This window comes from Gordonia shandongensis DSM 45094, from assembly GCF_000423025.1.
In the GTDB taxonomy this organism is placed as follows: domain Bacteria; phylum Actinomycetota; class Actinomycetes; order Mycobacteriales; family Mycobacteriaceae; genus Gordonia; species Gordonia shandongensis.
The window spans coordinates 296,434-347,796 of the sequence record NZ_AUHE01000003.1 but is presented as its reverse complement, the minus strand read 5'-3'; the positions used below and the strand labels follow the sequence as shown (position 1 = coordinate 347,796).

At 69.1% G+C, this 51,363-nt stretch carries 32 protein-coding genes (1 of these 32 only partly in view); 26 read left to right on the top strand and 6 right to left on the bottom strand.

Features of this window, described 5'->3' with window-relative positions:
• Positions 1-487 precede the first annotated feature (487 nt).
• The 3 genes from nrdH to nrdE all read left to right on the top strand — a co-directional run bounded on the left by nrdH (position 488) and on the right by nrdE (position 3,586).
• Positions 488-721 carry a glutaredoxin-like protein NrdH gene (gene nrdH, locus G528_RS0106725; RefSeq protein WP_026918308.1) on the top strand — a complete coding sequence of 78 codons (234 nt, stop codon included), beginning with the start codon at positions 488-490 and terminating at the stop codon, positions 719-721.
• Between the two features lie 12 nt (positions 722-733).
• On the top strand, positions 734-1,267 hold the full coding sequence (gene nrdI / locus G528_RS0106720) for a class Ib ribonucleoside-diphosphate reductase assembly flavoprotein NrdI (protein ID WP_051198389.1): 534 nt from the start codon (positions 734-736) through the stop codon (positions 1,265-1,267).
• 120 nt (positions 1,268-1,387) lie between these two features.
• Positions 1,388-3,586 carry a class 1b ribonucleoside-diphosphate reductase subunit alpha gene (nrdE, locus tag G528_RS0106715; RefSeq protein WP_026918306.1) on the top strand — a complete coding sequence of 733 codons (2,199 nt, stop codon included), beginning with the start codon at positions 1,388-1,390 and terminating at the stop codon, positions 3,584-3,586.
• Between the two features lie 179 nt (positions 3,587-3,765).
• Here nrdE and nrdF read toward each other — a convergent pair whose 3' ends face one another.
• Positions 3,766-4,767 carry a class 1b ribonucleoside-diphosphate reductase subunit beta gene (nrdF, locus tag G528_RS0106710; protein WP_026918305.1) on the bottom strand — a complete coding sequence of 334 codons (1,002 nt, stop codon included), beginning with the start codon at positions 4,765-4,767 and terminating at the stop codon, positions 3,766-3,768.
• A gap of 242 nt (positions 4,768-5,009) precedes the next feature.
• On the opposite strand from nrdF, the gene G528_RS16655 reads away from it, so the two are divergent.
• From G528_RS16655 to G528_RS0106620, 18 genes are all read left to right on the top strand, one after another.
• Positions 5,010-5,822 carry an SDR family oxidoreductase gene (locus G528_RS16655; protein WP_281170339.1) on the top strand — a complete coding sequence of 271 codons (813 nt, stop codon included), beginning with the start codon at positions 5,010-5,012 and terminating at the stop codon, positions 5,820-5,822.
• Positions 5,819-7,441 (top strand): (2,3-dihydroxybenzoyl)adenylate synthase, encoded by a 1,623-nt coding sequence (locus G528_RS0106700; RefSeq protein WP_026918304.1) that lies wholly within the window; start codon positions 5,819-5,821, stop codon positions 7,439-7,441. The genes G528_RS16655 and G528_RS0106700 overlap by 4 nt, the downstream gene beginning before the upstream one ends.
• Positions 7,438-8,061, top strand: coding sequence for an isochorismatase family protein (locus tag G528_RS16650; RefSeq protein WP_035719123.1), 624 nt, complete (start codon positions 7,438-7,440; stop codon positions 8,059-8,061). The genes G528_RS0106700 and G528_RS16650 overlap by 4 nt, the downstream gene beginning before the upstream one ends.
• A complete protein-coding gene (locus tag G528_RS0106690; RefSeq protein WP_026918303.1) occupies positions 8,058-9,128 on the top strand; it encodes an isochorismate synthase in 1,071 nt (356 codons plus the stop codon). Before G528_RS16650 ends, G528_RS0106690 begins: the two co-directional genes overlap by 4 nt.
• Before the next feature lie 113 nt (positions 9,129-9,241).
• Positions 9,242-10,588, top strand: coding sequence for a lysine N(6)-hydroxylase/L-ornithine N(5)-oxygenase family protein (locus tag G528_RS0106685; protein ID WP_026918302.1), 1,347 nt, complete (start codon positions 9,242-9,244; stop codon positions 10,586-10,588).
• Between the two features lie 79 nt (positions 10,589-10,667).
• Complete coding sequence (panD, locus tag G528_RS0106680; protein WP_026918301.1) at positions 10,668-11,075, top strand: aspartate 1-decarboxylase; 408 nt, start codon at positions 10,668-10,670, stop codon at positions 11,073-11,075.
• A gap of 131 nt (positions 11,076-11,206) precedes the next feature.
• Positions 11,207-25,609, top strand: a complete 14,403-nt coding sequence (locus G528_RS0106675) for a non-ribosomal peptide synthetase (RefSeq protein ID WP_026918300.1) — start codon at positions 11,207-11,209, stop codon at positions 25,607-25,609.
• Between the two features lie 94 nt (positions 25,610-25,703).
• On the top strand, positions 25,704-26,702 hold the full coding sequence (locus G528_RS0106670; protein ID WP_026918299.1) for an ABC transporter substrate-binding protein: 999 nt from the start codon (positions 25,704-25,706) through the stop codon (positions 26,700-26,702).
• Positions 26,703-26,805: 103 nt separating this feature from the next.
• Entirely contained in the window at positions 26,806-27,645 is an 840-nt protein-coding gene (locus G528_RS0106665; RefSeq protein WP_245569696.1) for a siderophore-interacting protein, read from the top strand.
• Positions 27,642-28,691 (top strand): FecCD family ABC transporter permease, encoded by a 1,050-nt coding sequence (locus G528_RS0106660; RefSeq protein ID WP_051198387.1) that lies wholly within the window; start codon positions 27,642-27,644, stop codon positions 28,689-28,691. The genes G528_RS0106665 and G528_RS0106660 overlap by 4 nt, the downstream gene beginning before the upstream one ends.
• The gene (locus tag G528_RS0106655) at positions 28,691-29,776 is read left to right on the top strand and encodes a FecCD family ABC transporter permease (RefSeq protein ID WP_051198385.1); all 1,086 of its coding nucleotides are present in this window, start codon (positions 28,691-28,693) and stop codon (positions 29,774-29,776) included. Before G528_RS0106660 ends, G528_RS0106655 begins: the two co-directional genes overlap by 1 nt.
• A 50-nt stretch (positions 29,777-29,826) precedes the next feature.
• Positions 29,827-30,642 carry an ABC transporter ATP-binding protein gene (locus tag G528_RS0106650; protein ID WP_026918295.1) on the top strand — a complete coding sequence of 272 codons (816 nt, stop codon included), beginning with the start codon at positions 29,827-29,829 and terminating at the stop codon, positions 30,640-30,642.
• 101 nt (positions 30,643-30,743) lie between these two features.
• Entirely contained in the window at positions 30,744-30,998 is a 255-nt protein-coding gene (locus G528_RS0106645; protein WP_026918294.1) for a phosphopantetheine-binding protein, read from the top strand.
• Complete coding sequence (locus tag G528_RS0106640) at positions 30,995-32,755, top strand: ABC transporter transmembrane domain-containing protein (RefSeq protein ID WP_026918293.1); 1,761 nt, start codon at positions 30,995-30,997, stop codon at positions 32,753-32,755. Before G528_RS0106645 ends, G528_RS0106640 begins: the two co-directional genes overlap by 4 nt.
• Positions 32,752-34,536, top strand: a complete 1,785-nt coding sequence (locus tag G528_RS0106635) for an ABC transporter ATP-binding protein (RefSeq protein ID WP_026918292.1) — start codon at positions 32,752-32,754, stop codon at positions 34,534-34,536. Before G528_RS0106640 ends, G528_RS0106635 begins: the two co-directional genes overlap by 4 nt.
• On the top strand, positions 34,533-36,242 hold the full coding sequence (locus tag G528_RS16645) for an ABC transporter ATP-binding protein (protein ID WP_084638067.1): 1,710 nt from the start codon (positions 34,533-34,535) through the stop codon (positions 36,240-36,242). The genes G528_RS0106635 and G528_RS16645 overlap by 4 nt, the downstream gene beginning before the upstream one ends.
• Positions 36,236-38,026, top strand: a complete 1,791-nt coding sequence (locus tag G528_RS16640) for an ABC transporter ATP-binding protein (protein WP_156890364.1) — start codon at positions 36,236-36,238, stop codon at positions 38,024-38,026. The genes G528_RS16645 and G528_RS16640 overlap by 7 nt, the downstream gene beginning before the upstream one ends.
• Entirely contained in the window at positions 38,023-38,244 is a 222-nt protein-coding gene (locus G528_RS0106620; protein WP_026918291.1) for an MbtH family protein, read from the top strand. The genes G528_RS16640 and G528_RS0106620 overlap by 4 nt, the downstream gene beginning before the upstream one ends.
• Positions 38,245-38,269: 25 nt before the next feature.
• On the opposite strand, the gene G528_RS0106615 is transcribed toward G528_RS0106620, so the two are convergent.
• From G528_RS0106615 to G528_RS0106605, 3 genes are read right to left on the bottom strand one after another with little or no spacing between them, the layout of a single operon-like run.
• Positions 38,270-39,073 carry an SWIM zinc finger family protein gene (locus G528_RS0106615; RefSeq protein ID WP_026918290.1) on the bottom strand — a complete coding sequence of 268 codons (804 nt, stop codon included), beginning with the start codon at positions 39,071-39,073 and terminating at the stop codon, positions 38,270-38,272.
• Positions 39,070-42,096 carry a DEAD/DEAH box helicase gene (locus G528_RS0106610; protein ID WP_051198381.1) on the bottom strand — a complete coding sequence of 1,009 codons (3,027 nt, stop codon included), beginning with the start codon at positions 42,094-42,096 and terminating at the stop codon, positions 39,070-39,072. The genes G528_RS0106615 and G528_RS0106610 overlap by 4 nt, the downstream gene beginning before the upstream one ends.
• 29 nt (positions 42,097-42,125) lie before the next feature.
• Positions 42,126-43,172, bottom strand: a complete 1,047-nt coding sequence (locus G528_RS0106605; RefSeq protein WP_035719120.1) for an ABC transporter substrate-binding protein — start codon at positions 43,170-43,172, stop codon at positions 42,126-42,128.
• A 229-nt stretch (positions 43,173-43,401) separates the two neighbouring features.
• Between G528_RS0106605 and ctaD the strand changes: the two genes are divergently transcribed.
• The gene (gene ctaD / locus G528_RS16635) at positions 43,402-45,123 is read left to right on the top strand and encodes an aa3-type cytochrome oxidase subunit I (protein ID WP_035719119.1); all 1,722 of its coding nucleotides are present in this window, start codon (positions 43,402-43,404) and stop codon (positions 45,121-45,123) included.
• A gap of 79 nt (positions 45,124-45,202) precedes the next feature.
• Here ctaD and G528_RS0106595 read toward each other — a convergent pair whose 3' ends face one another.
• Positions 45,203-46,525 (bottom strand): alpha/beta hydrolase, encoded by a 1,323-nt coding sequence (locus G528_RS0106595; RefSeq protein WP_051198380.1) that lies wholly within the window; start codon positions 46,523-46,525, stop codon positions 45,203-45,205.
• 197 nt (positions 46,526-46,722) lie between these two features.
• On the opposite strand from G528_RS0106595, the gene serB reads away from it, so the two are divergent.
• A complete protein-coding gene (serB, locus tag G528_RS0106590) occupies positions 46,723-47,952 on the top strand; it encodes a phosphoserine phosphatase SerB (RefSeq protein WP_026918286.1) in 1,230 nt (409 codons plus the stop codon).
• An 11-nt stretch (positions 47,953-47,963) separates the two neighbouring features.
• A complete protein-coding gene (locus tag G528_RS0106585) occupies positions 47,964-48,707 on the top strand; it encodes a peptidyl-tRNA hydrolase (RefSeq protein WP_245569694.1) in 744 nt (247 codons plus the stop codon).
• Between the two features lie 7 nt (positions 48,708-48,714).
• Here the strand turns inward: G528_RS0106585 and G528_RS0106580 are convergent, their stop codons facing one another.
• Positions 48,715-49,734 (bottom strand): LLM class flavin-dependent oxidoreductase, encoded by a 1,020-nt coding sequence (locus G528_RS0106580; protein ID WP_026918284.1) that lies wholly within the window; start codon positions 49,732-49,734, stop codon positions 48,715-48,717.
• A gap of 84 nt (positions 49,735-49,818) precedes the next feature.
• On the opposite strand from G528_RS0106580, the gene G528_RS0106575 reads away from it, so the two are divergent.
• A complete protein-coding gene (locus tag G528_RS0106575) occupies positions 49,819-50,643 on the top strand; it encodes an ABC transporter ATP-binding protein (protein ID WP_425402217.1) in 825 nt (274 codons plus the stop codon).
• 70 nt (positions 50,644-50,713) lie between these two features.
• Positions 50,714-51,363, top strand: the 5' portion of a protein-coding gene (locus G528_RS16630; RefSeq protein ID WP_245569693.1) for an NUDIX hydrolase. The gene runs 205 nt beyond the window's last position; only the first 650 of its 855 coding nucleotides appear in the window; its start codon is at positions 50,714-50,716; its stop codon lies off the right edge, out of view.

Here is a 51,363-nt window from a genome sequence, read left to right as displayed (position 1 = left end):
CACCAACCACAACAGGCACCGGCGGACCACACCGGTGGCAGATCAACACCATCCACCACGCCGAACTCCTCCCGACCACGGACCCCGACCCACCACCGACACCACCAGAACCACCGACGCCACCGACACCGCCTGCACCGGGATGAACCTGGGGTCGGAGCGGCTGTCCGCCGTCGATGTCGGACCCCGGGTGTTCACTGGGGGAGACCGCTGCAGAAGGGGGTCGATGCGACACGCCCAACACGCCGAGACACGCCGATCGGCCTGTGGACAACGAGCGCGCGACCTGCGACTTTCACGAATGTTATTCACAAGTTCTTGTGGTCTAGAAAAAGGGGAGGCACAAGGTGTAGTGTTTGAAACGTCCGGGGGGCGGACGGCACACGAACTACTTACAGGGATGTCGTTCGGTGCGGAACCCGCAAGAACCGGTCGGTAGAAACACAACAGTCAGCAGCGGATCGTTTCATCTCAAGGGAGCACACAGATGGCCATCACCGTTTACACCAAGCCCGCCTGCGTTCAGTGCAACGCGACCTACAAGGCGCTCGACAAGGCCGGCCTGGAGTACGACGTCGTTGACATCAGCCAGGACGACGAGGCTCGTGACTACGTGATGGCACTCGGCTACCTGCAGGCTCCCGTCGTCGTCGTCGGGGACGATCACTGGTCGGGCTTCCGTCCGGACCGCATCAAGTCGCTCGCGTCCGCGGCAGCCTGAGCGGGTGCACCGATGGCCGCTCGAACCGATGCCGCCGAGCCGGACACCGTCCGGTCGGCCGCCGGCGGGGTGGTCGCCGAGGGCGCCGCACCACCGTTGATCGTCTACTTCTCTTCGGTCTCGGAGTACACCCACCGCTTCGTCGAGAAGCTCGGACTTCGAGCCCTCCGCATTCCTCTCATCGACCGCACGTCGTCGTTCCGCGTCGATGAGCCCTACGTGTTGATCACGCCGACCTACGGGGGCGGCAAGATCAGCGACGCGGGGAAGGTCACCGCGCACGCCGGTGGCGGGTACGTCCCCAAACAGGTCATCAAGTTCCTCAACGTCGAACACAATCGATCGCTCATCCGCGGAGTGATCGCCGCCGGCAACACGAACTTCGGCGAAGAGTTCTGCAAGGCCGGCGACATCGTCTCGTACAAGTGCCAGGTCCCGTACCTGTACCGGTTCGAGTTGATGGGGACCGTCGACGACGTCGAGCGTGTCCGCGAGGGTCTCGCGGAGTTCGCCGCCAGCCCGCAGTTCACCCGACAAGCGGCGTGACGGGTGCCGGACACGTCCGGCTCCCGCCCCACCCAACACCACATGTCATCAGCAGACGTTCTCACCAGCAGTGCATCTGCGCCAGCAGTACATCTCTTCAGTTCAACATCAGGAGAAGCAGTGTCGACCACCGCACTTCCAGTCAGCGAAAACACCGTCTCGGCGAGCGTGTCGGGGGTGCATTCCTCGCCGGCCGGGCACAATCCTGGCGACCTCGACTATCACGCGCTCAACGCGATGCTGAACCTGTACGACGCCGACGGGAAGATCCAGTTCGACAAGGATCGCGAGGCTGCGCGGCAGTACTTCCTGCAGCACGTCAACCAGAACACGGTCTTCTTCCACGACCTCGACGAGAAGCTCGACTACCTGGTCAAGGAGAACTACTACGAGGTCGAGGTCCTCGACCAGTACGACCGCGAGTTCGTGAAACTGCTGTTCAGTCATGCCTACGGGAAGAAGTTCCGGTTCCCGACGTTCCTCGGCGCGTTCAAGTACTACACGAGCTACACCCTCAAGACGTTCGACGGGAAGCGGTACCTGGAGCGTTTCGAGGATCGCGTCTGCATGGTGGCCCTCACCCTCGCCGCGGGCGACACCGCCCTGGCTCGGCACCTGGTCGACGAGATCATCGACGGCCGCTTCCAGCCGGCGACGCCGACGTTCCTGAACTCGGGCAAGAAGCAGCGCGGTGAGCCGGTCTCGTGCTTCCTGCTGCGCATCGAGGACAACATGGAGTCGATCGGCCGGTCGATCAACTCGGCGCTGCAGCTGTCCAAGCGCGGCGGCGGCGTCGCCCTCCTGCTGAGCAACGTCCGCGAGCACGGCGCCCCGATCAAGCGGATCGAGAACCAGAGCTCGGGCGTCATCCCGATCATGAAGCTGCTGGAGGACTCCTTCAGCTACGCCAACCAGCTCGGCGCGCGTCAGGGCGCCGGCGCCGTGTACCTGCACGCGCACCACCCGGACATCTACCGGTTCCTCGACACGAAGCGTGAGAACGCCGACGAGAAGATCCGGATCAAGACCCTGTCGCTCGGCGTGGTGATCCCCGACATCACCTTCAAGCTCGCGAAGAACAACGACGACATGTACCTGTTCAGCCCGTACGACGTGGAGCGCGTCTACGGTGTGCCGTTCGCGGACGTCAACGTCTCGGACAAGTACGACGAGATGGTCGAGGACAAGCGGATCCGCAAGACCAAGATCAAGGCTCGCGAGTTCTTCCAGACGCTCGCCGAGCTGCAGTTCGAGTCGGGCTACCCGTACATCATGTTCGAGGACACGGTGAACCGCGCCAACCCGATCGACGGCAAGGTGACCCACTCCAACCTGTGCTCGGAGATCCTGCAGGTCTCGACGCCGTCGGAGTTCAACGAGGACCTGTCGTACTCGCACGTCGGCCGTGACATCTCGTGCAACCTCGGGTCGATGAACATCGCCAAGACGATGGATTCCCCCGACTTCGGGCAGAGCATCGAGACCGCGATCCGCGGGCTCACCGCGGTGGCCGATCAGACCTCGATCGAGTCGGTCCCGTCGATCAAGCGCGCCAATGACGAGGGGCACGCGATCGGTCTCGGCCAGATGAACCTGCACGGCTACCTGGCGCGTGAACGGATCTTCTACGGCAGCGACGAGGGTGTCGACTTCACGAACATGTACTTCTACACCGTCGTCTACCACGCGATCCGCGCGTCGAACGCGATCGCCAAGGAGCGCGGTGCGGCGTTCGCGGGCTTCGAGAAGAGCAAGTACGCGAGCGGTGAGTACTTCGACAAGTACACCGATCAGGTGTGGGAGCCGGCGACCGAGAGGGTCCGCGCCCTGTTCGCCGACGCCGGTATCGCGATCCCGACCCAGGACGACTGGCGGGAGTTGAAGGCGTCGGTCCAGGAGCACGGCATCTACAACCAGAACCTGCAGGCCGTGCCGCCGACCGGGTCGATCAGCTACATCAACCACTCGACCAGTTCGATCCACCCGGTCGCCTCGAAGATCGAGATCCGGAAGGAAGGCAAGATCGGGCGCGTCTACTACCCGGCGCCGTACCTGACGAACGACAACCTCGAATACTACGAGGATGCGTACGAGATCGGCTACGAGAAGATCATCGACACGTACGCGGCCGCCACGCAGCACGTCGACCAGGGGTTGAGCCTGACGCTGTTCTTCAAGGACACCGCGTCGACGCGTGACGTGAACAAGGCGCAGATCTACGCGTGGCGCAAGGGCATCAAGACGCTGTACTACATCCGACTCCGCCAGATGGCCCTCGAAGGCACCGAAGTGGAGGGTTGCGTCAGCTGCATGCTGTGAGTGTCGTCGGCGGCGACACGTGACGAACGGCCCCGATCTCCGTACGGAGATCGGGGCCGTTCTCGATCGGGGTCGGTGTCAGGAGGGCCGTCGTCGGGCGGTGTCCTTCGCGGCGACGACGACGCCCGCACCCGCGGGGACTGCGGGTGCGGGCGTCTCTGCTCGCCGTCAGGCCGGGATCAGAAGTCCCAGTCGTCGTCCTCGGTGTTCTCGGCCTTGCCGATCACGTACGAGCTGCCCGACCCCGAGAAGAAGTCGTGGTTCTCGTCGGCGTTCGGCGAGAGGGCCGACAGGATCGCCGGGTTCACGTCGGTCTCGTCCTTGGGGAACATGGCTTCGTAGCCGAGGTTCATCAAAGCCTTGTTGGCGTTGTACCGCAGGAACTTCTTGACGTCCTCGGAGAGTCCGACCTCGTCGTAGAGCGCCTCGGTGTAGTCGGTCTCGTTGTCGTACAGCTCGTAGAGCAGCTCGAAGGTGTAGTCCTTGAGCTCCTGGCGGCGTTCGGGGGTCTCCACCTCGAGGCCGCGCTGGTACTTGTAGCCGATGTAGTAGCCGTGCACGGCCTCGTCGCGGATGATCAGACGGATCATGTCCGCGGTGTTCGTCAGCTTCGCCCGCGACGACCAGTACATCGGCAGGTAGAAGCCGGAGTAGAACAGGAACGACTCCAGGAGGGTGGAGGCCACCTTCCGCTTGAGCGGGTCGTCGCCCCGGTAGTAGTCCATGATGATCTGCGCCTTGCGCTGCAGATGCTCGTTCTCCTCCGACCAGCGGAAGGCCTCGTCGATCTCCTTGGTGGAGCAGAGAGTGGAGAAGATCTGGCTGTAGCTCTTGGCGTGCACCGACTCCATGAACGCGATGTTCGTCAGTACCGCCTCTTCGTGCTGCGTCAGCGCGTCGGGGATCAGCGAGATGGCGCCGACGGTGCCCTGGATGGTGTCGAGCAGGGTCAGACCCGTGAAGACCCTCATGGTGAGGACCTTCTCGTATTCGGTCAGGGTGCCCCACGACTGGATGTCGTTCGAGACGGGGACCTTCTCGGGCAGCCAGAAGTTACCGGTCAGGCGGTCCCAGACCTCCGCGTCCTTGTCGTCGACGACCCGGTTCCAGTTGATGGCCGACACCCGGCTCACCAGCTTGACCGGCGCTCCGTCGGCAGGACTCTGGGCTAACTCAGACATGACACCTCGCGTTGCAGAAGGGTGATCGAATGGAACGCCTCAACCCTACCGCTTGGGTCTGACAGTCCCCAGGAGCACAACATCCTGTGTCTCGGCGTGTCTCCGAATGTGTACGCGGATTGTGACTGTGGCGGGCGACACAACAAGGATGGGTAGACTTACCTACATTAGGTATGCCTACCCTGTGTGTGCGCCTTCGGGCGGATCGAGATGTCGTCGACGAGTCACAGGAGAGTCCAGCGTTGGTCAGGACCTTATCCGGGTTCGCGGAGTCCTCGCGACCGACGGGAACCGAAGCCGACACGGCCCACTCCGTCGTCACCGGAGCGGGATCGGGCATCGGCGCTGCGACGGCGCTTCGACTCGCGAGCCGAGGGCCGGTATCGCTGCTCGACCGGGACCCGGACGGCCTGGCGGCAACCGAGCGGGCGGTCGCGTCCGCGGGAGGCAGACCGACCACCCATCTCGTAGACGTCACCGACGAGGTCGGCGTACGTGCCGCGCTGGCGGAGGCCGAGGACGCCACCGGGCCGATCGACCGGTTGGCTCACTGCGCGGGCACCCTGGTGACCGGACCGGTCGTGGAGGCCACGGCAGCGGATTGGGCGACGGCGCTGACGGTGAACCTCACCGGGGCGTTCGTCGTGATGACCACCGCCGTCCGCCGGATGGTGGAGCGGCGTGCGGGGTCGATCGTCGTGGTGGGATCCAACGCGGGCAACGGGCCGCGGACCGGTCTGGGCGTCTATGGAGCTTCCAAAGCCGCGGTGCACAATCTCGCACTCACACTCGCACTGGAGACCGCGGTCGCCGGCGTTCGGATCAACGTGGTGGCGCCGGGGTCAACCGACACCCCGATGCAGGAGGCCTTCGGTGGCCTCGATGCCGCGGAGTCGGCGATCGTCGGCGACCTCGGTCGGCATCGGCTAGGCATCCCGCTGGGGCGCATGGCCGCCCCGGACGACGTCGCGGCGACCATCGAATTCCTGCTGTCATCGGCTGCCCGTCACATCACCGCCCAGGTGCTCACCGTCGACGGAGGTGCAACCGTATGACCCGCCGACCGCCCACCCTCTTTCCCTCCGACGTCGCACGGCGATACCGGGCCGCCGGCTACTGGACGGAGGACACTCTCGCTGGAATGCTGCCGGAGTCCGCACGCCGCTTCGGCGACGCCGAGGCGCTGGTCGGAGTCGATCATGCGGGGCGACCGGTACGGATGACGTACATCGAACTCGACAACGCGGCCGCGACGGTCGCGTGCGGACTGCGGGCGCGCGGGATCGGCCGGGGACAGCGTGTGGTGCTGCAACTGCCGAACATCGTCGACTACGTCACCGTGCTGTTCGCTCTCTTCCGAATCGGAGCGATCCCGGTCTTCGCGTTGCCCGCTCATCGGCGCAGTGAACTGCTCCACTTCGTTCGCGTCTCGGAGGCGACGGTGCTCATCACGACCGCGCGCATCGGTGCATTCGACCATCGGTCGCTCGCCGCGGAGGTCGCGAGCGAGAGCCCGATCGAGGTGATCGTCGTCGACGACGGCCCCATCGGCCATGTACCTGGAGAAACCGGTGGCGGCCCGGTCGAGGTCGCCGCCGAGTCGTTGGCCTTCCTCCAACTGTCCGGCGGAACCACCGGAGTGCCGAAACTGATTCCCCGGAGCCACGCGGATTACCTGTATTCGGTACGGGAGTCCGCTGCGATCTGCGGCCTGGGGCCGGACACTCGGTACCTCGTGGTTCTTCCGGCGGCGCACAATTTTCCGATGAGCAGCCCCGGAATTCTGGGTGTCCTCTCAAGTGGCGGCACGGTTGTCCTCGGCCTGGAGCCGACGCCCTACAGCGCTTTCCCGCTGATCGAACGGGAACGTGTCACGATGACCTCGCTGGTGCCGCCGATGGCCATGCTGTGGTTGCAGGCGCGGCCCGATTCATCGGCGGACCTGTCCAGTCTGCGGGTGCTTCAGGTCGGCGGCGCTAAGTTTCCCGCGGAGGCGGCCGGTCGGGTCGGGCCCGTTCTCGGATGTCGGCTGCAACAGGTCTTCGGGATGGCCGAGGGGCTCGTCAACTACACCCGCGACGATGACCCGGACGAGATCGTGTGCGGCACCCAGGGGCGGCCGATCTCTCCCGCCGACGAGATACGGATTCTCGACGACGACGGTGCCCCGGTCGCTGACGGTGAGCCGGGACATCTGCACACCCGCGGCCCGTACACGATCCGCGGCTACCTCGGTGGGGTGGATGCCGAGTCGTTCGATGTCGACGGCTTCTACCGCACCGGTGACATCGTCCGTCGTCTACCCAGCGGCCACCTCGTCGTCGAAGGGCGCGCGAAGGACCAGATCAACCGTGGGGGAGAGAAGATCGCCGCGGAGGAGGTCGAGAATCATCTGATCGCCCATCCGTCGGTGGTCGACGCGGTGGTGGTCCCGGTCGCCGACCGATTCCTCGGCGAGCGAACGTGTGCGGTGATCCTCGCCGACGCACCGGCGCCCTCCCTCCCCGACGTGAGGGCGTTCGTCCGGGGTCGCGGCGTCGCCGACTACAAGGTGCCCGACCGCGTGGAGATCGTGGAGGAGTTCCCCACCACGGGCGTCGGAAAGATCAGCCGCCGCGACCTGCGGCGCGCAGTGGCCGACATGGTGTCCCGACGGGATGAGGAGAAGCGATGAGCCTGCCCGAAAGCGTTGTCTATGACATTCCGCGACGCGAGTGCGTCGACGTCGTCGATTGGTCGATCGACCCGGACCGGGCGGTACTGCTCATCCACGACATGCAGGACCACTTCGTACGCGCCTTCGACCGGGAATCGGAACCGTTGCGGACGGTGATCCCGAACATCGCGTCCGTGCGGGCCGATGCCCGCGCTCGAGGAGTGCCGGTGGTGTACACCGCGCAACCCGGGGATCAGGATCCGGTGGAGCGCGCGTTGCTCACGGACTTCTGGGGGCCGGGGCTGGCCGCGTCCGATGAGCGGATCATCGACGACCTCACCCCGGCCGACGACGACATTCGTCTCGTCAAATGGCGATACAGCGCCTTCGCCCGATCAGACCTGGCGGAGCGGATGCGGATGTGGGGACGCGATCAACTCATCATCGTCGGCGTCTACGCCCACATCGGGGTGATGACGACCGCTCTCGACGCCTTCATGCGAGACGTTCGGCCGCACGTGGTCCGCGATGCCGTCGCCGACTTCTCGGAAGCCGATCACGCCCGCGCGATGGACTACGTGGCGACCCGGTGCGGTCGAGTCGAGACGACCGTCGCGGTCCGTGAGGCGCTTCGGTGACCACGTCGAGCGATGATCCGCACTTCGTCCTGGCCGACCGTCGAGGCATCGTGACCGCCTCCGGGGTCGAGGCCAGATACGACGATCCGCACGTCGCGGCGGACGCGTTGCGTGCGCGTGACGTCGATGCCGTGGTCGGTGCGCTGCCCTTCGACCTGGCCGACCGTGCCGCGCTGACGGCGCCGTCCGTGCTCGGGCGTGGCGGACATCTTCCGGAGGTTCGGCCGCTTCCGCCGCTGCGACAGGTGGCCGAGGTCCCTGAGCCTGGGGAACACCTCGACCGCGTGCGCCGCGCTGTCGCGCTGATCGGGTCCGGGGAACTGCGAAAGGTAGTCCTGGCTCGCGCGGTCGACTTCGAGTCGGCGGCACCGGTGCGACCGCTGGATCTGGTGGCGGCGCTGCGTTCGCGGGACGACCGAGGCAATGCCTTCGGCGTGGCCCTCGCCGGCGGCGACCCCGCATCGCCGTGGCTGGTGGGGTCGAGTCCCGAGGTGCTGGTGGAACGTCACGGCGACCGAGTCAGCTGCCATCCGTACGCCGGGACCGCGGCGGAGCCGGACGGACTGTTCGATTCGGCGAAGGACAGGGAGGAACACGCATATGTCGTCGACGAGATCGCCACGGCGCTCGCACCGGTGTGCTGTGACCTGGAGATTCCCGCGGAGCCATCGGTAACCCGCGCAGGTCCGGTGTGGCACCTCGGAACGAGGATCGAAGGACGCGTCAACGATTCGTCCGTCACGGCACTCGATCTGGCGTTGGCTCTGCACCCGACCGCTGCTGTCTGCGGGGTTCCCAAACAGTCTGCGGCGAAGGCGATCGCGTCGTTCGAAGGGGAACGACGGTTCTATGCGGGTGCTGTCGGATGGACGAACTCTCGGGGTGACGGCCACTGGCGCGTCGCGATCCGGTGCGCCGAGGTGGGCGTCGATCGGACCTCGTTGCGCGCGTTCGCCGGCGGCGGGATCGTGGCGCACTCCGATCCGGACGCCGAGTTCGCCGAGACGGAGAACAAGCTGCGGGCCGTGCTGGGGCCGTTCTCACTGATCGAATCCGTCCGCCGATGACCCCGCGTGAGCCCGCATCCGACAGCCGACCGAGGAAGACCATGTGTGACGAATCCCGAAATCCGACGTCCCGAACCTCAACCTCTCATGCTCCGAATGCCCCGCACCCGGACCTGCGCACCGTCGATCTCGTCGGGGTCGGTGCGGGCCCCGCGAACCTTGCTCTGGCCGCCGCCCTCGACGAACACAATCGTCTCGACGAGCAGCGGCGTATCGGTGGACCGCTGGCCATGACCGTTTTCGAACGCGAGGTCGACTTCGGGTGGCATCCGGACATGCTTCTGGAGGGCGCGACGATGCAGATCGCGTTCCTCAAGGACCTGGTCACTCTGCGAAACCCGCAGAGCCCGTTCAGCTTTCTGGCCTACCTGAAGGACCGGGGACGGATCGTCGACTTCGTCAATCAGCAGACGTTCTTCCCGACGCGCGTGGAGTTCACCGACTATCTGCGGTGGATCTCGGAACGGGTCGACTCGACCATTCTGTACGGAACGGAGGTCATGGGCCTGACTCGGCTGACCAGACAGCCGGACGGTGCGCGTTTCGCCGTTCATGTGTCCGGTCCCGACGGACGCCGGACGGTGCACGCACGGTCGGTGGTCGTCGCGGCGGGCCTGAGCCAGCGTCTGCCGCGGTGGGCGACGCGCGGTCCACGCCTGTTCCACAATCATGAACTCCTCACTCGCCTCGAGGCCCTCCCTCGGCATCCCGAACCGGATCGGTTCCTCGTGGTCGGCGGGGGACAGAGCGCTGCGGAGGTCGCGCGGCACCTGCATACGACGTTCCGGTCGGCGATCGTCGAGTGCGCGTTCAACGGGTACGGATTCCAGCCGGCCGACGACAGCCCGTATGCGAACCGGGTCTTCGATCCCGATGCCGTCGACGACTTCTACAACGCACCGCCGGAGATTCGTGCGGAGCTCATGATGAGGCACAGCACGACGAACTACGCCTGCGTCGACCTGGACCTCATCAACGAGCTCTACGCGATCGAGTATCGCGAGAAGGTCGTCGGTCGTCGTCGCCTGTACATGCTGCCGGCGACCGCCGTGCTCGACGCGTGTGCCGACGAGGACGGCGTCGCCGTGACCCTGCGGTCCCGGTTGACCGGAGTTCTCGACGAACGTCGGTACACGGCGGTCGTCTGTGCGACGGGATTCGAGTCCGTGGGGGCCGAGAAGCTGCTGGAGGTATCGGGTGCCGTACCGAGTGGTTCGACGGTCGACCGACAGTACCGGCAGGTGATCGACGGCGAGGCGATTCCGGGCCTATATGTCCAGGGCGCGACCGAGGCGACACACGGGCTCGCATCCACGCTCCTGTCGAATGCGGCGGTCCGAGCCGGCGAGATCCTGTCGACCCTGATCGGCGACCTCCGCGGTTGCGAAGGTTGCGACGACTCGGAAGACCGAGCCGGGTCGGCGGCGGCGTCGAGCCGAGAAACGGCCGGTACCCGGTGATCCCGCCTCGAGCCACGGCGGCCGGGATCGGACGCGCGACCGGATCCGGGAGCGAGCACATGAACGGTGAGGAGAGAGCATGAAGAGAACATTGGTCAACGGGAAGATTCACCGCGCGACGGTCACGCAGGCCGACTTGCACTACGTCGGGTCGGTCACGATCGACGGGTCCCTGATGGCGGCCGCGGACCTCGTGGAGGGCGAACTCGTCCACATCGTGGACATCACGAACGGTGCCCGTCTGGAGACGTATGCGATCACCGGTCCCGCCGACTCGGGCGTGATCTGCATCAACGGGGCCGCAGCGCATCTGGTGGACCCCGGTGACCTCATCATCATCATGTCCTATGTCCAGATGACCGACGGTGAGCGGCGCGGCCACGTGCCGAAGGTCGTGCACGTGGACTCGGCCAATCGGATCGTCGCACTGGGCGCAGACCCGGGGGCACCGGTTCCGGGGGCCTCGGGCCAGCTGGCCACCCGTTGACGACGTCCCCTGAGAACCCGTCCCCTGAGAACCCGTCCCCTGAGAACCCGTCCCCCTGAGGACCCGTCCCCGCTGACAACACTGAGGAGAACGTGATGCCGTCACCGGTGTCGAGTACTCGAGCCCTTCCTGTGACCGAAGCCCAGTCGGCCATCTGGTTCGGTCAGACCCTGGTGCCGGGATCTGCGGCGTTCGTCGTCGCCCATGCGGTCGAACTGCCGGGCCCGGTGAACCGCCGTGCGTTGGTCGCGGCCGCGACCGAGGCTCTCGCGGAAGCGGACGGACTGCTCTCGACCTACGGCGTCGACGGCGATTCGGTGAGGCGATGGTCGGGTACCGGCGCGACCACCGAGGTGAGACGGCACGTTGAGGCCGGGAGGCAGGCGGCCCTGGCGTGGATGCGGGAGCGCGCGGCGACACCGATCGATCCGTCGACCGACCCCGTCGCGGAATCGACCGTGGTAGAGGTGGGGGACGAACTGACCTTTCTCCTCCTGATCGCGCACCACATCGCGCTCGACGCGTATGGACTCGACCTCGTCGTGCGTCGCACGGCCCAGATCTATTCGGCCGCGGAGTGCGGGGAGCGGGCTCCCGACTCCTGGTACGGAGCCGTCGACCGCGTTCTCGCTGACGAGGCCGCCTACATCGACTCCGATCGTCGGGCCGACGACGAACGGTATTGGAGGCAGACGCTCGCCCGTAGGCATCGCCCGGCGTCGGTGCGTGCGGGTGAGGACCAGGCCGTCCGGCACATCAGGACCCGGACGACTGCCGCCGGACCCGACGTGGTGTCCGGGGCGAGCCGACTGGCGGAGAAGGCGGGCGCCGGATGGGTGGATGCCATGACCGCGCTGCTGGCCGCGGAGGTCGGCGGCCGAATCAGCGCGCAGACGAGCATCCGCACGGCGTTCGGCTTCCCCGTGATGAGCCGGTTCGGCACCGCTGCGGCCGCTGTGCCGACGATGGCGGTGAACGTGCTTCCCCTGCATCTCGGCGTCGGTCCCGACCGGGACCTCGTGGACCTGACGCGTGAGGTCCACGAGGCCGTCTCGGGACTGTCGGCGCACTCGAAGCTCCGCGGTGAGCGAGTGGATCGGATGTCCGGAAGTGCACCCGGTGTGTGGCTGAACATCAAACCGTTCACCGACGTTCACGATTTCGGCGGCACTGAAGGAAGGGTGCACTCTCTCGCACGCGGGCCCGTCCGCGAATTGACGATCACGGTGAGCCGACGATCCGGGCGAGACGGGGGCCTCGACATCGCGATCGACGCGGACGCGGCGCGGTACTCCGCAGACGATCTCGCGACGATCGACCGCGAACTCGTCCGATTCCTCAGCGAGGCGAGTTCCCCGCGAGCGCATGGGCTTCCCGTGTCGCAGATTCCGCGGGTCTCCGACGCGGAGTTCGCGAGCATTCGGCGGTGGAACGAAACAGCGGTCGAACATCCGCAGGACGACACCCTCGACGATCTGCTCGTGCACTGCGCCGCCCGCAGCGGCGGCCTCCCAGCGGTGATCGCCGAGGACGCCGAACTCGACTACGCGACGTTTCGGGCCCGGGTCAATGCGCTGGCGCACCATCTGCTGGGCGCCGGGATCCGTCCCGGACATCGGGTCGCCGTCTGCCTCCCGCGCAGCAGCCGCCTGCCCATCGCGCTGCACGCAGCTGTCCATATCGGTGCGGCCTACGTGCCTGTCGACCAGGAGCTTCCGATGGCCCGCATCGAGGCGATCATCGAGGATGCAGATCCAGCTCTGATCGTCAGCGACGGCGTCGCGGCTGACTGGTTCGGTGATCTGGGCGTCCTGAATCTCGACGATCCCGCCGTGCAGTCGGCCCTCGACGAGACTTCGACTGTCGAGGTGTCCGACGACGAGCGAGGTCGTCCGGTCCGCCCCGAGGACATCGCGTACGTCATCTTCACCTCCGGGTCCACGGGGCGTCCCAAGGGCGTCGCGGTCTCGCACCGTGCGGTCGTCAACCGGCTCCGGTGGGCGCAGTCGGAGTACGCACTCGACGCCGACGATCGGATTCTGCAGAAGACACCGGCGGGGTTCGACGTTTCGGTGTGGGAGTTCTTCTGGCCGCTGATGGTCGGTGCCTCACTGGTCATGGCGCGCCCCGGCGGACACCGCGATCCCGAATACCTCGTCGAGGTGATGAACGAGCACCGGGTGACGACCGTCCATTTCGTTCCGACGATGCTCGCGGCGTTTCTCGACGAGCCGACCTCGACGTCGATTCGAAGCGTCCGGCGAGTGCTCTGCAGCGGTGAACCGCTGCCCGGCGCACTCTGCCGACGATTTCACGAGAACCTGACCGCCGAACTCCACAATCTGTACGGCCCGACGGAGGCGGCCGTCGATGTGACCGCGACGGCGGTGCCCGCCCACGGCGTCGGCGACAGTGTGCCGATCGGACATCCGATCTGGAACACGACGGTTCACGTACTCGACGGCTGGTTGCGAGAGGTCCCCATCGGTGAGGAGGGCGAACTGTACATCGGCGGGAGTCAGGTCGCCGCCGGCTATCTGGGGCGTCCGGGGCTGACGGCCGGACGATTCGTGGCCGATCCCCACCGGGCGGGTGCCAGACTCTACCGTTCGGGTGATGTGGTCATCCGACGCCCAGACGGGGGACTGGACTACGTGGGGCGGACTGATTTCCAGGTCAAGATCCACGGTCAGCGAATCGAGCTCGGAGAGATCGAGGCCGCGCTGCTCGGTCATCCCGGCGTGGGCGCCGCTGTCGCACGGATCGTCGACACCGTGGCCGGGCCCCGGGTGGTGGGTTACGTGGTGCCGCGAGCCGGAAGCCTCGATCCGCTGGACGCCGAACGGGTGCGAACGGGACTCGCGGAGACCCTGCCGGCCCACGGCGTGCCCGCGGTGGTGATGGTGATCGACGAACTGCCCACGACCACCAGTGGAAAGACCGATCGGAATGCCCTGCCGGAGCCCGAATGGGATACCGGTGCGGGTCGGGGAGGCGACGCGGCGACCGACTGCGAACGTGCGCTGGCGGGAGCATTCACCGAAGTCCTCGGCGTCGGTCGGGTGGGTGTCGCCGACGACTTCTTCCGGCTGGGCGGTGACAGCATCTCCGCGCTGCGGCTGATCTCGGCGGTTCGACGTCGCGGATGGCACATCCGGACGGCGGACGTCCTGCGGTATCCGACGGTCGCCGACCTGGCCCGACGGGCGGATCCGACGGCGCCGGGTGCGGACGGCGAGACCGAGGAGGCCGCGGTCGGGCCGTTGATCGAGACGCCGATCATGATCGACCTGTTGGGGTCGACGTCGTCGTCGGTCGCGCGGTCCCTCGCCCAGTCGACTGTGGTGACGACCCCCGCGGACGTGGACGCGGATGCTCTCAGGCGGGCGGTTGCCGGCCTTCGGGTGGCGCACGGAGCCCTCCGGATGATCGGTTCGGTCGATGAGGGGCTTCGCATCCGACCCCGTCGACAAACGGCGGACACGGGTGTCCGCGAGGCCGACGACACGGACGGATTCGTGATCGCCGAGGAGGTCCGGATGGGGACTCAGGAGGCAGATGACGCCGTGGCGGCCGCAGTGACGGCGGGGTACGGCTGGCTGAACCCGTCGGTGGGGCGGATGTTCCGAGCGTGCTGGATCCCCGGCCGCGCCGGTCCGGGTGTTCTGGTGATGGTCGCTCACCACCTCGCGGTAGACGGCGTGTCGTGGTCCGTGATCCTCGAGGACCTGCGAACCGCGGTCGAGCGGGGGACGGGATCTGTTCCATCGAGTGGGCACTCGCTGCGGACCTGGAATGCCGAGCGGCGGCGTGTGGCCGCACTCCTGGCACCCGGTGATCGGACCGCATGGCAACAGATCCTCGCGTCGGCGGGCAGGGCGAGCATCGTGCGTCGCGATCTCGGCCCGGCCGACACAGTCGCAGCATCTCGGACCGTGTGGTCCCGTATCGGAGGTGCTGACCTCCGGTCGATCCTCGAGATCGTCGTTCCGGCGGTGCACGGTCGGCTGGACGACGTGATCGTCGCGGCAACGGCGAGAGCCGTGGCCGACCTCTCACCGGACGGAGACCGCGCGGTCGTCCTGGACGTGGAGGGGCACGGACGCGAGGCGGACGTGCTCGCCGACGTCACCGGACGCCCGTACGACGTCGCGCGGACGGTCGGATGGTTCACCACCGTGTATCCGGTTCGCGTCGACGTCTCTCCGTGGTCGGAGGACCGGTTCGAGGGCGCCGACAGTGTGGTGAAGGCCGCGAAGGAAGCCTTGCGTCACGCGCCTCACCGCGGGATCGGCTACGGCTACCGGGTCGACGAGGGCGGCGAGGCTCCGGGGGTGGTCGCCGCTGAACTCCTGGTCAACTATCTCGGGAGGCATTCCGAGAGCGTTGGAGGCCCGTGGGGCGCCCTGCCGGTACCCGGCGACGGAATCGGCACGCTCGGGGTCGCGATGGATCCGTCGATGCGCATGTCTCACGCCCTCCAGATCAATGCCGCACTGGTGGCCGGGGACCACGATGAGCCGACCCTGGACGTCCAGTTCCGATACGCGCCGGGGGTCGTCGCCGACGGCGACGTCGTCGACCTCGTGGCTCGATTCGAGGAAACGGTCGCCGCGATCGCCGACGCCGGTCGTAACGGGCGCATCGGCGGTCTCACCCCCTCAGACATCACCGTCGCGCTGGCCCCGGACGAACTCGACGACCTCGTGTCGCGGAGCACCGGGATCGCCGACGTTCTCGCGCCGACTCCACTCCAGGAGGGGCTCCTTTCGGCGACGGGGGACAATCACGACCCGTACCTCGTTCAGCTGCTCGTCGACGTCGATGGACCCTTGGATGCGCTGCGCCTGAGGGAGGCAGCGAGCCGACTGCTCGCTCGGCATCCCCATCTCGCCTCGACATTCACCGTGACGGTGCACGGGAGGCCGGTGGCGGTGGTCCCGGAACGCCCGGTCGCGATCTGGAGGGAGTTCGACGCCGCAGATGAGGCGGAGCGGGATCGGCTCATCGCGGACGACCGAGCGCGCGGGTTCGACACCGCCGGCGGCGAACTGATCCGCTTCCTGCTCATCCGACTCGGCGCCGAGCGGAACCGCCTGGTCGTCACGCACCACCACGCGGTTCTCGACGGGTGGTCGATGCCGATCTTGATCCGTGAACTGTTCGCCCTCCTAGGTGGCGAACGGCTTCCGGCGGCGATCCCATATGCGGATTATCTGCGGCACCTGGAACGACGGGACCGCGCGGCTGACCGTCGTGCGTGGTCACGAGCTCTCGAAGGGCTCGAGGGGCCGACCATCGTCGTCCCCGCCGAGGCGGGTCGAGCGCCGGCGCGACCAGGCGGTGAGCGCAGCCGACGGCGGGTGACGGGCACAGTGGCCCCCGGGATCGCCGAGGCGCTCGCGAGCAGGGCACGCGACGCGGGCATCACGATCAACTCCCTCGTGCAGACTGCGTGGGCTCTGACGCTCGGACGGCACACCGGCTCGGCCGACGTCGTGTTCGGTACCGCGGTGGCGGTGCGTCCCCCGGAGATCCCGGGAATCGACGACGCCGTCGGTCTGCTGATCAACACGGTGCCCGTCCGTGTCGATCAGCGGCCGGACGAGACCGTCGACGACGTCGCAGCGAGGCTCCACGCATGGAACTCCGCGCTTCACGAGCACCGTTCCGCACCGCTCTCCGAGATCCTGGGAGACCTTCGGCGCGACATTCTGTTCGACACCCTGATGGTGTTCGAGAACTATCCGATGGCGCCGATCATCGATCGAGCCACCGACCTGCGGGTACGAATGGCCGGCGTGGAGGACGAAGCGGCGTTCCCGGTGACGATGATCGTGGTGCCGTCCGGGGGACTGGACCTCGAACTCACCTTTACCGCGGGGGTCCCGGAGGCACTCGGCGCCGCCTTGGTCGAGTCGATGATCGAAGCTCTCGAAACGATCGCGACCGACCCGCACGCGATGCCGAAATCCGTGTTCGCGACGCCCGAGACGGTACCGACGGTCTGGTCTGGGCCGCCGGCGACGGCGACGCCGACGACGGTCGTCGACCTCCTCGACGGTGCCGAGGGAGCCGCGACGGTGATCGCCGGGGAATCCGTGCTCTCCGGAGACGAGCTTCGCCGACGAGCCGATGAGCTGGTCGAGGCACTGACCGCGCTCGGTGTGCGCCCGGAGTCGCATGTGGCGGTACTGCTGCCGCGAGGCATCGACGCGGTGATCGCGACGTGCGGCGTCCTCCGATCTCCGGGCGTGCTTGTGCCGATCGATCCCGCGCACCCCGATGCTCGTGTGACGGCCCTGTTGACAGCGACCGACCCGGCGGTGGTGGTCACCGATGCGATGAACGTCGGCCGAGTGCCCGCGACGTTCGCGGTCCACGTGATGGATCGTCCGGGCGCCGGGAGTGCGGCAACTGTTTCGGCGCGGGACTGGCCCGTGCTCCCCGAGAGCGGCGCGGTGGGCGTCTTCACCTCCGGAACCACCGGACCGCCAAAGCTCACGGTGATGTCGCATCGTGCGCTCGCCGCCCGTGTGACGTGGGGTCTGCGACTCTGGTCGGTCGGCGACCGAGCCGCCGAACCGGACGTACGGATCCTGCGGTCGGTGCCGGGGTTCGTCGACGCGGTCACCGATCTGCTGAGCGGGGTGGCCGCGGGTTCACGCATCGTCGTCGCCGACGATGCGGCCGCGGCGGATCCAGCCGAGCTGCGCGATGTGATCCGAACTTCGGGAGTCAACCGGATCACGACCGTCCCGTCGGTTGCCGCAGAGATCGTCGGGACCCCAGATGTGACTCACCCAGACATGACTCACCCAGACATGACATACCCGGACGGGGCTCTCGGGTCGATCCGGACATGGGTTGTCTCGGGGGAGGCGCTCTCCGCCGACGTGTACGGACGCATGCGGGCGCAGTCCGACGCCGTGATCATCAATTCGTACGGTTCCACCGAGGTCGCCGGTGACGTCGCATTCGCAGAACTGACCGGACCCGATGCCGAGATCACGCTGGGGACGCTGGTCCCCGGCGCCGTCGCGAGAGTCCTGGACCACTGGCTCAGACCGGTCCCGTTGCGCACGCCCGGAGAACTCTATGTCGGGGGACCGCAGGTGGCGCGCGGATACGCCGATGCGGCCGCGCTGACCGGTACGCGGTTCGTCGCAGACCCTTGGGGCAGCGGTGCGGTCGTCTTCCGTACCGGAGACCTGGTCTCCGTCGATGAGGGAGGTCGACTGCGCTATCACGGTCGTGCAGACCGTCAGCTCTCGATCCGCGGGATCCGTGTGGAACCCGGCGAGGTCGAGGCGGCACTGGTCGCCGTCGACGGCGTCGCCGAGGCCGCCGTGGACTGCCGGGAGATCCTCGCCGGCGAACCGGTGCTGGTGGGGTACGTGACTGCATCACGGTCCGGAGATCATCTCAGCGCGTCCGGAATCAGGCGTGAGCTCGCCGACGTACTGCCACGACATCTTGTTCCCGCGACCGTGGTCGTCGTCGATCGACTGCCTCGCGGCAGCAACGGAAAGCTCGATCGCGGAGCGTTGCCGACGCCTTCCCGGACGCCGATTCCAGCCCACGGTCGGGCGGCGGAACCCACCGGACCGGTGACCGGGGACGCGCTCGCAGCCGACTTCGCGGCGGTGCTCGGAATTGCGGACGTCGACATCGCCGACGACTTCTTCTCGTTGGGCGGGCATTCGTTGCTCGCGAACCGACTCGTCACGCGGCTGCGTGCGCGGGGCGTCGATGCCGATCTGCGTGATGTCTTCGACCATCCGACGCCGATCACGCTCGCGGAGCATCTCGCGGCGTCTACGGAGGCGAGCGATAGAGATGCGGGCGCTACGGGAGCAGGAGAGACGGACTCGGGGGATCGGGATGCGGTCGACGATCGCTTCCCGAGGCCGCCCGGTGCTCCCGGTGTGGCGCCCGCGTCGTTCGGACAGCAGTCACTGTGGCTGGCCGACCAGCTGACCGGCGATGACGGTTCGGCATACCGTGTGGCCGCACTCTTCGCAGTCGACGGCGACATCGACATCGCCGTGCTGCGTCGCGCCTCCCTCGACGTCGTCGCGGAACACCCGGTCCTTCGCACCGTTTTCGAGTGGCGAGACGACCTGCTGTGGCAGCGTGCGCTTCCAGTCGACGACGTCGACCTCGATCGGCTCGCAGACGCGGTTCATGTGCCCGCAGACGCGACAGGCGATGCCATCGCCCGCTTCGTGGCCGAACCGATGGACCTCGCGACGCACGTGCCGTTCCGCGTGCGGGTGTTCCATGCCGAGGGGACGGCCCTCCTGGTTCTCGCCGGTCATCACATCGCCACCGATGAGGCGTCGTTCCCGATGGTGATCGGAACGCTCGTCGACGCGTATCGTCGGCGTTCTGCGGGAGCCGCGGAGGCGCCGCGGGAATCGACGCGGTTCGACTATCAGAGTCACGCGATCGCTCAGCGTCGTCGCGTCGAATCGGGTCGATACCGGGACGACGTCGACTTCTGGCGAGAACGGCTCGCGGACCTCCCGGCGGAGACCGCACTGCCCCACAGGCGTGCGCCGCGACCCGGAGAGCGGCACACCGTCGCGACCCGACGGGCCGTTCTGCCCGCCGCGACCAGCCGCGGTCTGAGGGCTCTTGCCGGCCGCTTCCGGGTGAGCCCGCTGATGCTGGCACAACTGCTGATCGCCGCGGTGCTGCGCGGACGCGGTGCCGGCGACGTCGTCCCCTTCGGCAGCCCTGTGTCCGTCCGTCCCGACCACGGCTTCGCCGACGTCGTCGGCTACTTCGTGAACACAGTCGTGATGACGACGGATCTGGCGGGCAACCCCCTCGCAGGTGAGGCGCTGGATCGGATCCGCGACGACGGTCTGTCGGCGATCGAGCACGGCCAGGTGCCCTTCGAGAACGTGGTCGACGCCGTCCGGCCGGGTGGTCTCGGCGGACGGTCGCCCCTGTTCCAGGTGATGATCGCCTACCGCGACCAGTCCATCGTCGAGTCGATGGACATGGGCGACGCGCTACTGCGGAGGCTCGATCGCGAGGAGGTCCACGCTCGCTTCGGGGGTTCGCCGGACGCCTCGGTCGCCAAGTTCGAGATGGTGTTCGTGCTCGGTGAGGACGAGGACGGGACGTGGTCGATCGGCATCGATTATGCCCGGGAACTGTTCGCCGGCGAGACCGTCGACGGAATGCTCTGCGGGATAGTAGCGGCCGCATCGGCGTTCGCCGCGGACCCCGGCATCGGCGTGGACGATCTGACTGCGGTGGCGAGCAGCAGCGGTGCGGTCGACGCAGTCGACATGGTCACCCTCACCGTCCCCAGCGCGGACTCGGCGTCGAGGCGCGGTTCGGAGTCCGTCGAACGCCGTCGACTGAACCTGGCGGGGGTGCCGGTGGAGCGTATCCGCCAGGCGCACCGGGCGTGCCTGGCGGCAATCGTGGCCGACGTGCCGACCACCGGCGCCTCCCGCGAGGAGGCAGCCGGGGTCGACGAGGACCCCTTGGCTCCTGTCGGCATTGATCGCGTTCTCGACTACGGAACGGCACTGCGCATTCGGGATTCGTTCGGCGCGGCAGGAGGCGTCGGGACCGGATCCGATCGGGGACTCGACATTGAAATGGGGGACGACGGACTCGTCCGCGCCGCAGAACTGGTGGTCACGGGCTGTGACCCGGTGTTCGCCGACGCGCTCGCAACCGCCGTGGAGTCCGCCGCCACCGCGCCCGGCCGCATCCGGGTCGCGATGGCCACCCCCGCCGATGAGGTGGCTGCACGGGTGTCCGCCGACGGTCGAGGCGAGAACGTCGTCGGTCCAAGAGGACCCGGCACGGCAGGAGGGCGGGCGCTCGAGCACGCTGCGGGCGTCGAACGCTCCATGGTCGGCGCCGTGTCGATCCGAGACGCCGTGGTGGCTGCGGTGATCTCGGGGATCGCCGGCCACAGCGGCCCCGTCGTCACGGGTGCACGCGACGCCCTCGTCATCGACATCGAGCAGTCCGTGCGGACCGACGACACCGCATTGACACCGGGACGGTTGGCTCTGCGGTATCCCGTCGTCATTCCCGTCGGCCTGGCCGGCGCCGACCACGCCACGCTCGTCACCGCGGTGGCCGGCTGCCTTCCGGATCGGCCGGTTGCGGCCGAGGTCCGTCGGGACGGCTCGGGAGCCCGGCTGCTCATCCGCTGGTATGAGACGGATGCTCGGCCGGCCGCGCAACCCCTCGACGGATACGCGACGGTGGTGACCGTGCACGTGGGAACCGCTACAGCCGGTCGTACCACCCGCATCATTCGCTGGCGAGTCGACGGCACACCGGAGGCGGCAGAGCTTGTCGATGCCCGCCGGGTGGGTCGAGCGCTCTCGCGGGCCGCCATGGCTCCGGCCGGACAGGCCGAACTCATCCGCGCGGCCGCCGAACGCGCCGTGCGCGATCCGGCCCGCCCCACACTGGTGGGACTCGGCGCCGCCGACTTGCTCGAGGTAGAGGCGACCTTCGGCGCTTGGGCGGATGTGATGCCGGCCAGCGGACTGCAGCAGGGCCTGCTGTTCCACATGCAGCTGGCGGCAGAGACCGGGGCCGCCGACCCGTACGTCTCGCAGGCGCGCCTGAACTTCAGCGGACGGCTGTCGCAGGAACGTCTCCGAGCGGCGGTGAGAACACTGTTGGTCCGCCATCCGAACCTCCGTGCGGGCTTCACGATGATCGACGGGGGCATCGTGCAGGTCGTGCCGGAGCGGGTCGAGGTGCCTGTCCGCGTCCTCGACGGCCGGTCGGGCGTGGACGTCGATGCCCTCTTGCAGCGCGAACGCGAGACGTCCTTCCGTTCCGACCGGCCTCCGCTCGTGCGCTTCCTGGCGGTGCGGGTCGGCGACGACGGCTGGGTTCTGGCGATGACCTTCGAACACGCGCTGCTCGACGGATGGTCGTACCAGATCGTCCTCGACGAGCTGTTGGCGCTGTACGACGACCCCGACGGCACCGGCCTCGAGCGGCCCGCACTGTATCGCGAGTATGCGATGTGGTTGCAGCGGCAGGACACCGCCCGCGCGGCGAGCGCGTGGGCGGACTACCTCGCCGGTCTCGCCGAACCGACGATCCTGCGGCCCGACGCAGTCGGCAGCACGGTCGACTTGGCTTCGGCGCGGGACTATCGCACCGACCTGCCGATCGAACTCAGCGCGGCCGTCGAGCATCTCGCACGACGAGCGGGCAGCACAGCCAGCACCGTCCTCCGGGTCGCATGGGGTGTGACGCTCTCACGGCTGACCGGTTCGACGGATGTCGTGTTCGGCGCCACGGTGTCGGGACGGCCACCGGAGGTTCCGGGCGCCGACCGCATCGTCGGGCTGTTGTTCAACACGGTGCCGGTGCGGGTGCGTTCCACCCCGTGGATGTCGGTCGAACAACTCGTTCGCGCCACGCACCGCGCCCAGATCCAGGTGATCGATGTACCGTTCGTCAGCCTCACGGACATCACGGCCGGATCGGGTCTCCCGCAGCTCTTCGACACCCTGTTCGTGACCCAGAACCATCCGGTGGCGCGCACCGACCGGACGGTCGGACCGAACGGGGGCATCCGGCTGACGGGAGGGGTGCTCGACGACGCGACCCACTATCCGATCTCGATCTCGGCGATGCCGGGGAACCGGATCCACCTTCGATGCGCATATCGCGGCGACCTGTACTCCGCAGCCCAGATCGATGAGCTGATGCAGCGGTACGTGCGGGTCCTCTCGACCATGGTCGAGTCGCCCGACGTTGCCGTCGGTGCGGTGACGACGATCGCGCCCGCCGAGTTCGACGCGGAGGTGCGGCGATGGAATGAGACGACGGCGGCTGTTCCCGACCGCACCGTGGCGGGGCTCTTCGCGATGCAAGCGACCGCGACTCCCGAGGCGCCGGCACTCGTCGCCGGTGATGTGAGTCTGACGTTCGGCCAGCTGCACGGCGCGATCAATCGGTTGGCGCGGGTGATGATCGACCGCGGGGTCCGCCCCGAACATCGGGTGGCGCTGATCCTGCCGCGTGACGAGCGGATGGTGATCGCGATGTTCGCGGTCTTCGCCGCCGGCGCGGCGTACGTCCCGATCGACCCCGATCTGCCGCTCGAGCGTGCGCGGTACATCGTGGGCGAGTCGGCGCCGAGCATCGTGATCTCGACCTCATCGTCGGACCCGTCACTGGTGGTCGGACACCGCAGCCTCCTCCTCGACAGCGAGGTCGTGGTGGACGAGATCGCCCGAATGGACTCGTCGCCCGTGCGGGACGTCGAACGGGGCGGTCCGGTCCGGATGGACAATCTCGCATACCTGATCTTCACCTCCGGCTCCACGGGACGGCCGAAGGGCGTCGCGGTCGGCTATCGGGGACTGACGAACATGTACGTGAACCACGTGGAGACGATCTTCAACCCGGTGGTGGCCGGTCAGCAGGGCCGGCGCCTCGCGATCGCGCACACCACCTCGTTCTCTTTCGACGCGTCGTGGGAGCAACTGTTCTGGCTCGTGAACGGCCACTGCGTCCACATCATCGACGAGACCCTGCGGAAGGAGCCGGCAGAGCTGCTCGAGCACTACGACAGGGTGGGCATCGACGGCTTCGACTCGACGCCGTCGTACATCGACGTCCTCGTGGAGCAGGGCCTGGTGGATCGTGATCGTCCTGCGGGGCGATCACGACGGGCCGAGGATTGCGGAGTGGTGTTCGTCTCCCTCGGCGGTGAGGCGGTTCCCGATGCACTGTGGACGCGGCTGCGTACCACGCCTGGCGTCGAGTCCTACAACCTCTACGGTCCGACGGAGTACACGATCAACGCGCTCGGCGCGGATCTCGCGGACAGCGAGACTCCCACCCTGGGGCATCCGATCACCAATACCCGCGCGTATGTCCTGGACGACGGCCTCAACCCCGTGCCGGCCGGAGTGATCGGTGAACTGTATCTCGCCGGGGCCGGGATCGCCCGCGGCTATCACGGGCGGCCCGGTCTGACCGCGGAACGTTTCCCCGCGTGCCCGTGGGGAGGTGCGGGGGAACGCATGTACCGGACGGGTGATCGTGTCCGACGCCGTGGCAACGGTGCTCTCGACTATCTCGGACGCACCGACGATCAGATCAAGATCCGGGGTTACCGCGTCGAACCCGCGGAGATCGTCGATTCCCTCGTGACGCACCGGGACGTGGCCCGCGCAGCAGTGGTCGCGCCACTCGACAGCGCGGGGCAGCGCAGACTCCTAGCGTTCGTGGTGCCCGCTGCCGGTCGGACGGTGAATCCGGGAGCGGTCCGCGCACACGTGCGAACGGCCCTCCCCGACTACATGGTGCCCGCCGCCGTCATCCCGATCGGCGAGATCCCGTTGACGGTCAACGGGAAGGTCGACGTTCGCGCGCTTCCCGTGGTCGAGGTCGCCGTCGACCGTCGAGTGCCTCCGGCGACGGCGACCGAGGCGATCGTCGCCGACGTGACCGCCGAACTGCTCGGGGTGCACGAGGTCTCCGTCGTGGAGCCGATCAGGGACATGGGTGGCACCTCGCTGACGATCATGCGCCTGGTCTCGCGTCTCGCCGACGTCCTCGGAAAGGAGGCCGCGATGTCCGAACACCTAGCGGTCACGGTGCGAGACGTGCTCAGCGGGATGACGGTCCGCGAGATCGCGGCGCGAGTGACCGGGGCGGACAGCGGCGGCGAGGTGTCTCGCGCCGATCAGGAGGCCTCGCCGCTCACCGAGTTCGTCGCCGCGTCGTCCGACCGGTCCGTCTACTGCTTCCCCGAAGGATTCGGTCTCGTGGTCCCATACGCGGTTCTCGCGGATCGGGTCCCGCCGGGGTGGGGTCTCTACGGGCTGCCCGCACCCGAACCAGGAGGGCCACCCGAGGTCGTGGCGGCCGCCTATGCGGATCTGCTGGAGAGTCGGCATCCGGCCGGGGACCTCGATCTTCTGGGCTGGTCGTACGGCGGCCATCTGGCGTACTGGACGGCCCGAGAGCTCACGATTCGGGGTCGACGGGTGGCGTCGTTGACGATCATCGACGCCTACCCGTCGGTAGCGGTCGCGGACGCTCCAGTGACCGTCACGGATGCTCGCGATCGGGCCGAAACCGATCTCGCACTGCGGACCGGAGCACCGACCGGTGTCTCGCGTACCGACCTCGTTCGTCGAACCTTGTTCGGCGGTGGCGGACAGACCGACGATGCACGCTCTGTGACGACGCTGCCCGACGACGACCTCGCGGCGATGTTCGAGTCCTACGCGGGATGTGAACGCACATTGTCGTACGGAACACGCGGTGTGCTCGACGTCCCGACGGCGATCATCGGCTCCGAACCGAACCGTGACAGTCACGCACACCCGCCGACCGCCGTGAGCGCATGGGCGCACCATCTCACGGCCATCGACCACTGGTGGTCGACGAGTTTCCGACACGCCCGCCTCCTCGACCCGGCGGCGGTCTCCGAATGGATCCCCACGGCGCAGCGGATATGGCGAGAGAAGGCGGTGGCCGGCGACGTCGACACGACAGACGAGTGACAACCGCATCGCGTGATGGCGGCAGCGATAAACGACAGCAGTGAGACGACAGCAGGGAAAGAAGGCAGTGGTGAGAGCAGGTAAGGGCACGAGCATGGGATTCAGAGGTACGAGAACCGCGGCGGCCGTGGTGGCGCTGGCGGTGACGGCGCTGATGGTCGGGTGCACGCCCGAGGACGGCGGTTCGGGGGAGGCCGGGGCGACGACGGAGTTCGCGGCGAACAACGGGACCATCACGATCCCGGCGGAGCCGCAGCGCATCGTCGCTCTGTCGCGGGCGATACCGGCGCTGCTGGAGGTCGATGCGCCACTGGTGGCGGCGACGGACGGATATGACGTCTCAGCGTTCGCCGATCCGGCGATGGTCGAGCGATACGACTCGTTGACGAAACTGCCGACTGGAGCGGCGGCCACCAACTCCGGTGGCGGTGCGAACGTCTCGTACGAGCAGATCGCCGCACTGGATCCCGACCTGATCATCTCGGGTTTTCCCGCGAAGACGTACAAGTCTGCACTGAACGACGACCGTCTTCAGTCGATCGCGCCGACCGTGGACGTGGGTCCCACGACGCCGACGCAGTGGCGAACGGTGGGGGAGAAGGCGGCGACGGCGGCGGGCCGCGGTGAAGCGTTCGGCAAGGGAAAGGCGGAGTACGAGAAGCTCGCTGCCGAGGTGAAGGCGCGGTACGCCGACAAGATCGAGGGAACGACGTTCGCGGCGTTCTCCATCTTCAACGCGACGCAACCGAACTCCTTCCAGCGCGAGTACGACGACTCGTTCACGACGAACATCGCCAACGATCTCGGCATGTCGTTCCCCGGCGGTACCGACGAGAAGTTCTCCGACATCGTTTCGCTCGAACGGATCTCGGACCTCGCCGACGCGGATGTGATCGTCTACCAGGTCAACGCCGACGGATCGCTCAAATACCCGCGCATGAGGGAGGTGCTGGACTCGGCTGCGTTCAAGGACCTGCCCGCGGTGCGCGCCGGACGCGTCCTGACGATTGCCCACGCCGGCGCCGAAACCTATACCGGGGCGATGGCGACCCTGCGGTCGATCGCCGACGGTCTGGGGCGGCTGCCCTCATGACGGCGCGACGGGTGTCCACCCGCCGTGTGGTCGACCTACGTGTGGTCGACCTACATGTGGTAAGGGTAGGCTCGGCTAAAACGATGCAACAGAAAGGCGCCTCGTGAACCAGACTCGCCTGGGTCCGCACGAGCACGAGATCAACCTGGTCATGCACGACCTCCGGCCGCGCTGGATCGACGTGGTGTCCGTCCAGGACATCGCGCCGAGGATGAAACGGGTCCTGTTCGCAGTGGAGGATCCCGCGGGCTTCCACTTCCATGCGATGGCTCCGGACCAGCACGTGAAGCTGTTCTTCCCTGCCCGAGACGGCTCCATCGTGATGCCGGAAGTGGGGCCGCGAGGCATGGTGCCACCCGAGGACGGACCGCGCCCCATCCACCGCGATTACACGGTGCGCGCATTCGACGCGGCCGCCGGAACGGTGACCGTCGACTTCGTGCTGCACACGCACGGAGTCGGCGGCACGTGGGCGGAGAAGGCCGGCCCTGGCGACCGGCTGGGCCTGCTGGGGCCACGGGGGTCGCACTTCTACCCGGTCGGATACGACTGGTATCTCCTCGCCGCCGATGAGACGGCGTTGCCGGCGCTCGCTCGCTGGCTCGAGGAACTGCCGGCCGACAAGCCGGTCCTCGCGTTCGCCGAGGTGTCCGGGGAAGACGCCGAGGTGGCGCTTCCCGAGCGCCCGGGACTGCGGCTGCGGTACCTCCATCGGGGAGACGCCGCACCCGGGGACAGTGACGTCCTCGACGTCGCGATCCGCGGCCAGGATCTGCCCGAGGGGCGTGTCTTCGCCTGGATGGCCGGTGAGGCCGACAGCCTCAAGTCCCCTCGCCGGTACCTCCGACGGGAGCTGGGACTGCCGAAGGAGCAGGTGAAGGTAGACGGCTACTGGCGGCGGGGGACGGTCAACCTCGACCACCACGATCCCGGGGACGATTGAGCGTCATCGACGCGGTCCGCCGGACCGGCGGCGAGGCGACCGTGGACCGCACGGCGATGTGGCGGTCGACGGGTCTCGTCGTCGGTGTCGTCGCCGTGGCGGGGTTGGCGGTGCTCAGCCTGTGGGTCGGGGCCAAGCCGATTCCTTTCGGGACCGTCTGGCAGGCGCTGGTCGGGACGGATGCGGCCGGTGACGCGATCGTGGTTCGGGATTCCCGGGTGCCGCGGACGATCCTCGCCGTGCTGGTCGGGGCCGCGCTCGCCGTGGGTGGCGCACTGATCCAGTCGGTGACTCGGAACCCGCTCGCCGACCCCGGTCTGCTCGGCATCAACAGCGGAGCGGCGTTCCTCGTCGCCGTCGCGGTGGGGCTCCTGGGCATCACATCGCTTCACGGATACCTCTGGTTCGCATTCGCCGGCGCGGGCATCGCCGCTGTCGTCGTGTACGCGGTCGGGTCGGCCGGCCCCAGCCGCGGGTCGCCGATCCGGCTCACCCTTGCCGGGGTGGCCGTCAGTGCATTGCTGACGGGTGTGACGACCGGATTGACGTTGCTCGATCCGGACGCTTTCGATGAGATGCGGTACTGGTACGCCGGGGCCGTCGCCGGTCGAGACATGGCGGTCGTGACCGCGGTGGTGCCGTGGATCGCACTCGGGCTCGTCCTCGTGCTCGTCGTGTCCCGCACCCTGAATGCGCTCGCGCTCGGCGACGACACCGCACGCGCCCTCGGCGCGTCGGTGGTGCGGACCCGGGCGATCAGCACGGTCGCTGTGACTCTGCTGTGCGGAGCGGCGACGGCGGCCGCCGGCCCGATCTCGTTCGCCGGTCTGATGGTGCCGCACATCGCGCGCCGGATGGTGGGGCCGGATCGGCCGTGGATCATGGCGTACAGCCTCGTGGGTGGAGCCGCACTGGTTCTGCTCGCAGACATCGTCGGACGCGTCGCGGCACCGCCCGGGGAACTTCCCGTGGGGCTGCTCACCGCGTTCTTCGGGGCCCCGGTGCTGATCGTTCTGGTGCGTGGGGCCAAGGCGGGTGGGTTGTGATGCGCCGTGCAGACTACGGCGGCGGGGTGGTCGTCAGGGCCGAGGTCGACGCCGGTCGCACCACGCTGGTCATCCGGGCGGGCGCGGATCGTCCGTCGGCGCGGATCGGCGTGCGTTGGGTGGTCGTGACCGGTCTCCTCCTGGCGGTGGCGATCGGAATCGGCGTCGTCTCCCTCGGTGTCGGCGATTATCCGATGGATCCGCTGCGGGTGCTGCGAGCGCTCGGTGGCGGTGCGACGGCGATGGAACGCGAGATCGTCACCGAATGGCGCGCACCGCGGGTCGTCGTCGCCCTGGTGTTCGGTGCGCTGCTCGGGATGAGCGGCGCCATCTTTCAGTCGTTGACGCGGAACGTTCTCGGCAGCCCCGACATCATCGGGTTCGGCACCGGCGCGTACACGGGCGCTCTCGTGGTCATCGTGCTCGTGGGCGGCGGCGCGTTCGCGACGTCCGCGGGGGCTCTCGTGGGCGGTCTCGCGACGGCGGTCCTGATCTATCTGCTGGCGTTCCGGTCCGGTGTGCAGGGGTTTCGTCTGGTGATCGTGGGCATCGGGGTCAGCGCCATGCTCGCCGCGTTGAACACGTGGATCATCATGCGGGCCGACCTCGAGAGCGCGATGGTGGCCGCGACCTGGGGTGCCGGCACGCTCAACGGAATCGACTGGCGGACTGCCACACCGGCCCTCATCCTGGCTGCGGTGCAGGTGGTTCCCGCGGCTTGGATCGCCTACCGCCTGCCGTACCTCGAACTCGGCGACGACACGGCGCAGTCCCTCGGCCACCGGGTCGAGGGCACCCGACTGGGCGCCGTCGTCCTGGGAGTCGCGTTGACGGCGACGGCCACCGCTGTGGCCGGCCCCATATCGTTCGTGGCGCTGGCCGCCCCGCAGCTGGCGAAACGGCTCACTCGCCTGCCGGGCACATCGCTCGCGCCCGCCGCCGCCATGGGGTCGCTTCTGCTCGTGGCGGGAGACTTCGCGGCGCAACACGCGTTCGGAGCCGTCGAACTGCCGGTCGGTGTGGTCACCTCCACGCTGGGCGGTGCGTACCTCGTCTGGTTGTTGAGTACGAGGGCGGGGCGATGAGCCGGAACGGGCGCGAGGCCGCAGGGACATCTCAGCGACGGGAGGACGTGATGAACACACCGGTGGATCCGGTTCGACTTCGCGCCGATGACGTGAGCATCGGCTACGGCGGCGCCGCGGTCAGCACGGGTCTGTCGGTCGACATTCCGGACGGTCAGTTCACCGTGATCGTGGGGCCGAACGCCTGCGGGAAGTCGACGTTGCTCAAAGCGTTGGCGCGACTGTTGGCGCCGAGCGCCGGACAGATCGTGCTGGACGGTGCGGACATCCGCTCCTACTCGGCCAAACAGGTCGCACGCCGCCTCGGGCTTCTCCCGCAGACTTCGCTGGCACCGGACGGTATCAGGGTCGTCGACCTGGTCGGTCGCGGACGCTACCCGCGGCAGTCGATGTTTCGTCAATGGTCGGCCGACGATGCTGCGGTGGTGCTGGCCGCGATGGAGGCGACGGGGGTCGCCGACCTGGCGGCGAGGCCGGTCGACGCGTTGTCGGGTGGGCAGCGGCAACGCGTCTGGGTGGCGATGGTGCTGGCGCAGGAGACGCCGCTGATCCTGCTCGACGAGCCGACGACCTATCTGGACATCGCGCATCAGGTGGAACTGCTCGATCTGTGCGCCGATCTGCAGCGTAGCCACGGCCGCACCGTGGTGGCCGTGCTGCATGACCTCAATCAGGCCTTTCGCTATGCCGATCACCTGATCGCGATGCGAGCGGGGACCGTGGTCGCCCAGGGGTCTCCGCGAGAGGTCGTGACCGCGGAGTTGATCGACGAGGTGTTCGGGTTGCGGTGCCGGATCATCGCGGACCCGGAGTCGGGCACGCCGATGGTGGTCCCCGTCGTGACCGGGCCGAGGTCGTCGGGGTGACGGGGTGCCCGCACTCGCGAGGGTAAGTAAGGATAGCCTATCCATCATGACAGTCGGTCGGTGGTGAACCGACCGAACCGTGACGAATGAGAGGACCCACGATGGCGGACCACGCCGGACTGACCCGCGAGTCGATCGTCGAGGATCTGGCAGCGATGACGGGTGTCCCGTCGACGCAAATCGCCGACGGCGACGACATCGCCGACCTCGGACTCGACTCGGTGCGGCTGATGTCCCTGATCGAGAAGTGGCGTGCGACCGGAGCCGAACACGTGGACGTCGTCGCGCTCTCGTCGGATTCCCGCGTCGGATCCTGGATCGACCTGCTCACCCGAGCACCGGGCCGGCACCCGTGATCGCACCGCCGCGGATGCCGGTCTACTTTCACGCGCCCGAGCGGCCACCGCCGCACCGCCCGATCCGCGTCGACCCGGACACCACCGCGAGCCGGCTCGTTCTACGCACCGTGTTCGCCGATGTTCGGCGCACCCTTCCCGCAGGGGTGCTGACAGTCGCCCACCAGATCGGGGAGGCGCTCGTCCCCGTCGTGATGGGGCTGGCCATAGATCGCGCCGTGGCGACGGGGGACTGGTCGGCGACGCTCCGCTGGATCGTGGTCCTGGCAGCCGTCTTCGCGATGCTGTCGATCGGCTACCGCTTCGGTTCCCGAATCGGCTACCTCGGCATGAACACCGTGCAGCATCGGTTACGCACCCAGGTGACCGACCGGATCCTCGACCCGCGGGGGTTCCGGTGTCGACAACCCCCCGGCGCGTTGCTCTCCATCGCGACGGCGGACGTCCAACGCCTGGCGATGACCGTCGCACTCGGCTTGTACCCGGTCGGTGAACTCGCCGCGATCATCTTCTGCGGAGCCGTCCTCGTCGCCATCTCGTGGCCGCTCGGAATCCTGGTTCTCCTCGGGGCGCCCGCGATGCTGTGGTGCCTGGACAAGGCGGGTGGCTCGCTTCGGAGTCGGAGCGAGACCGAGCAACGGACAGCCGCCGACGCCGCGGGCACCGCGGCCGACCTGGTGACGGGCCTGCGGGTCGTGAAGGGCATCCACGCCGAGGCGGAGGCGGGCCGCCGACACCGAGCCGCCAGTGGTCGAGCACTCGCGGCCGTGATCGGGGCCCGACGGTCCGAGGGCGCCTACGTGGCGGCGATGGAAGCCGTCGCCGCACTGTTCGTCGTCGTGATCGGGGTTTTCGCCGGACTCCAGGCGGTGGACGGCTCGCTCACCGTCGGGCAGCTCATCACCGTGGTCGGTCTCACCCAGGTCGTGATGGCCCCCCTGCAGGCGATGGGAACCAACGTCGGCAAGGTCTGGGTCGCCGGCACCGCGTCGGCCGCACGAGTCCTCACGGTTCTTCAGGCACCCTTCGCGAGAGACGGCGGCACCCGCGACCTTCCCGACGACGACGCGGTCCCGGTCCGGATCACCGGACCGCTCGGCGCCGACGGTCGCCCCGTGGATCTGGAGTTCCCCGCGGCCGGAGTCACCGCTGTGCTGTGCGATGCGGAGACGACGGCCGCCGCGACGACACTGCTGGCGCGAACGGTTCCGCCGACGGGGACGGCGACCGTGGGCTCCGCCGGCGTCGACCTGTACGACCTGTCGGAGTCCGCGGCGTTGGCGTCCGTACGAGTGGCGCCGCACGACGGCGCACTGTTGGAAGGGACCGTCGCCGAGAACGTGGCGCTCGGCGGGGCCTCCGATCGCGTGGCCCCGGCACTCGTCGCCGCGGCGTGCGACGACGTGGTCGAGGCGCTTCCGCACGGCCTGCAGACACAGGTCGGTGAGGCCGGACGCCTGCTGTCGGGAGGCCAGCGTCAACGCGTCGCGTTGGCCCGCGCACTGGCGTCGACGGCGCGAACGCTCGTGCTCGTCAACCCGACGAGCGCGGTCGACTCGGTGACCGAATCCGTGATCGCGGATCGTCTCGGCGCGTCGCGACCGGGGCTCGCGACGGTGGTGTTCACCAGCTCCCCGACGCTCATCGCGGCCGCGGACACCGTGCTCGCGGTGAATGCGGACGGACGCGTCGAGGTCGTCCGGTCGACCGGGACCCCCGATCGGGGCGCGACGAGCGACAGCGAGGTGCTCGGATGACGACAACCGGTGCTCCTGCCGCGCTTCCGGTCGCAGACGGGGCGACGACCGCCCGCTACGTGCGCGGGCTCTTCGCCGACCGCCGATGGGCGCTCATCGCCGTGTTCTGCGTGCTCTCCGTCGGTGCGGCGCTCGGACTGGCGATCCCGTGGGCGTTCGGGGCCCTGGTCGATGCGGCAGGGGACGATGCCGGAGTCGCCGCGGTCCTGCGGATCGGGGGAGCCGCGGCGTGTGCGGCCGTCGGGTCGGCCGCTCTCACGGGGCTCGGAGTGGCGGCGAGCGCCCAGGTTTTCGAGACCGCCCTGGCCCGGCTGCGTGAACGACTGGTCGCAGCGGCGCTGCGCATGTCCCAAGCACAGATCGAACAGGCGGGGTCGGGCGACCTCGTCTCACGTGCGACCGACGACATCGGTGCGATCAGCCAGGCCATCTCCCGAGGGGTGCCGGCACTCGCGCGATCGGGCTTCGCCGTCGCGGCGAGCATCGTGGGGTTCGCCGCCCTCGACTGGCGGTTCCTCCTGGTCGTGGCCGTTGTTCTCCCCGTTTACGGCATCGCCGCACAACGGTATCTGCGCACCGCCCCGGCCGTGTATGCGGCCGAACGCGCCGCGACGGGCGCGCGCGCCCACCACCTGCTGGGGGCCATCCGCGGGCTGCCGACAGTGCACGCGTACGGGGTCGTGGGGCGGTCCAAACGGCTGGTGGCGGGATGGTCGTGGCGGGTCGTGCGCGAGACGATGCGGGCGCGGATCGTCCAGAATCAACTCTTCGGTCGGGTCAATCTCGCCGAGTTCACGGGAATGGCCGCCGTCCTGCTCCTCGGATGTCTGCTGATCGAGCAGCAGTCGGCGACCCTGGGCGCCATCACCACCGCGATGCTTCTCTACCTGCGGCTCTTCGGTCCCATCGGCGCTCTGCTTCTCGTGATGGACGACGTCCAGTCGGCGGCGGCCTCACTGGCCCGGGTCGTCGGTGTCGTGTCCGCGGCGGACGGTGCCCCCGCCGGCGGCGGCGTGCCGGTCACTTCCGCCGGCCGCAGCGCGCCGGGCGTCACCGTCGATCAGGCGAGTTTCGCCTACGGACCCGATCGCCGCGTCCTCGACGCCGTCGACCTGACGATCGCGCCGGGAGAGACCGTCGCGGTGGTCGGAGCCTCGGGCGCCGGCAAGTCGACCCTCGCAGCCCTGGTCGCCGGCGTGCACCGCCCCGATTCGGGGACGGTTCGCATCGCGGGGCGGCCGGTGGCGGAGGCCGACGGCGAGACGGCACCGGTGCTCCTCACCCAGGACGGACACGTCTTCGCCGGCACCGTGGCCGCGGATCTGCGGATGGGGGCGCCGTCCGCGACCGACGCCGAGGTGGCGGCGGCGTTGGACCGGGTGGGCGCGCGGGACTGGGTGTCGCGCCTCCCGGACGGACCCGAGACCGTGGTGGGTGCCGGAGGGCACGCGTTGACGCCGATGCAGGAGCAGCAGACGGCGCTGGCCCGCGTGCTCCTCAACGATCCACCGGTGGTGATCCTCGACGAGGCGACGGCCGACGCCGACAGCTCGGACGCGGGCGTTCTGGAAGACGCCGTGGAAGCGGTCGTCCGGGGTCGGACCGCCCTCGTCGTGGCGCATCGGCTCAGCCAAGCGGCGCGCGCCGACCGGATTCTGGTCATGGAGAACGGGAAGTTCGTCGAGTCGGGCTCCCACGCCGACCTGCTGACGAGAGGAGGCCGCTATGCCGAACTCTGGTCGGCGTGGAGCCGGTTCCGAGAGGACGACCGGTCACGATGAGACACCTCTGGTCGATAGTCCGCGGGTCGCGTGCCCTGGTAGTGGTCGCGTGCGCCCTTCAGGCGATGTGTGGAGCACTGACCGTCGGGGCGATGGTGACGGTCGCCGGCGTCGTCACCCGGTTGATCGACCCCGGCGAGGTGCACTGGCCGCTCGTGTGGACCGCCGTCGCGGCGCTGGTGGCGACTCCGCTGATCCATGCGGCATCCTTCGCGATGAGCTTCACCGCGGGGCGTCGGGCGGAGCAGCGACTGCGTGTCGATCTCGCCGACCACGTCAGTCGGGTGCCGCTGGGATGGTTCACCGACGGTGCGGCGACCGCCCGACTGGGCAAGGCCGCGGGGCCCGATGCGGCGGGCGTGAACGGTGTCGTCTCCGAGGTGGCGCCGATGGTCGTGCGGTACCTGACGACGAGCGGCCTGGCGTTGGTGGTCCTCGTGCTGTCCGCACCGATCCTGGCGGCTCCCGTGCTGGTGGCGGTCGTCGCCGCGACGACGATACAGATGCGCCGGATGGGCGGAGCCACCGCCGCCGACGCGGACTACGAGGCTGCCCTCGAGCGGCTGTCCGCACGGTCGCTGGAGCTCGTCCAGGGCATCGAGGTGGTGAAGATCTACGGTGACGTCGATGCGTCGTCCGACCGCTTCCGGTCAGCCGTCGACGGCTTCGGACGCGCATACACCCGTCGCGAAGCCGATCAGCAGCGACGGGGTCTGGCCGGTGAGGCGCTCGCGTCCTGGAACTCGGTCCTGGCGATCGTGGTCGTCTCCGGGGCACTCCTGGTATGGGGAGGTGCGGCCGATCCGACCGACCTGATCGTCTTCCTGCTGTTGGCATGGACCGTGTCGCGCAGCGTCTTCGCCGTGCCCACGGCGTTGGCGGCGTGGCGAAGGACCCTCCTGCTCCTGCGTGCGATCGGTGCGATCACTGACGTGCGCCGGCTCGAACCGCCGTCGTCGCCTGCACCGGCACCGGCCGCCCCGGTGTCCGTCGAGTTCGAGTCGGTGAGCTTCTGCTACGGCCGAGGCGGTCCTGCGGTCCGAAACATCTCGCTGCGCCTTCCGGCCGGGAGCACGACCGCGCTCGTCGGTCGTTCGGGATCCGGCAAGTCCACCCTCGTTCGACTGCTGCCGCGATTCTGGGACCCCGAGGAAGGGCGAGTCCTGCTCGGCGGGGTCGACGTCCGAGACCTCACCCCGGACGATCTGTACCGAATCGTCGGCTTCGTGTTCCAGGACGTCCAACTGCTGCGTCGGTCGATCGCCGACAACATCGCGCTCGCGCGCCCCACGGCACGCTTCGCCGAGATCGAGGCTGCGGCGCGCGCCGCCGGCATCCATGATCGGATCCTCACTCTGCCGCGCGGATACGACTCGGTGATCGGCGACGATGCCGCCTTGTCCGGCGGAGAGGCACAGCGGGTGTCGATCGCGCGGGCACTCGTGGCGGACGCACCGGTGATGGTGCTCGACGAGCCGACGTCGGCGGCCGACCCGGAATCGGAGGCGGGGATCCTGTGCGCACTCGACGTGCTCACCCGGGGACGCACCGTCCTCACCATCGCGCACCGTCTGGCGACGATCGCCGCGGCCGACCGGATCGTGGTGCTCGACGACGGCGCCGTCGTCGAATCGGGGACGCATGACGAACTGGTCGCAGCCGACGGCGTGTACGCCGACATGTGGCGTCGGGAGGCGCGATGCTGACCGTTCTGACGACCGTCGTGGGGCGTGACACGGTGGCCGAACTGCGCCGCGCATTGATTCGCATCGGGTTCGCGGCCGTGGCGGAGGCCGGATGCTTCGCCCTGCTCGTGCCGCTGGTCGGGGCCCTCTTCGGTCGACGGTTCCCCGAGACGCTGTGGTGGGCGGCCGCCTTCGCCGGCGCGAGCGCTCTCGCCTTCGGCGTCGAACGGAGGGCGATGCAGGCGCTGCGGGCTCAGGTCACGCGGGTGATCGCGGGACTGCATCGCAGGCTCGGCGAGCACCTCGTCGCCCTTCCGCTCGGCTGGTTCCGTCCGGCCAACCAAGACCGCGTCCAGCGGTTGCTGACCTCCGGGGCCACCTCACTGGCCACGGTTCTCAGCGGCATCGTCGCGGTGAACGTGCGCGCCGGGGTACTCGGTGCATCGATCGTGGTCGTGACGGCCGCCGTCGATCCGGTCGTCGCGGCCGTCGGCGCCGTCGGCCTGGCGATTCTGGGTATCGTCCACGTCGGTGCGGGACGGATTCTCCGGGGGGCCACGGCCGAGGCCGCAGACGTCGCCGAGCAGATCGCCGCGGACCTGGTGGAGTTCGGACAGAAGCAGAGCGTGCTCCGCTCGTGCGGCCGGTCGAGCGACGTGGACGGTGACCTGCGTCGAAGTATCGCCGTCGCGCGCCGTGCCGGACGCCGCTACTTCGTCCGCGCGATCGTCGGCGTCACCGCGTTCGCGCTCGGCTCGGCGATCCTCCTGTCGTCGGTGATCGTCGCCGTCGCCCTCCGTGTGGACGCCGGGACGGTGCGGCCCGCGTTCGGCGTGGCGCTGGTGCTGTTCGCCGCGCTTCTCGTCGATGCCGTAGCAGCACTCGGTCGAACATCGAGCATGATCTGGGCGGCGCAGGCCGACGTCGCGGCGATGGCCGAGGTTCTCGCCGCACGGCCGCTGCCCGAACCCGCCCGGTCGGCGCCGATCCGCGGCGCCGGTGTCGAGTTCGACGCCGTCGCTTTCGGGTACACGCCCGACTCGCCGGTGCTCGACGGGGTGTCGTTCGCAGTCCCGACGGGCGGGTCGTGCGCGATCGTCGGTCCGTCGGGAAGCGGGAAGACCACCCTGGTTCGCCTCGTCGCGAGGTTCTTCGATGTCACCGCCGGCAGCGTTCGGGTGGGCGGATCGGATGTCCGAGGCCTGCGCGCCGCGGACCTGAACCGTCAGCTGGCGGTCGTCTTCCAGGACGTCCACCTCGTGGACGGGACGATTCGGGACAACGTGACCGTGGGACACGGAGAGGTCTCCGACGATCGGCTGGACGAGGTCGCCCGTCGATCCCGTCTCGACGAGGTGCTCGAGGCGCTTCCCGACGGGTGGGACACGCCGGTCGGTGATCGCGGGACCGCGCTCTCCGGCGGCCAACGGCAGCGGGTGTCGGTGGCTCGCGCGCTGCTCAAGGACGCGCCAGTGGTGCTCTTGGACGAGGCGACGTCGGCGCTGGACCCCGAGAACGAACAGGCGGTCCGCGCTGCGTTCGACGAACTCGGGCCCGGCCGGACCCGGTTGATCGTGGCGCACCGGCTCAGCACGGTTCGCGACGCCGACGTCATCGTCTTCCTCGACGGCGGGCGGGCCGCCGAGATCGGCACGCACGACGAGCTGCTCGAATCCGGCGGCAGGTATGCCGGATTCTGGGCCGAGCACAATCGGATCCCCACGGGCACAGATCCCGACACGGACGAGTCCCGCGATGCACAGATTCCGACATGGACGAATCCCCACGCAGAGGAGTTGAGATGACGACCAATCCGTTCGACGACGATCAGGGTACGTTCTTCGCGCTGGTCAACGACGAAGAGCAGTATTCGCTGTGGCCGACGTTCGCGCAGGTGCCCTCGGGCTGGCGAATCGTCTACGGCGGCCCGGACGGCGCGGCCCGCGACGACGTGCTGGCGTGGATCGATCGCACCTGGACCGACATGCGTCCGCGGACGCTCCGCGAGGCGATGACGGAGTAGCGGGCACGAACCGGGCGGCGTGCGCTCACCGCCGCCGCGTGAGCACCTCGTACACCGCCGCCAACTCGTCGAGGGCCTCGGTCACCTCGGTCGTCGCGACGCCCGTCGCCCGCAACGCGTGCCGCAGCGTCGTGGGATCCAGGTCGTCGAGGGGATCCACCGCCGGGAAGCTCGGTACCGGCGGCGCCACGAGTCGGTCGCCGAACGGGTCGTCACCGAACGGCGCTCGGTCCTCGCCGTCGGAGCCGGTGCTGCCGGCCGGAACGACACCGTCGCCGGAAGCCCCATCACCGGAAGCCCCGTCACCGGAAGCCCCGTCACCGGAAGCGGCAGCCAGCAGCTCGGGCAGATCGGTGCCCATCACCGTCAGCAGCGTGGCCGGATGCCGGTCGATCTCGGCGGCCACCTCGAACGCCACCGCGAGGACGTGCGTGCAGCGAGGCCGCTCGTCGGGGCAGGTGCAGTCCGAGACGACGTCCGCACTCTCGGTGGGGGCGACGAAGCCGCCGAGGGTCGGCGGCTGTGCACCGCGGGCGAGGTCGAGCAGATCGTCGGTCGCTCCCTGGGAGACGAGGAGACCGACGACCGTCTCGGCGTCGACTGTCCGCATCTCGAGCCGAACGTCGAACGGATCGAGTTGGCTCCCGCGAACCGAGGCGGTCACCACTCCGCGGGTGATCGACAGCGCGTCCACATGGCGGTCGCGGAAGTAGCGGCGGGCCCCGGTGACCTGCCGATGCTCCGCACCGCCCTCGACGGCGTCGAGGAACGCCCGGCCCCACCCGGTCACGCCGTACGAGCGGACCGGCGCCCGACGCCCGCGACTCATTCGGACACCGCCTCGTCGCGCAGCGACAACAGGTCCATCAGGGAGTCGTCGTCGAGATCGGTGAGCCACGATTCGCCCGTGTTCACCGTCAGCGAGGAGAGCTCGCGTTTGGCGGTGATCATCTCGTCGATCCGTTCCTCGAGGGTGCCGACGCAGATGAACTTGCGGACCTGCACGTTGCGTGTCTGCCCGATCCGGTAGGCGCGATCGGTGGCCTGATCCTCGACCGCGGGATTCCACCAACGGTCGATGTGGATGACGTGGGTCGCGGCCACCAGGTTGAGGCCCGTTCCACCGGCTTTGAGCGTCGCGAGGAGGGCCGGCGGGCCGTCGTCCCCGCCGAACCGCGTCACCAGGCGATCACGCTCCGCGCGCGGCATGCTGCCGTCGAGGACGGGCAGTTCGGCACCGAGCACCGGCTCGAGCCACTCGGACAGCAGGGCGCCGAACGCCGCGAACTGCGTGAAGATCAGGGCACGGTCGCCTTCGGCGATGAGCGTGCTCAACACGTCGACGAGCAACTCCAGCTTGCCGGAGCGGTGCCGTCCGCGACGGAGCATCGGCGAACCGTCGTCGAGGTAGTGCGCGGGATGATTGCACACCTGTTTGAGCCGCGTCAGCGCCGCCAGCACGGTGCGCCGGCGCGGGCCGCCCTGCCCGGTGTCGGCGAGTGCGGCGTGCAGTTCGTTGAGGACCGCTTGATAGATGCCGGCCTGCTCGGTCGTCAGATTGGTGCGGACCAGCAGCTCGCTCTTGTCGGGGAGATCGGGGGCGATGGTCGGGTCGTTCTTCTGCCGCCGCAGGATGAAGGGCCGCGTGACGGCGGACAGTCGGTCGACCGCCCGCTGATCGCGGTCCCGTTCGATGGGCTCGGCGAATCGGGACCGGAACGTCGACGCGGTCCCCAGCATCCCCGGATTCACCAGGTCGATGACGGCCCGCAGATCCTCGAGGCGATTCTCCACCGGTGTGCCCGTGAGCGCGATCCGCGTCGAGGCGCGGACGGCCCGCAGTGCGCGCGCGGCGGCGGTGTTGACGTTCTTGACGTGCTGCGCCTCGTCGACCACCAGCTCGTTCCACCGCAGCGCCGCGAGATCGGCGCGGTCGCGGGCCAGGGTCGCGAACGTGGTCAACACCACGTCGGGCGCGGCCTCGGTGATCGCATCGGTGGAGCGTCCCGCCCCGTGGTGGACGAGGACCCGCAGGTGCGGGGCGAAGGTCGCGATCTCCCGCTGCCAATTGCCGATCACCGACATGGGACAGACGACCAGGGCGGGGGCGTTGTCGACCAGGCCGGGGCCGTTGCCGACCGGGCCGGGGCCGTTGCCGACCGGGCCGGGTGCACCGCGCGGCGCCCCGTCCCGACGGACGGTCAGCAGTGCGATCACCTGGACGGTCTTCCCGAGACCCATGTCGTCGGCGAGGACGCCGCCCGCGCCCATCGCGGCCAACGCATGCAGCCAGTCCAGACCGCGCCGCTGGTAGGGGCGCAGAGTCGCACGCAGCGACGGCGGCACCGTCACCGGGTCGGGCCGCAGGACTCCGCCCGAGGCGATGTCGTCGAGCCAGCCGAGACCGGAGACCTCGGTGACCGGGACCGGAAGCCGATCGTCGGGATCGGTCACCAGGGACAGCAACTCGGCCATGGTCGGGGCCTCACGCCCGCCGAGAGTGCGGTGGGCGGCGATGAACGATGCGGCCCGGTGAAGGGCGGCGCCCTCGGCGCGCATCCAGGTCCCGCGAAGACGGACGAGGTCGCCGCTCTGCTGTGCCAGCTCGTCGATGTCGGCCCCGCTGAGCTCCCAGGTGCCGTCGCCGTCGCCGAGCGCCAGCTTCCATTCGAACTCCGAGATCTCGTCGAGGCCGACGAAGCCTACTCGAGCGCCGCCGTCGGGCACCTGCGCGGCCCGCACATGCAGCGACGGCGTCACGGCGGCGATGGACGAGGGGAGCAGGACGTTGAGCCCGGCCGCCTGAAGATCGGCCGCCCCGTGATCGAGCAGCTCGGCGACGGTGTCGGTGGTCAACAGGTAGTCGAGGCTCCGCGGATCGGCCTCGGCGCGGGCGAGCGCGTCGAACGCCTCGACCGCTCGACCGAGGTCGCCGGCGACGGCGTCGAGCTCGTGGGCGTCGAGGCGCCGCGGATCGGCGGGCCGCAGCTCGCCGGTGGCCGGTCGCAGACACACCTCGAGGCGCCAGCGGACGGGACCGGGGTCGGGTAGACCGGGATCTGGAGAGTCGGGGTCGTCCTCGGGCTGATGAAGGCGCAGCACGACCGCACTGCGGCCCACGCCGGCGGATCCGGCCCAGTCCTGCCACGCCTGCAGACTGCGCGATCCCGTCTCCGGCGACGCGATGACGGGCGCCCGTCGGACCAGATCGGCCACGAACGGGACGGTGGGGGTCACGCCATCGTCGGCCAGGCGGCGGCGACACTCGTGATCGACGGCCTCGGTGACGAAGTCGACCAACCCGTCGGCGGTCGGGACGGCGGCGGTCGGCGCGGAGGCCTGCGCGACGGCGAGCCAGCTGTGCCACGCGGGCACCGGCAGCGGTGTCCAGCGCGTCTCGAACTCACCGGCGGACTGGCGGGTTCCGGGCACCACCGCGCCGGCGTCGATGCAGGAGCGGGCGGCGGCGAGCAGATACCGGTAGAAGCGGATGTCGCCGCCGACACGCAGGTGCTCGCACCGGTCGAGGAGTTCGACGGCGCCGCGAATGCCGAGGCCCGCAGCCGGCCGGAACACGCGACCGGACGACGACCGCAGCTCCACCGTGTGCCGCAGTCGCTTGGCGCCCAGCAGATCGACGAGGGCCGCAGGCAGGTCGACGTGCTCGCCGAACACGGCGCCCGGAGGCGCGACGTCGACCTCGGCCGGTGATTCGGATCGGGGGGTTTCGGCGGTCGGGGAGTCCGGCCACACCGCGAGCCCCAACCCGGGCATCCAGCGGACCCGGATCGGCACCCGGCCCGCGCCCCGCAGGCCTGGCGGTCCGTCCGCGCCGTCGGTGTGATCCCCCATGGGGACCGTTGTACCGCGAGGCTCCGACACTATCCGGACGAGCCGCCGTTGAGCGAGACCTTGAGGTCGTTGAGCACGAGCCACGCGGCGGCGAGCCCGGACGCCCGATACCAGACGGCGTCGTCGACCGACTGGACGCGACGCCAGGTCGGCGCCCCCATGTCGAGCCAGCGGTCGCTGAGCAGGACGTCGGCACCGCGCTCGCGGCCGCCGTCGCCGTCGTAGCTGACGTAGATGAGGTCGCCGTCGGCGTCGGTGAAGTTGTCGTCGGTCGCGGGGACGGCGTCGGGTCGGCGCTGGGCCGCCGGACGGTTGACGCCGACCAGCTCCATGATTCGTGCGCCGAAGGCGTCGGTGCCCTCGATCATCTCGGCGTCGGGGGTGAATCGGACCAGCGACACCTGACTGTGCGCGGCGTCCAGCGTGCGCCCCACGCGAGCGGCCTCGGTGTGGAACTCGTCGAGGCGTTGATCGGCGGCCGCCGTGCGGTGCGTGGCAGCGGCGACCTCCCGGAACGTCGCCTCCCAGTCGTCGGCGACATCGATCGCGACGGTGCGGGCCGAGCGCAGGGCGCCGGTGTCGGTGAGCGCGGCGGCGCGGTCGGCCGTCGCAGGCGAGCTGAGCACCAGCTCGGGCGCGGCGGTTCGCACGGCGGCGGCGTCGGGCTGGTCGCCGATCGTCGGCACGGCGGTCAGCTGCGGCCCGAGATACTCGGGGACGGCGCCGCGGTCGGCGGTCACCGCGGTCACGCGCGGCCCCAGTCCCAGGGCGCACAGGGCGTCGAGGAGGGCCGGGTCGGTGACCACGATGCGACGGACGTCGGCGGCGCCGGGGTCGGGGGCGGTCTCCGCCAGGCAGGTGCGCGAGAAGTCGCGTCCCGGATTGACGATGTCGACCTCGTTGATCCGAGTCACCGTGGTGGAGATCACCGAGCCGTCGGGGGTGCGGAGCGTGTCGTCCTGGGACCCGCACGCGCTCAGCGCCGCGACGGCGGCAGCTGCGGTGATGACGACGACGCCGCGTCGCAGCAGCGACGCCGCCGGCGAACCCCGGCGAGACGGTGAGCTCGGAAGCATGGAAGGCACCCGCCCACGCTAGCATCGTCGGCGCGCCGTGAAATGGGGGCTACCTGCATCGATCAGTCGGCGCTACAGTGGCAGTACGACAGATCGTAGGACCCGGTCGGTATGCCCTTCCGGTCTGGTTTACGATCAGTACGTAGCGCTAGCGCCAACGGTGGCATTGCAGCAGTGTTGTGGGTGTGAAAGCCCAGGGTGCCGCACTCGGCGCCGAGGAGGAGGAATCTTGACCGCGGTAGACCAACCGACGACCCGGGTTGAGGCGGAGAGGCCGTACCCGGCCCGCCGGCAGCCCAAGGGCTCGTTCATCTACAAGATCATCACCACGACCGATCACAAGCTGATCGGTCAGATGTACATCGCCACGTGTATCGCCTTCTTCCTTGTCGGCGGTCTGATGGCACTGTTGATGCGTGCGGAGCTCACGGCCCCGGGCATGCAGTTCCTGTCGAACGAGCAGTTCAACCAGCTGTTCACCATGCACGGCACGGTGATGCTGCTGATGTACGCGACGCCGATCGTCATCGGCTTCGCCAACTTCGTCCTCCCGCTGCAGATCGGTGCACCGGACGTGGCGTTCCCGCGTCTGAACGCGCTCGGTTACTGGCTGTTCCTGTTCGGCAACCTGGTGGCGCTCGGCGGATTCCTCACCCCGGGCGGTGCCGCCGACTTCGGGTGGACCGCGTACACGCCGCTGACCGACGCCGTTCACGCGCCGGGACTGGGTGCCGACCTGTGGATCATGGGTCTGGGTGCCGCGGGTCTGGGCACGATCCTCGGTGCGGTCAACATGATCACCACCGTCGTCTGCCTCCGCGCGCCGGGTATGACCATGTTCCGCATGCCGATCTTCACCTGGAACATCCTGGTGACGAGCGTCATCATCCTGCTGATCTTCCCGCTGCTCACCGCGGCCCTGATGGGTCTCGAGGTGGACCGCCAGTTCGGTGCCCATCTGTACGATCCCGCCAACGGCGGCGTCATCCTGTGGCAGCACCTGTTCTGGTTCTTCGGGCACCCCGAGGTCTACGTGATCGCGATCCCGTTCTTCGGCATCGTCTCCGAGGTGTTCCCGGTGTTCTCGCGGAAGCCGACATTCGGCTACTCGGGCCTGGTGTACGCGACCCTCGCGATCGCCGCGCTCTCGGTCGCCGTCTGGGCGCACCACATGTACGTGACGGGCTCGGTCCTGCTGCCGTTCTTCTCGTTCATGACGATGATGATCGCCATCCCGACCGGTGTGAAGTTCTTCAACTGGATCGGCACCATGTGGAAGGGCCGAATAACGTTCGAGACACCGATGCTCTTCGCTATCGGCTTCATCGTGACGTTCCTGTTCGGTGGTCTGACCGGTGTCATGATGGCGAGCCCGCCCATCGACTTCCACATCTCGGACACGTACTTCATCGTCGCGCACTTCCACTACGTGCTCTTCGGAACCATCGTGTTCGCGACCTTCTCGGGCATCTACTTCTGGTTCCCGAAGATGACCGGACGCATGATGGACGAGACGCTCGGCAAGTGGCACTTCTGGCTGACCTTCATCGGCTTCCACCTGACCTTCCTGGTCCAGCACTGGCTGGGCAACGAGGGCATGCCGCGTCGGTACGCCGACTACCTGCCGTCGGACGGTTTCACCGAGTTGAACGTGGTGTCGAGTATCGGCGCCCTGGTGCTGGGTCTGTCGACCCTGCCGTTCGTGTGGAACGTCTTCAAGAGCTACCGCTACGGCGAAGTCGTGACCGTGGACGATCCGTGGGGCTTCGGCAACGCGCTCGAGTGGGCGACCTCCTGCCCGCCGCCGCGTCACAACTTCACCGAGCTGCCCCGGATCCGTTCGGAGCGCCCGGCGTTCGAACTGCACTACCCGCACATGGTGGAGCGCATGCGTTCCGAGGCCCATGTCGGTTGGGGCAGCGAAGGCAAGCACGAGCCGGCGAACGTGTAGCACCCGTCTCACCGCGGGCCCGTCCGAGTTCTCTCGGGCGGGCCCGCGGCGTTTCTGCGGCGCTGCTCGACGGCTGGCGCTATCGGATGCCGAGCCGTTCGGCGATCCAGGGCAGTGCGTCGTCGACGCCGTTGCGCCACACGCCGAAGTCGTGGCCGCCGGGAACGATCCGGAGTTCGACACGCATGCCCGCGCGGTGTGCGGCGGCGTGCAGTCGGCGCAGCGCGTGCAGGGAGGGTTCGTCGGCGTCGCCGACCACGAAGACCCCCGATGAGCGCGGGTAGCGGTGCGTGTGCAGCAGATCGAGGGCGTTGACCGCGCGGAACCTCTCCTCGCTGCCGTGGAAGAGGACGTCGAGCGTGCGGCGGTGGCTGCCGAGGGAGGGCGCGAGGAGCCCGGACATGTTCAGGAACACCCGGTAGACGTCCGGATGGTTCACGGCTGTCTGGAGGCCGCACATCCCGCCGTAGCTGAGACCGCCGATCGCACGGTGCTCGGGCCCGGGTGCGGTGCTCAGGTGCGCGTCGATCCAGCCCGGCACGTCGACGGACAGGTAGGTCGAGACGTTGCCGAGCGGTGAGTCGACGCATTCGGGGTCGGCCCACTGCTCGCCGGTCCCGTCGGGGATCACGACGATGGGTGCGACACCGTGATGGCGGGCGGCGAAGAGGTCGAGGATGGCGGGCAGTCGGATCGAGCGCAGCCAGTCGTGCGGACTCCCCGGGACGCCGGCGAGGAGGACCAGGACGGGCAGACGCGGTCGCGGGTCGGTGAAGTACGCCGGCGGCAGGTACACCAGGGCGCCGCGGGCGTCGAAGCCGGACGCCGTGCCGGGGATCGGGGTCGAGTACACGCGTCCGGCGGCGGGTTCGCCCGGGGACGGTGACCATTCGGGGAGGTCGACGGTGCGGGTGCCGGTGAGCGGGGCCGACGGGAAGGCGGCGACGTCCTCGGTGTCGACGAGCGCGTTGAGGGTCGGATATGCCGAGTAGTACTGGTTGACGCCGAGGAGCGCGGCGGCGACGACCACGGTGACCGCGACGCAGCTGATCAGGCTCGTGCGCAGCCGGTGCGTCGCGCCGGCGACCCTGCCGACGCCGAGGACGGCGGTGAGTGCGAGCACGGCGGCCCAGCCGCGGAGCGCGCGGGGGACCGGTTCGGTGAGGTCGAGGCCCGCGGCGAGGGCGTGCCGGACGCCGACGAATGCGAGGATCGACGCGGCGGCCGCGGCACCCACCCAGTACGCGTGGCGGACGGTCGGCACGGCGGTGAGCCATGCGATCGCGACGAGGGTGAGCACGATGGCGGTGGCGGGGAGCCATCCGTGCAGCAGGGAGACGTCGGCGAGCTGCCGCCAGAGCCCTCCCCGTCCGGGGAGGGCCACGGGGATGGGGGTCGTCACAGCGTGGTCGATGACATCCCAGACTATGGGCGCCGACGGAGTGCGGTATGGGCGCGGCTCGGACTGCGAACCGCTTGCGATGAACTTCTCAGGTCCTGCTCAGCGTTGGTGCCCGGTTCGGCGCCGGAGTCCGGTTCGGCGCTGGTGTGGGGCCACCCGATGGCCCCCGAGAACCGTGCAGGCGCCATAATTGCGGCGTGGGTACTTCGGACGCCAAGCGCACCATCCTCGTCACCGTCAGCGGACCGGACAAGCCGGGAGTCACCTCCTCTCTGATGGGGGCCCTCGCGTCGGTGAACGTCGATCTCCTCGACGTCGAGCAGGTGGTGATCCACAATCACCTCACCTTGGGTGTCCTCGTGTCGACGGACGGTTCGGCGGCGGCGGTGCTCGACGCGGTCGACGGTCCGATGCGGCGGCGCGGGATGGCGGTGGAGCTGGCGGTGGATGCGACCGGTCACGCCCGCGCGCTGTCGACGCACGCGGTGGTGATCCTGGGGCAGCCGGTGTCGGCCGAGTCGTTCGAGGCCGTCGCGAGCGCGATCGCTGCGCGGGGCGGGAACATCGACTCGATCCGCGGAGTGGCGGACTATCCGTTGACGGGTCTGGAGTTGATGGTGAGCGTGCGCGATACGGCGGATGCCGACGGCGCATTGCGGAAGGCTCTGGTCGGTGTCGCGGCGACGTATCCGATCGATGTGGCGGTGGAACGCGGCGGTCTGGCGCGGCGGGCCAAGCGGGTGATCGTCTTCGACGTCGACTCGACGCTGATCCAGGGCGAGGTGATCGAGATGCTGGCTGCGGAGGCCGGACGGGAGTCCGAGGTCGCGGCGGTGACCGAGGCGGCGATGCGCGGCGAACTGGATTTCGCGGAATCGCTGCACGAACGGGTCAAGGCTCTCGCGGGGCTGGACGCGTCGGTGATCGATCGCGTCGCCGGGTCGCTGGAGCTGACGCCCGGGGCGCGGACCACGATCCGCACGCTGCACCGTCTCGGCTTCCATTGCGGGGTGGTCTCCGGTGGCTTCCGGCAGGTGATCGATCCGCTCGCCGGTGAACTCGACTTGGATTTCGTGCGCGCCAACACCCTCGAGATCGTCGACGGCGTCCTCACCGGTCGGGTGATCGGGGAGGTGGTCGACCGTCCCGGGAAGGCGCGGGCGCTCGCGGCGTTCGCCGAGCAGGTCGGCGTCCCGATGGAGCAGACGGTGGCGGTCGGCGACGGTGCCAACGACATCGACATGTTGACGGCGGCGGGTCTGGGCATTGCGTTCAACGCGAAGCCGGCCCTCCGGGAGGTCGCCGACACCACGCTCGACTACCCGTACCTCGATGCGGTCTTGTTCATGCTCGGTGTGACGCGTAACGAGGTGGAGGCGGCCGACAGTCGTGACGGCGTCCTACGCCGCGTCCCCCTCGACGGCTGATCGCCGTGAACGTGACCGACCAGTACCGGCGGCTCGTCGCCTATCGCGGGAGTCACGAGGATCCGGCGGATCCCGGCGAGGTCCGTGCGATGCAGATGGTGCTGCACATCGAGAAGCGTGATCCGCCGGACGGTCATGAGCTGCTGGTGGCGGCGGCGACGGCGGTCGCGCGTCTGTGCCTCGACCCGCGATGCGGGGCGTCGGGGGTTTGGGCGGCCCCGATGGATGCGTGGTGCGATGCGCGGATTCGGAAGATCGCGCGGCGGGCGCGGGGTGCGCACTGGGCTGCGGTGCAGGACGTCGACGGTGTCACGGCGCGTATCGGCGGCGCGGAGGCCCGAGCTCTCGTTCCCGGCCGTGTCGGCGACGTCGACAGGCGGGTGGGCAGGCTGCAGATCGGCGGCACCCGGGTGGAGGGCGAACTTCCCCGCGGTGACGGCCCGACGGTCGGGGACGGTGCGGTCGGTCTCGTGCTGTGGGTCGATCCGACGTTGGACATGTCGGTGGGCAAGGCGGCGGCGCAGGTCGGGCACGGGGCGATGCTCGGCGTGCGGTTGATGAGCGAGAGTCGCGCCGAGGACTGGTTCGCGGCGGGATGCCCGCTGGACGTGCGCGCCGCCGACCCCGAACGGTGGGCGGAGCTCACCGCTGCGGCGCAGCGGGGGACGGCCGCGGCGGTGGCGGACGCCGGGTTCACCGAGGTGGAACCCGGCTCGGTCACGGTGATCGCCGAGGCAGTCGGGGGCGGTCGCTAGCTGCGGCTCACGTGTGGTCGGTCGGTGGCGCGAGCTGTTGTGCGGTGCCGAACCACACCTCGCGGTCGACGGCCAGCGGTGCGAGGATCACCTCGTCGGCGCGGGCGTGCCGGGCGAAGGCGTCGATGCCGTCGCGGACTTCCGCGGGCGTGCCGACGGCCGCGTATCGCAGCATCGCATCGACCTGGGTGCCCTGCGGACCGTCGAGCAGCATCTCCGCCTCGTCGTCGGTGAGTCGGCGGCCACGGTTGAAGAGGATCTTGATCCGCTGCACCTTGGCGCGGTGGAGTTCGGCGGCGGCGCGGTCGGCGTCGTCGTCGGCGATGACGCTCATTGCCGCCATCACGTGCGGTTCGGTCTCGCCGCCGTCGGGGAGCGGCGCCGGTCGGAAGTCGGCGAGATAGCGGGCGACCGCCTGTTCGAGGGCCTGCGGGGCGAAGTGGGACGCGAATGCGTACGGCAGCCCGAGCGCGGCGGCGAGCTGCGCTCCGAACAGCGATGAACCCAGGATGTACAGCGGGACGTCGGTTCCCGATCCCGGGGTCGCGACGACACCGTTCACGGCGGCGCCGGAGAAGTACCGGGTCAGCTCGACGACGTCGCGGGGGAAGTTCTCGGCCGCGGCAGGTGTCCGACGGAGGGCGGTGAAGGTCGCCTGATCGCCGCCGGGAGCCCGCCCCAGACCGAGGTCGATGCGACCGGGGTGCAGTTCGGCGAGGGTGCCGAACTGTTCGGCGATCGCCAACGGGGAGTGGTTCGGCAGCATCACGCCGCCCGCGCCGAGTCGGATCCGCGCGGTGTGGGCGGCCATGTGCGCGACGAGGACGGCCGGGGCGGCCGAAGCGATCGCGGGCATGTTGTGGTGCTCGGCGTACCAGATGCGCCGATAGCCGGTCTCATCGGCGAACCGCGCCAGTTCGAGTGAGTGCGCCAGGGAGCCCGCGACGGTCTCGCCGTCACCCACCTGGGCCAGGTCGAGCAGGGAGAGGGGGATGCGGCCGGGGCGGGAGGAGTCGGAGTCGGTCACGACAGGTTCAAGGCGCCGCGGCGCGTTTCTATTCCGGTGCCCTCGAATCGGACGGTCATCCGGCACCATGGAGGGGTGACCGACATGTTCTCCGATCCCGACCTGCTCATCGACTTCCGCGACGTGGAACTCATCCGCGGGGGCACGACCCTCGTCGGCCCGGTTACCTGGCAGGTGGAGCTCGACGAGCGCTGGGTGATCATCGGCCCCAACGGCGCCGGGAAGACATCGCTGCTGCGGATCGCCTCGGCTCTCGACTTCCCGACGCGCGGCGACGCGTTCGTCGTCGGCGAGAAGCTCGGCCGGACCGAGGTGCGGGAGCTGACCACCCGGATCGGCCTGGTGAGTTCGGCGATGGCCGCACGCGTTCCCGGCGACGAGCGCGTCTCGGACCTGGTGATCTCCGCCGGCTACTCGGTGCTCGGTCGGTGGCGCGAGAAATACGACGACATGGATCGGGACCGTGCCGCCGACATCCTCGAATCGATGGGGGCCGAGCATCTCGCCGACCGCGAGTTCGGCACCCTCTCGGAAGGGGAGCGCAAACGGGTGCTGATCGCCCGGGGGCTGATGACCGATCCCGAACTGCTGCTGCTCGACGAGCCCGCGGCCGGGCTCGATCTCGGCGGCCGCGAAGAGCTCGTCGAACGGCTCAGCGTCCTCGCCGCGGACCCCGACGCGCCGGCGATGGTCCTGATCACCCATCACGTCGAGGAGATCCCGCCGGGCTTCACCGACGTGATGATGCTGTCCGAGGGCGCGGTGACGGCGCAGGGGCCGATCGCCGACACGCTGACCGCGGAGAACCTGACGGCGACGTTCCGGCAGAGCATCGCGGTGACCCACGACGACGGCCGCTACTTCGCTCGGCGTGCCCGGCGTGCCGGGGGCCACCGCCGCGCCGAGTGACGGTCGCGTCGCGCTATGGTCGACCCGTGGCCGAGCGATCGCTCGGCGCATGATGTGTGAGGAGTCAACGGTGTCCCAGTCTCCGGGGTCCCAGTCGTCGGGATCTCAGTCGTCGAGATCCCAGCCCGAGGTCCCGCTCCGCGACGCGTCGACCGTGGTCCTCGTGCGTGACGGCGCCGACGGCATCGAGGTGTTCCTGCAGCGGCGGGTCAAGCAGATGGCGTTCGCCGGCGGGATGACGGTGTTCCCCGGCGGCGGCGTCGACGATCGCGACCGCGACGCCGACATCCGATGGGCGGGGCCGGACGTGCAGTGGTGGGCCGACGCCTTCTCCGCCGACGTCGAGACGGCTCGTGCGCTGGTCTGCGCCGCGGTGCGCGAGACCTTCGAGGAGTGCGGTGTGCTCCTGGCGGGGTCGGCCGACTCCGTGGTCGACGATCCGTCGACGCTGGCGCACGAGCGTCAGCGCCTGGTCGCCAAGGACCTGTCGTTCGCGGAGTTCCTGGCCGCCCACGAGCTGGTGCTGCGAACCGATCTGCTGCGTCCGCTGTCGCATTGGATCACCCCGACCAACGAGGTCCGTCGCTACGACACCCGCTTCTTCGTCGCGGAGCTGCCCGCGGGGCAGCGCGCCGACGGTGAGACGACGGAGGCGGCGGCCACCATGTGGCAGACCGCGGCGAAGGCGTTGCGCGACTGGGAGTCCGGCGCGCACTTCCT

Excerpts from the sequence above, each read along its gene's own strand:
- nrdH (WP_026918308.1), top strand. The coding sequence starts at position 488 with ATGGCCATCACCGTTTACACCAAGCCCGCCTGCGTTCAGTGCAACGCG.
- nrdI (WP_051198389.1), top strand. The coding sequence starts at position 734 with ATGGCCGCTCGAACCGATGCCGCCGAGCCGGACACCGTCCGGTCGGCC.
- nrdF (WP_026918305.1), bottom strand. The coding sequence starts at position 4,767 with ATGTCTGAGTTAGCCCAGAGTCCTGCCGACGGAGCGCCGGTCAAGCTG.
- G528_RS0106700 (WP_026918304.1), top strand. The coding sequence starts at position 5,819 with ATGACCCGCCGACCGCCCACCCTCTTTCCCTCCGACGTCGCACGGCGA.
- G528_RS16650 (WP_035719123.1), top strand. The coding sequence starts at position 7,438 with ATGAGCCTGCCCGAAAGCGTTGTCTATGACATTCCGCGACGCGAGTGC.
- panD (WP_026918301.1), top strand. The coding sequence starts at position 10,668 with ATGAAGAGAACATTGGTCAACGGGAAGATTCACCGCGCGACGGTCACG.
- G528_RS0106670 (WP_026918299.1), top strand. The coding sequence starts at position 25,704 with ATGGGATTCAGAGGTACGAGAACCGCGGCGGCCGTGGTGGCGCTGGCG.
- G528_RS0106655 (WP_051198385.1), top strand. The coding sequence starts at position 28,691 with ATGCGCCGTGCAGACTACGGCGGCGGGGTGGTCGTCAGGGCCGAGGTC.
- G528_RS0106650 (WP_026918295.1), top strand. The coding sequence starts at position 29,827 with ATGAACACACCGGTGGATCCGGTTCGACTTCGCGCCGATGACGTGAGC.
- G528_RS0106645 (WP_026918294.1), top strand. The coding sequence starts at position 30,744 with ATGGCGGACCACGCCGGACTGACCCGCGAGTCGATCGTCGAGGATCTG.
- G528_RS0106635 (WP_026918292.1), top strand. The coding sequence starts at position 32,752 with ATGACGACAACCGGTGCTCCTGCCGCGCTTCCGGTCGCAGACGGGGCG.
- G528_RS16645 (WP_084638067.1), top strand. The coding sequence starts at position 34,533 with ATGAGACACCTCTGGTCGATAGTCCGCGGGTCGCGTGCCCTGGTAGTG.
- G528_RS16640 (WP_156890364.1), top strand. The coding sequence starts at position 36,236 with ATGCTGACCGTTCTGACGACCGTCGTGGGGCGTGACACGGTGGCCGAA.
- G528_RS0106620 (WP_026918291.1), top strand. The coding sequence starts at position 38,023 with ATGACGACCAATCCGTTCGACGACGATCAGGGTACGTTCTTCGCGCTG.
- G528_RS0106615 (WP_026918290.1), bottom strand. The coding sequence starts at position 39,073 with ATGAGTCGCGGGCGTCGGGCGCCGGTCCGCTCGTACGGCGTGACCGGG.
- G528_RS0106610 (WP_051198381.1), bottom strand. The coding sequence starts at position 42,096 with ATGGGGGATCACACCGACGGCGCGGACGGACCGCCAGGCCTGCGGGGC.
- G528_RS0106605 (WP_035719120.1), bottom strand. The coding sequence starts at position 43,172 with ATGCTTCCGAGCTCACCGTCTCGCCGGGGTTCGCCGGCGGCGTCGCTG.
- G528_RS0106575 (WP_425402217.1), top strand. The coding sequence starts at position 49,819 with ATGTTCTCCGATCCCGACCTGCTCATCGACTTCCGCGACGTGGAACTC.